Below are 55,492 nucleotides of genomic sequence, written 5' to 3'. Positions count from 1 at the left end.
TTCATCGCGGTCTGCGGCACGGTCGCCTACAGCGTCGCGGCACCGGCGCTGGTCCCATCGCTGGTGACGTCCCAGCAATTGCCGGCCGCCAATGCCCGCATCGAGCTTGCACGCACCGTCGCCTTCGCCAGCGGACCCGCGCTCGGCGGCGTGCTGGTCGGCTGGGTTGGTGCGGCACCTGCGTTCGGATTCGCCGCCGCGCTGTCGGCGATCGCGGTCGTGCTGCTCGCCGGCCTCTACGAGCCGGCGCGCCAGCCCGTCCCGCGACGTCATCCGATGCAGGACATCAAGGAAGGCGCGGCCTTCGTGATGCATCACGCGCTGCTGCGACCGGTGTTCATCACCCAGTTCATCTTCAACACTGCATCGTTCCTGCTGCTCGCCGTGTTCGTGCCCTATGCGGTGCGCCATCTCGGGCTCAGCGCCACCGGTGTCGGCACGACGCTTGCGATGTACGGCGTCGGCATGGTGGTCGGCGCGCTGTTCGCAACCCGCGTGATGAAGCGGCTGGCATTCGGCACCGTGATCGGGCTCGGCCCGGTGACCGGCTTCGTCGCCGCCACCGTGATGGCGCTGACGACCTGGTTCCCGACACCACTGCTCGCGGGCCTCGGCTTCTTCCTGCTCGGCGTCGGTCCGATCCTGTGGGTGATCTCGACCACGACGCTACGGCAGTCGGTGACGCCGCCCTCGCTGCTCGGCCGCGTCTCGGCGATCAACATCATGAGCTACGGCGCCCGCCCGCTCGGCTCCGCGCTCGGCGCCATCGTCGGTGGCCTCTACGGCGCCGAAGCCTGCCTCTACCTCGCAGCCGCGATCTTCGCCGCCCAGGCGCTGGTGATCCTGATGTCGCCTGCGGTGTCGCTGACGCGGCAGCCCGACATGGTTGGCGAGCCCGCACGCTGCTGAGCGATCGTCATCGCGAGGAGCCGGCGCTGGCCGGCTCCTCGCAAGACAATGCTTACGCGGACGTCAAACGGGCGCAGACCAGCTCGACGCAGCGCTCAAGCGGAAGTTCTGATGTGTCCAGCACTTCGTGTCCCGCCTCGTTCGCCTCCCAGCGCAGGTATTTCGCCCACATCAGCATCTCGGGGTTGGCAAGCTCGGGCTGGCGACGCTCGGTGATCAGACGGCGCGCCCTGATCGCATCGTCGCAATCCACGAGGATCACGCAGGCATCCGCAATGCCGGCCGCGAGCAAGGCCTCGCGCACGAACGCCAACCGCATTTGCCCTTCAAAGAGCACCCGGTGACGTTTGCCACGCAGCGCCGCGACCCGCTCCATCCAGGCCAGCGTCATCGCGCGTTGCCACGCGCCATCCGGCCCCCACGTCTGTCTGACTTCGGGCGAAGGCACGCCGATGCTATCGAAGTGCAGCACCTCGGCGAAATCTAGTCGCCCGATCCTGATCGACTCGGCGATGGCGGTTTTTCCGGAGCCGGATGCTCCGCTAAGGATGACCAGGCGCATCGCGATCACCTCCGCCCTTCCTGCAACGCGAGCCGAATGGCTATTTCGACCGGCGAATAGCTGCCATCATCCCGCACCAGCCTGAACGGTTCGGCCGGCGCGAGCGGTGGTTGGGCCAGAAAGCGCGGCACCTTGCCACGATGCATCTGCGCAGCGTGGACCAGGAATGGGTGGCACAAATAGACCGTGCCGGCTTCACCCGTTGCCAGCGCCATCGGCCGGTCCAGCGCCGCGCCCGATTGGCCGAGCTCGGCGTGAGACAGGCCCGCTTCGCCGGCCGGTTCGAGCAACCGTGCGATGTCAAGATGCGATCCGACCTTGATGCGTGTGGGAGCGTCGCACTCTGCCACGTCGGAGAACAGAAACAGCATCAACAGCGCGCGGCCGCGCGAGGTGACATTCACCCGCCAGGACGAGAAATGATGCCGTTCTTCGGGATCGCTGCTCTCGCCGGGAAAGCTCACATCGATATGCCAACCGGCATCGCCCGGATCGTCCGGGCTCGGAAACCGCACAGGAAAGGTTCCGAGGTTGGGTCGTGGGCGCCAGCGCCCCTTGCCGACCAGTTGATCAAATGCCGCATGGAGTACGGGTGTGTTGGCGGCCAGCTTGAACGGCTCATCACCGTAATGACTCAGCCGAACGACCGGCCGCGTCCAGGTCGACGGATCAGCGGGATCGCAGGGCAGATCGCGCCACAGGATGGCACGGCATTGGTCGGCAAGCGCCCGGGGAAAGGCCCGGTCGATCCGCACAAATCCGTCCTGGATGAATTGCTGTATCTGCGCGTCGCTGAGGGCGCGCACGGGTTCGTCGTCACGGGGTGGCATGAATTCCTCATATCGTTCAGCCAACGACATTCGTCTGCTCGAAGCAGCAACAGTCGGGCTCATTCGGTCCAAAGAAATGCCTCAGGCCGTGCGGCCATCAGCACATTCGTCCTCCAACCGCTTGGAAAAGCGGTGCCGTCACAGGCTCAGGAAGAAGACCGATGCGATATTGAGGGTACGGGTCATCATGGTGGGACGAGTTTACACCACACAACCTTGGATTGGCAACGGAGCAAAGGCAGAAGGGTAATGCCCTGCCCTCTAGCTCGCCAGATAGCGCTCATACTTGCCGCCGACGACCTCGTCAGCGGCAACCGCCGGATCCAGCGTGTAGAGATCCTGCGCGTGGCTGATGCCGCGCAGCACGAAGCGGCCGGTGGAGACCAAATAGTTGCGGCCGGCGGCGTCGAGCCCGGTGCGGAAATCGGTCGAGGTCAGCAATTCCCGATCGACCGAGGCGCACATCGAGGCGATCCGGCTTACCTCGTTGACGGCGGGCCCAACCACGGTGAAATCCAGCCGGTCCTCGCTGCCGATATTGCCGTAGAACACCTGGCCGACGTGGAGCCCGACATAAGCTGTCGTAGTCGGCCGGCCCTCGTTCTCGCGGCGATCGTTCAGCACGCGGATGTTGTGGCGGAAGCGATGCTCGGCCCGCAGCGCCGCGCGCTTGGCGCTGGCCAAGTTCTCGCTCGTGAACATCGCCAGCACGCCGTCGCCGATCAGCTTCAACACCTCGCCGCCGGCGTCGTGGATCGCGTCGATCGAGGCCTGCGCATAATCGTTGAGGAACGGAATGATCTCGTCGGGGCCGATACGCTCGCTGATCGCGGTCGAGCCGCGCACGTCGGAGTACCACAGCACGGCCTTGATCTTCTCGGTGATGCCGCGCTGCATGCGCCCGCGCAGCACCTGCTCCGCGGTCTCGCGGCCGAGATAGACCCGCCCGAGCGTGCGGGCGATCTCGACCTGGGCGGCCGACTTGATCGCAAGCCCGAGCACCGGCACCAGATCGCGCAGCGCCGCCATGTGATGCTCGCCGAACCCGTCCGAATGGCGTGTGGTGTAGTAGGAATAGAAGCAGTCCATCTCGCCGATCGTGCCGGCTTCACCGAAACGATGCACGAACGCCGCGAAATGCTTATGGCCCTTCTCGGCCAACTCGCCGATCATCGAGAAATCATGGCTCTCAGCGAGATCGATCACCATCTCGTCATGGCCGTTTTCGAGCATGTGATGGAACGCCGACCGCCGCCAGTTCTGATTGGCCTCGCCGCTGCTGGTCGAGCCGTATTCGAAGATATCGGCCTCGTTGCTCTCGCCGTCATTCCAGCGGAAGCCGCGCCCTTCGAAAATCGGATGCAGGGTGTCGATGAAGACGATCGCCCGCGACAGCGGCATGCCGGCCGCCCGGCAGCGCTCGCAGAATCCGCGCAGCAGGTCGTTTTCCGGCAGGCCGGTGAGGCCCTGGCGGACCAGCCAATTCATCAGGCGCAAACGGGGCGTCAGTTCCATCAGTGGATTATGCCGGGCAATCGGTGCGGGAGGAAGGGCTGCTCGTCGCGTGACAGATGCGAACGCCGATCGGGCATTGCAAGGCCGCCCCGCCTCACCATTTCGCGTGGAACTGCATCTCAAGAGCCCGCGATTCCGCTTTCCTTTGCCCGGCCCTTCGCGCACAAGAGCGCATGGACAACGCCCCCGGCCAGCCGAACCCGATCCGACGCTTCATGCAATGGGCGATCACCCCGCCGCAATCCTATGGGGTCTATCTGGCCGGCATCATCCTGGTGTACGCCCTGTCGTTCTACGCCGGCACGATGAAGCCGAAGCACGTGCCCACCGCACCGGTGAGCGCGCCGTCTGCCCCACACAGCTGATCAGGCCCGCTTGGTCTCCGACGTCGCGATCCAGATCCCGGCGAACACCGCGATCAGGCCGACCACCAGATTGGCCGTGATCGGCTCCCCGACCAACTGCTTCGCCAGCAGCCCGGCGGCGATCGGATTGACCGTCATGGTGTTGGCGACACGGGTCGGCGAGGCCCGCTCCAGCGCCAGCACCCACAGGATGAAGGCCAGCGCGCCGCCGGCTATTCCGAGATAGAGCCCGGCAATCCACTGCGATGGGCCGAAATCGCGCAACGTCGCCACGCTGCCGGTGAACGCTCCCACCGCCAACAGAGCTGCCGCTCCCGCGCCCATGCCCACTGTGAGGAAGCCAAGCGCGCTGGAGCGGCGGATGAACGGACGTGACAGCACATTGTAGAACGCCATGCAGAGCACGGCGGCAGTCATGATCAATTCGCCGCGCCATGCTCCCGCTGGCGCCGCCGACAGCCCGGATGCCAGCGCGGCGGCCACGCCGAGCACCGCAATCGAGACCCCGGCGGATTTGCGCATCGTCAGCGGTTCGATGCCGAGCAGCGCGCCGACCACCATGGTCGAGAGCGGCAGTGTCGCCAGCGCGAGGCTGGCGCGCGCCGCCGTCGTGTAGGACATCGCGAGATTATAGAGCACGAAGAACACGCCGAAGAAGGCGACGCCGAGCCCGGCGACCGCCGGCACATCCTCACGCTGCGGCCACTTCGCGCCGAGCAGAAGCGCGGCGGGAAGCACGCAGAGGAAGCCGATCGCCCAGCGCAGGATCGCAAGCGTGATCGGATCGGCATTGCCGGCCAGGTAACGCGTGATCGCGGCGGCCGTGCCGCCGAGGCAGCTCGAGACCAGGGCAATCGCAACGCCGATCCACTCGCCCATCCCGCACCCCATGCGTTTCGTGCTCGCTTGTGGCATCTTGCCCGGCGAGATCATTCCGGCAACTACCTGACAGGTACTCATGTCGCAGCAGCGCGATTTTGCAGCCAGCCTGCGTTGGTGGCGGCAGCGCAAGGGCCACTCGCAACTCGAGCTCGCCGGGCGTGCGGATATCTCACAGCGCCATCTGAGCTTCCTCGAGCTCGGCCGCGCGGCACCGAGCCGCGACATGGTGATCCGGCTTGCGACAGCGCTCGACGTGCCGTTGCGGCAGCAGAACGCGCTCTTGGTCGCGGCCGGCTTCGCGCCGGTATGGCGGCATACCGACCTTGCCGCGCCGGAGCTCGCCCAGATCCGTTACGCGCTGGATTTCATATTGGCGCAGCAGGAGCCTTATCCGGCGGTCGTGGTCGACCGGCACTGGAATCTGCTGCTCGCCAATGCAGGCGCCGGACAGCTGGTAGAATTCCTGGTCGGGCCGCTGCCTCCCGGCACGGCGGTCAACCTCGCCGACGCGCTGGTCGCGCCCGACGTGTTGCGGCCCTATCTCACCAACTGGAGCGAAGTCGCCGGCTACTTCGTCCGCAGCGTCGAGGCCGATGCCGCCAGCGACGGCACCACCGCAACGGCCGACTTGCTCAAGCGCCTGCTGGCCTATGACGGTGTCGAGGCGGCGTTGGCCGCGCCGCCTGCGGGGCCGACATCCGGGCCGGTGCTGCCGATGCTGTTCCGCAAGGGCGACGTCCGCCTCAAGCTGTTCACCACGATCGCGACGCTGGGCACGCCGCAGGACGTCACGTTGCAGGAGCTGCGCATCGAGAGCTTCTTTCCGATGGACGATCAGACCGCGCAGATGTTTCGAGACTGGTCGAAGGCGCGCGGTCCCGAAGCGGCTCAGTCATAGAACTCCGGCGACAGCTTCAGCCCGTCGCGCTGCGCCTTGTCGTGGTTGATCCAGAGCTGCGCCTTCTCTTTCGTCAGCGTGTCGGCGATCTTCTGCATCGAGGCCAGGGTCTGCTCCTTGCTGGCGTTCATGCTCGGCACCCGCCGATTGTCCCAATTATCCCTGAAGTGAACGGCATCGCCGGTCAGCACGACCGCGCCGGTGTGCGGCAGCTTCACCAACAGCGACTGGTGGCCGGGCGTGTGGCCCGGCGTCGACAGGATGGTCACGCTGCCGTCACCGAACACGTCGCGGTCACCGTCGAGCTTGGTGACGGGATGCTCGGGCTTGAAGCGCGGTGCGTTGTTGGCGCCCGGCCAATCATACTCCGCCTTCTGCACGTACAGCATCGCGGCCGGAAACATCTCGACATTGCCGATATGATCGGGATGGGTGTGCGAGACCGCCATGGCCTTGATGTCCGATGGCTTCACCCCGAGCTGGTCAAGCTGCGCGGCGAGCGTCTTCGGCCGCCGCCAGGTGATCGCCTTGGGATCGGCGGGCGCAAGGCCGTTCGGCATCGCCGCGACCGCGTCGGGAATGCCGGTGTCCCACAGGAACCAGCCCTGCGCGTGCTTGATCAGGTAGCAATTGTCGACGAAGTTCATCGACTTGCCTTCGTTCACGCCGGGCGACCAGCGTGAAATGTCGCCCGCAACGCCTTCACCGCAGTTGAGGATGTAGAGCCGCTCGACGCCGGATTTCGCCGGTTGGGCGTCGGCGCGGGACATCGCGGCCACCGCCCAGATCAACATCGCAAGACCGATTGCCTTCTTCACGTCGCCCTCCGCTGATCGCGCTGGTTGCTTCTACCCGCGGCCGCAATGTGCCGCCTCGTCGGCGGCCGTGGAAGACGCGGAGACGGTTCGATCGATCAATTGAATGCGAGTGGATGGTGACGGCGGCTAGACCATTTCCGCCGGCGCCAGCCGGCAGGTCTCGCTGCTGATCTCGACCTGCAGCGTCGCGTGGTGAATGCTGAACCGCTCCGAGAGCTCCGCGCAGACGCGATGCAGGAAGATGTCGTCGTGTCCGCCGGGCCGCACCAGATGTGCGGTCAGCGCGGTCTCGCTGGTGCTCATCGCCCAGATGTGCAGGTCGTGCACCTCGGTGACGCCCTCGAGCGCGGCGAGATACTCCCTCACCTGCTTGAGGTCGATGCCCCTCGGCACCGCGTCGAGCGCGAGGTTGACGCTGTCGCGGGCAAGCTCCCAGCCGCTCAGCAGCACGACCGCGGCAATCACCAGGCTGATCGCCGGATCGAGCCACTGCCAGCCGGTTGCCATGATCAAGAGCGCCGCGACCACGACGCCGAACGAGACGCCGGCGTCCGCCGCCATGTGCAGATAGGCGCCGCGGACGTTGAGGTCGCTGTCACGGCCGCGCATGAACAGCAGCGCAGTGCCGCCATTGATCAGGATGCCGAGCGCTGCGACCCAGACCACGGTCCAGCTCGCGACCTCCGCCGGCTCGCGGAAACGGTTGATCGCCTCGACCGCGATGCCGCCGACCGCGATCAGCAGCAGCCCGGCATTGAACAGCGCCGCCAGGATCGAGGCGCGGCGGTAGCCATAGGTGTGGGTGTCGGTCGGGCGCCGGCCGGCGAGCCACGCCCCGGCCCAAGCCAACAGCAGCGCAATGACATCGGAGAGATTGTGGACGGCGTCGGAGACCAGCGCCAGGGAGTTGGCGGAATAGCCGAAGATCAGCTCCGCGATGACGAAGACGGTGTTGAGCGACGCACCGATCGCAAAGGCCGTGCCGAAACTTGCGGGCGCGTGGCTGTGCCCGGCATGGGAATGCCCAGCGTGGGAATGGCCGGCGTGGGAGTGTCCGGCGTGCGAATGGCCGTGGGAATGACCGCTGTGGTCGTGACTGTGATTGTGCGCCATGGCAACCGTCGCCCGAGATCGTTGGCGACGGTTATAGCGCGGTGAAATGTGGATACTATCACACCGCGTTTGTCGAAGGCGCCGCGATACGAACGGCGGGTTACGGCTTTCGCCGAACCCGCCCTGCGGATCAACTACTCCACGCCGCGATTGAACTTGTTCGACTTCGGCAGGCCATGGGCGAGCCGGCCGGCGTCGGCGCGGCTGCCGCGCCAGTCGGCCAGTTCCTTCATGGTCATGCTGTGCTCGCGGCCGGCGGAATCCTTCCAGGTCAGGCCGGCCTTGGCGTCGAACACCGCGACGTCGGACAGCTCCGAGCTGGTGTATTTCTGCAGCCGAACGCCGCGGCCGCGCGCCATCTCCGGCACCTGGTCGAGACCGAACAGCACCATCTTGTGGTTGGTGCCGATCACCGCGACCATATCGCCCATCACGGTCGTGATCGCGCGGGCCTCGTTCGGCATCTCGACATTGAGCACCTGCTTGCCCTTGCGGGTGTTGCCGACGCAGTCCTCTTCCTTGACGACGAAGCCCTGGCCCTCGCTGCTCGCGATCAGGAACTTGCGCTCGCCCTTGTTGACGAACAGCGAGATGATCGCGGCGTCCTGCTCGAGGTCGATGAACATGCGGATCGGCTCGCCATGGCCGCGGCCGCCCGGCAGCTTTGCCACATCGAGCGAGTAGAACTTGCCGTTGGTGGCGAACAGCAGCAGCTTCGAGGTGGTCTCGGCGAAGAACGAGTGCTCGAGCTTGTCGTCGGTCTTGAAGGCGAGCCCCGACAGATCCTCGACATGGCCCTTCAGCGTCCGTACCCAGCCCTTCTCGGAGATCACGACGGTGCACGGCTCGCGCTCGACGAGGGCTTCCTCGATCGCGGCGAGATCGTGCTCGGGCGCATCGGCGAAGGTGGTACGGCGCTTGCCGAGCGGCGTCTTGGGCCCGAAGATGTCGCGCACCTTGCGGACCTGATCACCGACCTTGGCCCATTGCTCAGTCTCGGAGCCGAGCAGGCCTTCGATCCCCTTCAGCTCCTTGCGGAGATCCTTGTCCTCGGTTCGGATCTCCATCTCTTCCAGGCGGCGCAAATTGCGCAGCCGCATGTTGAGGATGGCCTCAGCCTGGATCTCGGTGAGCTTGAAGGTCTTGATCAGCACCGGCTTCGGCTCGTCCTCGGTGCGGATGATCTTGATCACCTTGTCGAGGTTCAGATAGGCGACGAGGTGGCCGCCCAGCACTTCGAGGCGGTGCTCGATCTGGCCCTTGCGGAAGTTGGAGCGGCGGACCAGCACGTCGCGCAGATGGTCGAGCCATTCGCGCAGGCACTCGGCCAGGCCGACCACCTTCGGGATGCGGCCCTTGATCAGCACGTTGAGGTTCAGCGAGATCTTGCTTTCCAGCTCGGTCAGCCGGAACAGCGACTCCATCATCAGCGCCGGATCGACGGTGCGCGACTTCGGTTCGATGACCAGCCGCACGTCCTCGGCGGATTCGTCACGGACGTCGGCCACCAGCGGCAGCTTCTTCTCGTTGATCAGCTCGGCGATCTTCTCGACGATCCGCGACTTCTGCACCAGCCACGGAATCTCGGTGACGACCACCACCCAGGTGCCGCGCGCGCCCTCCTCCTGGGTCCAGCGCGAGCGGGTGCGGAACGAGCCGCGGCCGGTGGTGTAGGCCTCGATGATCGATTCCTTGGAATCGACCACGATGCCGCCGGTCGGGAAGTCCGGGCCCTTGACCCATTTCAGCAGCGCCTTCGACTTGGCGTCGGGCTTCTCGATCAGATGCAGCGCGGCGTCGCAGAGCTCGGCGGCGTTGTGCGGCGGGATCGAGGTCGCCATGCCGACCGCGATGCCCTGCGCGCCGTTGGCGAGCAGATTCGGGAAGCCGCCCGGCAGCACCACCGGCTCTTTGGTCTGGCCGTCGTAGTTGAGGCGGAATTCGACGCCGTCCTCGTCGATGCCGTCGAGCAACAGCCGCGCGACCTCGGTCATGCGCGCTTCGGTGTAGCGGTAGGCGGCCGGATTATCGCCGTCGATATTGCCGAAATTGCCCTGGCCGTCGACCAGCGGATAGCGCGAGGAGAAATCCTGCGCCAGGCGCACCATGGCGTCATAGATCGCCTGGTCGCCATGCGGATGGAACGAGCCCATCACGTCGCCGACGATCTTGGCCGACTTCTTGAATGCGGCGCGCGGGTCGAGCCCGAGCAGGTCCATGCCGTAGAGGATGCGCCGGTGCACCGGCTTCAACCCGTCGCGGGCGTCCGGCAGCGCGCGATGCATGATGGTCGAGAGCGCATAGGCGAGATAGCGCTCCTCGAGCGCATCACGCAGCGGCACCTCGTGAATTTCGGCCGGCTTTTCCGGCGGCATCTGACGTTTTCCCATGGGGAGGCGTTAAACCTTGGCGGTGAATCGGGCAAGCCGCGAATCAGCGGGAATTTAGGGCCCGAATCGGCCTTACGGAACCGCCGTTCGGCTCCGCCGCCTGGTGACAGCGTTGATAAATCCGTCACGGGCGTCGGAATGGCCCTGCCCACGCGGCTCGAGCACATGGCGGAGCAGGAACAGGCCGGTGATCTGGAAGCCGTCGAGCAGGTCCTGCTCGGACCAGCTGTTGGCGCCGCCCTCGCCTTCCCGCAGGAATGCCGGCAGCGGCAATAGCCGGTCGCGCCACGGCTCGCCGGCTGAGCGGGACACCGCACCGCCGGATTTCGGCGACACATAGATCAGGTCGGTGGTCTCCCCGGTGGCCGCGCAATTGTCCAGGTCGAGCCCGAAGCCGAGCTCGGTCAGCATCGCGAGCTCGAACCGGATCAGATGCACGGCGGCCACGCCAGTGTCGTCGAAATCGTCGAGCGTCCCCTGCAGCATTTCGTAGATATCTTCGTGCGGATCGCGCTCCGGCAGCAGCCGGGCCAGTGCCGCCAGATGCGTGATGCCATAGACCGCGTGCGACGAGGCCAGCAGCGTCGCCGCCCGCAGCCGCGTGCCCTCCAGCGCGTACATGCCGAGATGCTCGTCGAGCCGCGCCCGCCATACCGCGGTGACGCTGTTGCCGGGTTGCAGCAGCGGCCGCATCCGCGAGCTGGCGCCGCCGCGCACCAAGCCGAGATGGCGGCCGTGCTCGCGGGTCAACAGCTCGACGATGGCGGAGGATTCGCCATGCCGCCGCACGCCCAGCACGATGCCTTCGTCGGTCCATTCCATGGTGTTGAGCGTATCATGTAGGGTGGGCAAAGCGTAGCGTGCCCACCACCACGCACCGGAAACTTGATGGTGGGCACGGCGCAAGAGCGCCTTTGCCCACCCTACGCGCTAACCTGCCCTACGCGTTGAACCAGCCCTGCGCGTCGCCGGTGAAGGAATAATACAACCCCGCCGAGGTCAGAATGCAGGACACGATCTCGATGGCGCTGTCGATCTCCAGGCCCTTGTCGCCGATCACCTGCACCAGCGAGATCGCCGACAGCACCAGCATCGCGGCCAGCGCCCAGCGCGGCCAGTTCTTGCGGTGTCGCGCGGCGAGCCGGACGAAATACATCAGGAGCAGGATCATGCAGCCGGCCGTCAGCGTCTCGCCCATGATCATCTGATCGGTTCTGACATCGGTCGGCGTGCGGTCCTGGAATGCCACCGACAACGCGTCGAGCGTCAGCGACAGATAGAGCAGCACTTCAAACCACAGCACGTTCCTGGGCACGTTCATCGCTTTGGGCACGTCCATTAACAAATGCCGGCTCTATTCCTTGGGGAAGTCCAGTCCCATTTCCTTGTAGCGATCGGGATCGTCGCCCCAGTTCTCACGCACCTTGACGAACAGGAACAGATGCACCGGCACGCCCATGATCTCGGCGATCTCGGCGCGGGCCTGCGCGCCGATCGACTTGATGGTGGCGCCGCCCTTGCCGAGCACGATCTTGCGCTGGCTCTCGCGCTCGACAAAGATCGTCTGCTCGATACGGATCGACTTGTCCTTGCGGTCGGTCCAGCTGTCGGTCTCGACCGTCGACTGGTACGGCAATTCCTGATGCAGATGGCTGTAGATCTTCTCGCGGGTGATCTCGGCCGCCAGATGCCGCATCGGCGCATCCGACATCTGGTCCTCGGGATAGTGAAACGGCCCCGCCGGCACCATCTTGGCCAACGTCTGGCGCAGATCGGCAACGCCGTCGCCCGACAGCGCCGAGATCATGAAGGTGTGCTCGAAGCGCATCCGCTCATTGGCGGCCTGCGCCAGCGCCAGGAGCTTCTCGCGCTGCACGAGATCGACCTTGTTGAGCACCAGGATCTTCGGATGCGCGACGCTCTCGAGCTTGGCCAGGATCGCGTCGGCCTCCTCGTCGATGCCCGACTTGGCATCGAGCAGCACGCAGACGAGATCGGCGTCGTGGGCGCCGCTCCAGGCGGTCGACACCATGGCGCGGTCGAGCCGGCGCCGCGGCGCGAAGATGCCGGGCGTGTCGACCAGGATGATCTGCGCGTTGCCCTCGATCACGATACCGCGGATCAGCGCGCGGGTGGTCTGCACCTTGCGTGAGACGATGGTGACCTTGGAGCCAACCAGCGCGTTGACCAGCGTCGACTTGCCGACATTGGGCGCACCGATCAGCGCGACGAAGCCACAGCGCGTCGCGTCCCCCTGTGCCTTGGCTTCGTCAGTCATTGGTGCCGACGCCTTCGCGTTCGATCATCGCGGATGCTGCTGCTTTCTCGGCCGCGCGCTTGTTGCCGCCGAGGCCCTCGGCGGAAGCCAGGCCCGGCAGGTCGACCGCGACGCGGAATTGTGGATCATGGTGCGGGCCGGTGCGTTCGACCTCGCGATAGACCGGCGTCGGCAATCCCTTGCCCTGCGCCCATTCCTGCAACACGGTCTTGGGATCGCGCAGCGGCCGGCGCAGCTTGTGCATCCGTTCGGTCCAGTTGCGCTCGACGAACTGGCGCGCGGCCTCGTAGCCGCCGTCGAGGAAGATCGCCCCGATCACCGCTTCGCAGATATCGCCGAGCACGGACTTGCGCAGCCGCGCGCTCTCGACCGCCTTCACCATGCCGAGCTTGATGTCCTCAAACAGTCCGAGCGACTTGGCGACGTCGGCGCAGCTCTCCTTGCGCACGAGGTCGGCGAGCCGCTTCGACAACTCGCCCTCGTCGGCCTTCGGGAACGCCCGGAACAGCATGTCGGAGACGATCAGCCCGAGCACGTGGTCGCCGAGGAATTCCAGCCGCTGGTAGCTGTCGGCGCGGTTGCGGGTGGCGGGCTTCAGCGCCGAGACATGGGTGAATGCGGTGGTCAGCAGCGCGGGATCCGTGAAAGTGTAGCCGATGCGCGCCTCGGTGCCCGCGATCGCGGCCTTGGCCTCGGCGGCCTTGACCGCCTTGCTGCGCCGCTTCTTCGGCGCGGCTGTGCTGTCGGCGGCAGGCGTCTGGCTCGGCTCACCGGGCGGCGCTTGGTCGTTGATGGCTGCGGTATCGTCGTTCATCGCACGATGGAGAATAGGCGATTCCACCGCACCGCGAACGGCCAGCGCCAGATCATCCAGGCCTGCTCACCCTCGGCGATCGAGAAGAAGATCATCTGGGCGCGCCCAATGATGTTCTCGAACGGCACGTAGCCGACCTGCGACAGGAAGCGGCTGTCGGTGGAATTGTCGCGGTTGTCGCCCATCATGAAGTAATGCCCGGGCGGAACGGTGTAGACGATGGTGTTGTCCATATAGCTGTTGTCTTGGCAGTCGAGCGACTCATAACTGACGCCGTTCGGCAGCGTCTCCTTCCAGCGCTTGACGTGGGTGGTGGCATCCCCCGAGCCGCAGGGATCCTCACCGACGAAATCGCTCAGCCGCTCCCGCTTGATCGGCTCGTCGTTGATGTAGAGCAGCCCGTTCTTGACCTCGATGCGATCGCCCGGCAGGCCGATGACGCGCTTGATGTAGTCGGTGGAGTCATCGCGCGGCAGGCGGAACACCACGATATCGCCGCGGTTCGGCTCCGAGCCGAAGATGCGGCCCGAGAAGATGTTCGGCGAGAACGGGATCGAATAGTGGCTATAGCCGTAGGAATATTTCGAGACGAACAGATAGTCGCCGACCAGCAGCGTCGCCTTCATCGACCCCGAGGGGATGTTGAACGGCTGGAACAGGAAGGTGCGGATGACGAGCGCGATCAGAAGGGCGTGGATGACGACGCGGATGGTTTCGCCCAAGCCGCTTTCAGATTTGGTCCCGGTGGTCACGCTCATTGCTTTCCCAATTCCCGTGGGCCCTGATGTCCACGCGGTGGCAGAACGTTCTCTTCGCGCGAAGCGCTCGGCCCTCGCGTGAGGAAAATGGCCTTGATTCTGATCTTGAGGGCAAATTCCGGTCTAAACCCGGAATCCGCGTCTCGCTCGATATACCCTGCGGCGTTTTAGACGGTTGTTCGCAGGGGCGCAATCAATCGCCACCTCAAAACTTCGCAATTCATTGAAATATCAATGATTTTTTAGTTTGCTGAAGTTTTCCGGCAAATTCCGGCGCCGCCGGCTCATCTGGCCGGGGCAACCGCCGAAATTATGACGAAGGCCTGCGCCAGCGGCCAATCGTCCGTGATCGAAAGGTCAATCTGCGCCTGCATGCCCTCGGGCGTCAGTTCCTGCAGCCGGGCCAGTGCCCCGCCGGTCAGCCGCATCGACGGCCGCCCGCCCGGCAGGTTCACCACCCCCATGTCCTTCCACCACACCCCGCGCCGGATACCGGTGCCGAGCGCCTTGGAGCAGGCCTCCTTGGCGGCGAAGCGCTTGGCGTAGGTCGCGACCACCATCTTCTCGTTGTTGGCGCGGCGCATCGCCTTGGCGCGCTCGGCGTCGGTGAAGATGCGATCAAGGAAGCGCTCACCATGGCGCTCGATCACCTTCGCGACCCGGGTGATGTCGATCAGGTCAGAGCCGATGCCGATGATCATGCGCCGACCTTGGCGCGGCCGCGGTCCATCGCCGCGCGCATCTCACGCACCGTCTCCGCGATGCCGACGAACAGCGCCTCGCCCATCATGAAATAGCCGATGTTCAGCTCGCGGATTTCGGGCAGCGCGGAGATCGTCTCCGCGGTCTCGTAGTCGAGCCCGTGCCCGGCATGGACCTCGAGCCCGGCCGCCTGCGCGAGCCTTGCGCCGGTCACGATCCGCGTCCACTCGGCCTCCGCCTTGTCCTTGTGGCCGTCGACCACCGCGTCGCACCAGCCGCCGGTGTGGATCTCGATGACAGGCGCCTTCAGCTTCGCGGCCATCTCGATCTGCCTGGGATCGGCGGCAATGAACAGCGAGACCCGGATGCCGGCATCATTGAGCCGTGCGATGAACGGCGCCAGCGCGTTGTGCTGGCCGACCACGTCGAGGCCGCCTTCGGTGGTGAGTTCCTGTCGCCGTTCGGGCACCAGGCAAACCGCGTGCGGCTTGGTGGCCAGCGAAATCCGCATCATGTCGTCGGTCGCGGCCATCTCGAAATTCAGCGGCTTGGAGATCTCGGCCTTGAGCCGCGCCATGTCCTCGTCGCGGATGTGGCGGCGATCCTCGCGCAGATGCGCGGTGATGCCGTCGGCACCGGCCGCGATCGCGGCAAGCGCCAGCCGCACCGGATCGGGCCGCGCCCCGCCCCGCGCGTTGCGCAGGGTCGCGACGTGGTCGACATTGATACCAAGACGGAGCGGAGGAGCCTTCGACATCTTCTGACCTGCAAAGCTTGTCATGCGCGGGCTCGACCCGCGCATCCATCTTCTAGCGAAGATGGGTTGTTGGGAAGGTGGGTTGCCGGGTCAAGCCCGGCAACGACGACAAATCACCCATTGACGCGCTCGACCTTTGCAACGACGGCCTTGGCGCGCAACTGCGCGATGATAGCGAGCAGATGCTTGAGGTCATAGACCTCAAGATCGATGGTCAGCTCCGTGAAGTCAGGCGATTGGCGCGACATGTGGATGTTGTCGATATTGCCGTCGTGCTCGGCGATCACGGTCGCGATCTGGGCGAGGCTGCCGGGCTCGTTGACATTGTGGATCAGGATGCGCGCCGGGAAGCGCTGCGGCATGGTCTCGTCGATGTCCCAGCGGACGTCGAGCCAGCGCTCCGGCTCCTCCTCGAAATCCTTCAGCGCCGGCGACTGGATCGGGTAGATCGTGATCCCCTCGCCCGGCGTGACGATGCCGACGATCCGGTCGCCCGGCACGGCGCCGCCGTTCGGCGCGAACTTCACCGGCAGGTCGGAATTGATGCCGCGCACCGGGATCACCGAGGTGGCGCGCGCCGGATGCGGCGGGTTCTGCGTCTTCAGCTTGGCGGCGAGCCCCTTCTTGGCGCCGTAGCGCACCAGCCGCTCTTCCTTGTAGTCGGGATACATCGCGCGCGCGACGTCGGACGCCTTGATCTCGCCGCGACCGACCGAGGCCATCACCTCCTCGATCGAGGTGCGCGCGAGCCGCGGCAATGCGCCCTTCAGCTTGTCGTCGGCATATTCGATCTTGGCGCGGGCAAACAGGCGGTCGACGATGCGGCGGCCGAGGCCCGCATACTGGTCGCGCACCGCATCGCGGGTAGCGCGGCGGATCGCGGCGCGCGCCTTGCCGGTGCGGGCGAGCGCTTCCCAGGCCGACGGCGGCGCCGACTGCGCCTTCGAGGTCAAGACCTCGACCTCGTCGCCGTTCTGCAGCTCGGAGGACAGCGGCGCGAACTTGCCGTTGATCTTGCAGCCGACCGCGCTGTTGCCGACGCCGGTGTGCACCGCATAGGCGAAGTCGATCACGTTGGCGTTGCGAGGCAGCGCGATCAGCTTGCCCTTCGGGGTGAAGCAGAACACCTGGTCGTGGAACAGCTCGAGCTTGGTGTGCTCGAGGAACTCTTCCGGATTGGAGCTCTCCGAGAGGATGCCGATGGTGTGGCGCAGCCAGGCGAAGGCGTTGGACTCATGCTTCAGCCGCTCGTGCGGCGAGCCCGCCCCTTCCTTGTAGAAGGCATGCGCGGCGATACCGAACTCGGCGATCTGGTTCATCTCCTCGGTGCGGATCTGCAATTCGACGCGCTGCTTGCCGGGCCCGATCACGGTGGTGTGGATCGACCGATAGTCGTTCTGCTTCGGGGTCGAGATGTAGTCCTTGAAGCGGCCCGGTACCACCGGCCAGGTGGTGTGCACGATGCCGAGCGCGCGGTAGCAGGCGCCGACATCGTCGAGGATGACGCGGAAGCCATAGATGTCGGACAGCTGCTCGAAGCCGACCGATTTGCGCTCCATCTTGGTCCAGATCGAAAACGGCTGCTTGCGGCGGCCGAACACCCGCGCGGTGATGCCGTTCTTCTGTAGGTTCTTGGAGAGCTGGGTCTCGATCTCGCCGATCAGGTTGCGGTTGCGCTCGGCCAGGGAATCGAGCCGCTGCTGAACCACCGCATAGGCCTCGGGATCGAGCACGAAGAACGACAGGTCCTCGAGTTCCTCGCGCATCTCCTGCATACCCATGCGTCCGGCCAGCGGCGCATAGATATCCAGCGTCTCATCGGCGATGCGGCGGCGCGAGGCCGGCGGCATGAACTCCATGGTCCGCATGTTGTGCAGGCGGTCGGCGAGCTTGATCAGCAGCACGCGGACGTCGTCGGCAATCGCCAGCAGCAGCTTGCGCAGATTCTCGGCCTGCTTGGCCTCACGCGACACCAGTTCCAGCCGCTTCAGCTTGGTGAGGCCTTCGACCAGCGCGCCGATCTCGTGGCCGAACACATGGTCGATCTCGGCCCGCGTCGCCTCGGTGTCCTCGATCGTGTCGTGCAGCAGCGCGGCCACGATGGTGGCGTCGTCGAGCTTGAGGTTGGTGAGGATCGCGGCGACTTCGAGCGGATGCGAGAAATAGGGATCGCCGGAGGCACGCGTCTGGGTGCCGTGTGCCTTCATCGCGTAGACATAGGCGCGGTTCAGCAGGTCTTCGTTGGTGTCGGGGTTATAGGAACGGACGCGCTCGACGAGGTCATATTGCCGCATCATGCGCGTCCGCGGCTTGGCCGGCCTCTCCGCCGCGGACGACGCCGGCGCCACCGCGACCGTTTCGGTTGCAGCCTGCATCTGGATGGAACTGCGGCGTCGATACGCCATGTACTCGCTGCCTCTCGCGCGGGACCGGATGTCCCTTCTTCCTCAATCTAGTGCGCTTTTGAATGAAGCTGCACCCCGTGCGGGCCCTGGAACCATTCAAATTCCCGCGCCCGCATAGGACGCACCGTAACAGCGAAATTGTCAACAAAAGCAAAGGCCCGGAGCAATGTCCGGGCCTTTTTCAAATCCATTCCAAACGAAGAGCTGAACGACGCGCTTACTCGTCTTCCTCGGGCTGCTCTTCCGGGGGCGCGAGGCCCTCGAGGCCCTTCAGCAGCTCTTCCTCGGTCATCCGCTCGACCGCGACCTCGGTGTCGTCGGCATCGACGCTGGCACCGGCGGAACCGATCAGCGGCACGGTGTCCGGCTCGGGCTCGTCGACCTCGACGAACTTCTGCAAGGAGTGCACGAGTTCCTCTTTCAGGTCTTCCGGCGAGATCGTCGAATCGGCAATCTCCCGCAGCGAAACGACCGGGTTCTTGTCGTTGTCGCGGTCAACCGTGAGTTGCGATCCCGACGAGATCATACGAGCGCGGTGCGCAGCCAACAGGACGAGGTCGAAACGATTGTCGACCTTATCAATGCAATCTTCGACGGTGACGCGAGCCATCTCGAGGCGCTCCGTGGTAAAAGGGACCGAACATGTAGGTTATGAGGGTTAGTTATAGGGCTAGCCTCAGTTTCGCAAGGTAAAATTTGTGATTTGCCTTCCCAACAGGCTCTGATAACCCGGTCTGCCGGGGCCAGAAGGGCCGGAGCGTCTGACGACATGGCTTGGTTGCTGTCCCGGACAAGTAAATCTCTCGATTGCAATGTCAAAGGTCTAGGCTTTTTGCCCTCGCCTCACCATAATTGCGGTGGTGACTGTCGTGGGGAAAGATTCACTGAACTTTAGGCAGCAACGCCGGAAATTGCGCGCGGTTGATCACCGCCGCGCTAAGAACACTAACAACCACGCGAGAACACTTTGATGTCGTCACCTGTTTCCAACAAGATCGCGCTCTTCATCGACGGAGCGAATCTTTACGCAACCGCAAAGACGCTCGGCTTCGACATCGACTACAAGCGCCTCCTGAAGGAATTCCAGAGTCGCGGCACGCTGCTTCGCGCGTTCTACTACACGGCGATCATCGAGGATCAGGAGTACTCCTCGATCCGTCCGCTGATCGATTGGCTCGACTACAACGGCTACACCGTCGTCACCAAGGCGACCAAGGAATTCATCGACGCCAGCGGCCGCCGCAAGGTGAAGGGCAACATGGACATCGAGCTTGCCGTCGATGCCATGGAACTCGCCGAGCACATCGACCAGATGATCCTGTTCTCGGGCGACGGCGACTTCCGCTCGCTGGTCGAGGCCGTGCAGCGCCGCGGTGTTCGCGTCACCGTCATCTCCACGATCGCCAGCCAGCCGCCGATGATCGCCGACGAGTTGCGCCGCCAGGCCGACGTCTTCACCGATCTCGTCGAGCTGCAATCCAAGCTTGGCCGCGATCCGTCCGAACGTCCGGCCCCGCGCGAACCCCGCGAACCGCGTCACCATTCCCCGCAATTCCTGCAGCGCGCGACCACCATGGCCCCACGGGGAGCCGATGACGATTTCGACGAGTAATCTCGTCACTGCTGCGACGCGTCCCGACAGCAACTGTCAGCTCTGTCCCAGGCTGGCCGACTTCCGCGAAGAAGCCCGCGCCCGCAATCCGGCCTGGTTCAACTCGCCGGTGGAATCGTTCGGCGATCCGAATGCGCGGCTGCTGATCGTCGGGCTCGCGCCCGGCATGCAGGGCGCCAACCGCACCGGCCGTCCTTTCACCGGCGATTACGCCGGTGACCTGCTCTACGCGACCTTGCTTGAATACGGCTTCGCCAGCGGCGTCTATCAGGCGCGCCCGGACGATGGCATGAAGCTGGTCGACGCGCGGATCAGCAACGCGGTGCGCTGCGTGCCGCCGCAGAACAAGCCGCTGCCGGCCGAGATCAACACCTGCCGGCAATTCCTCCGCGCCACCATCGCGACGATGCCGAAGCTGCGCGCGATCGTGCTGCTCGGCCGAATCGCGCACGAATCAACATTGCGGGCGTTGGACATTCGCCTGGCCGCGGCGCCCTTTGTGCACGGTGCAGTGCATAGCGCGGCCAAATTCAAGCTCTACGACAGCTACCACTGCTCGCGCTACAACACGAACACCGGCGTGCTGACGACCGACATGTTCCGCAAGGTGTTCGCGACCGTGCGCAAGGAGCTCGGCTAGCGCGCTCTCGCGGTATCCACTTTGCGAACCGCTATCCGAAGCCCGCAAATGCCGCGGCAAACGCGCATCACTTCGGAATAATAGAAGAATATCCCTGAGTTGCCCGACGAGTCAAGTTCCCGGTCGAACGCCGGCCGCCGCCGGCTACTTTGCATGGGGTTGTTTTTCGATATTTTGGCAGCGCGCCCTGCGACGGTCCCAAAACTTCGTATCGCTCTAATCCTTCCGCGGATTGGCCTTCAGCCATTCCAGCACGTCGCCCGCGTTCCGGTCGGGCGGAAACACCGGATAGAACACGCAGCTGATGCGCGCATCGTCAATGACCAGGGCGAGCCGCTTGATCAGGGTCAGGCCCGCCACCGCCATCGTCGGCAATCTCAGCGTGTGCGTCAGTTCCAGCGCTTCGTCCGACAGCACCGGGAACGGCAGGTGCAAGCGCGAGGCCATCTCGGTCTGGTAGGCATTGCTTTGCGTCGACAGTCCGAACACCTGCGCGGCGCCGGCCGCCTTGAGCTCGGCGAACAGGTCGCGGAACGCGCAGGTCTGTGGCGTACAGCCGCGTGCGCCCGGGATCATGTCCCAATCATCGACCAGCCCGATCTTGCCGGGCTCGCCGGTTCGCGGATAGGCGAACACCACGGTGCGGCCCTCGAGCGCCGATAACGTCACCGAAGTGTCGTTGGTGGCCCGCAAGGTCACCGGCGGGATCGTCATGCCGACAAGATGCGCCGCGCCGCCATCGTCGGTCGGCGGGGGAATCTTGCTCCAATCGACGTCGGTCAAGCTGCCCTGGCTCATCGGCCCATCTCCATCCGTCGTCTTCGCGATAACGGCGCGCTACCCCCGCGCCCGCATCAGGCGGCCCTTCTCGCGGCTCCAGTCGCGCTTCTTCTCGCTCTCGCGCTTGTCGTGCAGCTTCTTGCCCTTGGCGACCGCGAGCAGCAGTTTGGCACGGCCGCGCTCGTTGAAGTACAGCTTGAGCGGAATGAGCGTCATGCCCTCGCGGTCGACCGCGCCGAGCAGCTTGTTGATCTGCTTGCGGTGCAGCAGCAGCTTCCGTGGGCGCTTCGGCTCGTGGTTGAAGCGGTTGGCCTGCAGATATTCCGGGATATTGGCGTTGATCAGCCAGATCTCGCCGTCCTTGGAATCCGCATAGGATTCCGCGATCGTGCTCTTGCCGCTGCGGATTGATTTCACCTCGGTGCCGGTCAGCGAAATGCCGGCCTCGATGGTGTCCTCGATGGCGTAGTTGAAGCGGGCCTTTCGGTTTTCGGCGACAACCTTGATCGGGCGTTCGTTCTTCTCGGCCACTTTAGCTCTTCTTGAGGAGGTCGCGGATTTCCGTCAGCAGCACGGCTTCAGCGGACGGCTTCGGCGGCTCGGCGGGCGCAGCCGCCTCCTTGCGCTTGAGCTGGTTCATGGTGCGAATGACCATGAACAGCACGAATGCGACGATGACGAAATTCACGATCAGTGTGATGAAACTGCCGTAAGCCAGCACGGCACCCTGCTTCTTCGCGTCGGCCAGATTGGTGGCGACCACGTTCTTGGAGAGCGGGACGAAATAGTTGGAGAAGTCGAGGCCGCCCAGCATGCCGACAATCGGCATGATGATGTCGTTGACCAATGACGTGACGATGCCACCGAAGGCCGCACCGATGATGACGCCGACGGCGAGGTCGACGACATTGCCCTTCATGGCGAAATCGCGGAATTCCTTCAGCATCCCCATCCCCTTCTGTTCGACATTGCGCACGGCATTGTTCACGGTGGTACGGTCGTCTCGGTTCAGTTGATCAGGCCGGCATGCACCATGGCGCTGCGGACCGCCTGGCGGGTGGATTCGGTGACCGGCACCATCGGCAGACGCAGCTTCTCGTCGAGCTTGCCGAGCAGCGACATCGCATACTTCACCGGCGCCGGATTGCTCTCGATGAAGAGGTTGGTGTGCAGCGGCATCAGCTTGTCGTGGATCTTGAGCGCGGTGGTGACGTCGCCCTTCTGCCAGGCGGTCTGGAATTCCGAGCACAGCCGCGGCGCGACGTTCGAGGTCACCGAGATGCAGCCATGGCCGCCATGCGCCATGTAACCGATGATGGTGGCGTCCTCGCCGGACAGCTGGTTGAAGTCCTCGCCCATCGCGGCGCGCTGCTGCGAGACCCGCACCATGCTGGCGGTCGCGTCCTTGACGCCGGCGATGTTCTTCAGCTCGAACAGCCGCTTCATGGTGTCGACCGACATGTCGATCACCGAGCGCGGCGGGATGTTGTAGATGATGATCGGAATGCCGATCGCATCGTTGATCGCCTTGAAGTGCTGATACATGCCTTCCTGGGTCGGCTTGTTGTAGTACGGCGTCACCACCAGCACGGCGTTGGCGCCGGCCTTCTCGGCATGCTCGGCGAGTTCGATCGCCTCCTTGGTCGAATTGGAGCCGGCGCCGGCGATCACGGGCACCCGGCCCTTGGCCTCCTCGATGCACCACTCGACCACCCGCTTGTGCTCGTCATGGCTCAGCGTCGGACTCTCACCTGTGGTCCCGACCGGCACCAGGCCGTGGGTGCCCTCGGCGATCTGCCAGTTCACCAGGCCGCGGAACGCCGCCTCATCCACGCCGCCGTTTTTGAAGGGCGTCACCAAGGCAGTGAATGATCCCCGGAATTTTGTCTTGGCTGCCATGGACTTCCTCCAAACGCTTCAGGCTAAAGGCTAGGTCGACGGACCTTTGTTGTTGTCGTGCTTCACGTCCGTGCAACCGGCACCCGGTTGATGCGAAACGCCATGAAAGGCAATTAATATCGGGTCTGGCCGACAGGCGAAAGGGCCGCACCGTACCTATTCCCAGCCGGTTCCAGCCGCGATTTCGCCGTTGTGCTGGCGCAAACAGCCGCACCGGCAGGCTTCTTAGTATTTTGTCTACGTTTTCAATCAAATAAGAACCCATGGCCCAGACGATCAGATGATTCGGGGCCGCAGAGGACTTCTGTGATCCGTTCCGCCCGCGCAGGCACATTGCGATCGACGGCGCTGGCGACGAGCCTGGCGCTCGTCGTCGGCCTTGCCGCCATCACGGCCAGTGCATGGGCCGCCGAAGACACACCAGCTGCCAAGGCGGCTGCCCAGGACACCGCTGCCAAATCCGGTGCTGCGAAGCCGGCCGCGTCGAAGACTGCGGCTCCCAAGACGGCTGCGACCAAGACGGCAGCTCCCAAGAGCACCGCTGCCAAGACCTCAACGGCGAAGACGTCGGATTCCAAGCCGGCCGCGACCAAGAACAGCGAAGCCAAGAGTGGCGCGACCAAGAGCGGCGAAACCAAACACAGCGCCGCCAAGACCGACGCCGCGAAGGCTGACGCTGCAAAGACGACCGCGTCCAAGTCCGGTACGGCCAAGACGGACGGAGCCAAGGCCACTCCCAAGACCGAGGCGCACAAGACAACGGCTCCGAAATCCACCGAATCCAGGAGCACCGCGTCCACGACATCGAAGCACGCCTCGCCGGCCGCAACGGGAACTGTCTCGACCAGGTCGGTGCTCGCACCCGCACTGGTTCCAGCGACCCGGCAGCATGCCGCGCCGATCGCGCGCAAGCCGGTGCTGCCTGCGGCCATCGCAGCGACATCGTCGACGTCTCAGTCGGACAAGGAAGCGCTCGCGAGCGTCGTCGAGCTGTTGCGCAAGCGCAAGCCGTCGGACGCCACCGAGGCCGAGGCCTCGATCTCCGATCCGGTCGCGCGCAAGCTCGCCGAATGGCTGATCCTGCGCAGCGAGGACAATGGCGCCTCGGTCGAACGTTACCGCGCCTTCCTCGACGCCAATCCGAGCTGGCCGTCGCAGACCTTCCTGCGCCGCCGCATCGAGGCCTCGCTGTGGGACGACCGTCGCGACGACTCCACGGTCTGGGGCTGGTTCCAGAATGAATCGCCGGTCTCGGCCAAAGGCCGACTCGCGCTCGCCAAGGTGATGCTCGGGCGCGGCGACCGCGGCAATGCCGAACGCCTGGTGCGCGAGGCCTGGCGCAACGATCCGATGAGCGAGGACACCGAATCCGCCGCGCTAGATATGTTCGGCTCGTTCCTGACCGCCGGCGATCACAAGGCGCGCATGGACACCATGCTCTACGGCACCGACAACGAGGCCGCCGGCATCCGTGCGGCTAGGCGCCTCGGCTCCGGCTACCTGGCGCTGGCAAAAGCGCGGATCGCGGCCAACCGCAAGGGTTCGAACCTGCGCGCGCTGCTCGAAGAGGTGCCGCGCGACCTGACCGGCGACACCGGCTATCTGTTCGCCAAGATCCAGCTGCTGCGCCGCGAGGAGAAGTTCTCCGAGGCCGCGCAGCTGATGCTGAGCGCGCCGAAGGACGCCGCGCGCCTCTACAATGTCGACGAATGGTGGGTCGAGCGTCGGCTGTTGGCGCGCAAGATGATCGACGTCAACGAGTTTCGCACCGCCTATCTGATCGCGCGCGACGCGGCGCTGCCGGCGCGTGACATCTACAAGACCGAGCAGGAATTCACCTCGGGCTGGATCGCGCTGCGCTTCCTCAACGATCCCGCCCTTGCCGCCCAGCATTTCGCGCGGATCGGCGTCGGGAGCGCCAACCCAACCGCGCTGGCGCGTGCCGGCTATTGGCAGGGCCGTGCCGCGGAGGCCGCCGGCCGCGGCCAGGAGGCGCGCGCGGCCTACGCACGCGCGGCCGAGCAATCCACCAGCTATTACGGCCAGCTTGCGCGCGCAAAGCTTGGCCTGCCGCAGATCGAATTGAACAGCGCGCCACGCGGCCGCGGCGCCGACCGGCTGGAGATCGTGCGTGCGGTCGCCCTGCTCTATGAGATCGACGCGCGCGAACTTGCGATCCCGATCTTCGGCGACATGGGCGACAATGGCGATCCGGAAGCGCTGGCCGGCCTCGGCGAGCTGACCGCGCGCCATGGCGATGCCCGCGGCATGCTGCTGATGGGCAAGGCCGCGCTCAACCGCGGCCTGCCGTTCGACCACTACGCCTATCCGGTCAACGGGATTCCCTCGTTCCGCCAGGTCGGGCCGGAGGTCGAGCAGAGCGTGGTCTACGCGATCGCGCGGCAGGAGAGCGCGTTCAATCCGGCCGTGGTCTCGCCGGCCCAGGCCTACGGCCTGATGCAGGTGACGCCGGACGCCGGACGCTACGTCGCCAAGCGCGCCGGCATCGGTTTCGACCTCAACCGGATGAAGACCGACCCGGTCTACAACGCGACGCTCGGCGCGGCCGAGCTCGGAGGCCTGCTCGAGGACTATCGCGGCTCCTACATCCTGACCTTCGCCGCCTACAATGCCGGCCGCGGCAGCGTGCGGAAGTGGATCGAGCGCTATGGCGACCCGCGCGACCCCAAGGTCGACGCAGTCGACTGGGTCGAGCTGATTCCGTTCTCGGAGACGCGAAACTACGTCCAGCGGATCATGGAGAACCTGCAGGTCTATCGCGCCCGGTTCGGCGGCGGCACCCGATTGCAGATCGAGGCCGACCTCCACCGCGGCACCGGCGTGGAATGAGCCGCTTCGGCCGGTTTTCAACAGACTTGCGTCCGGCCGCTTCCGGCTTCAACCAGCTTGCGTCTAAGCCATTGTTACAACTTACATTTTTATCCGGCCTTCGGGCCCGTGCCACCAAATAGATGCGCGATATAAAGGCTCAGTGCCCGCCCGCGGGCCGCCGGCGACCGAGTTGCCGCTAAATCACCTTGTCGCAATCTGAATCTGCCGCTTGCGGCTCAGCGCCCACTCGGGCATATCGGCCCCATTGGAGAGGTGGCCGAGTGGCTGAAGGCAACGCTTTGCTAAAGCGTCATACGGTCTCAAGCTGTATCGAGGGTTCGAATCCCTCCCTCTCCGCCATCACACCAATGTACCGATGGCTGCGATCACGGCATCGTTGCCGCAGCTACCCCCGCCTTTGCGTCTGCTGAAGCCGATCCCGGATAAGGCTGCGCAAACGCTTCGATAGCCGCCTGGCGATTTCAGGGAATCACGATCTCGGCGCCAACCTTCACACGGTCGAGCGCGATGAGACTGCGGAAGCTCGCCACCGCCTCGTTCTGCGCGAACAATCGCCGCGTTGTCGCTTCATAGGCGGCCATGTCCGGTGAGACGATCACCAGCATGAAGCTGATGCCGCCGGTGACGTAGTAGCACTGCTGAACCTCAGGCGCGTCGCGGAACAGAGATTTGGCCATGTCGACGGTATGCAGTCGCTCATCGGTCAGGCGCACCTCAACGATAGCGGTAATCGCCATCTGAACCGTCTTGGTGTCGACGATCGCGACGTTCCGCTCGATCACGCCGGCTGCCTCCATCGCCGCGATGCGCCGTTGCACGGCGGCAGCCGATAGATTCACCGCCTCAGCGATCGAGCGCTGCGGCGTCTTGTTGTCACGCTGGATGATGCGGAGGATCGCACGGTCGAAGCTGTCCAGTGTGCGCCCTGCCGCTGAAGATGCTCGGCTCATGGGCGAGTATTTGTTGCATTTTACCCCCGAAGCAAGAGCGCATTGCTCGTCGATGCGATGCTATTCCCCGCTCGTTCGCAACGAGGACTTGCATGAGCATCGCCATCGCCGGCTCGCCCGGCACCGATCGGACCTGGGTGGGCCTGGCCTGCGGCTTGGGCGCCGGAGCCCTCTGGGGGCTCGTCTTCCTCGCGCCGGAGCTCGTGCGGACGTTCACCCCGCTCCAGCTCGCGATCGGCCGTTACGCAAGCTATGGCATCATCTCGGCCGTTCTCATCATTCCGCGCTGGCGCACACTGATCGACAGACTGACGCGGCACGACTGGCTGTCGCTCACCTGGCTCGCGTTCGCCGGCAACACGCTCTACTTTGTCTTGCTGTCGACTGCGGTGCAGGCTGGCGGGATCGCCATGACCTCACTCGTGATCGGCTTCCTGCCCGTCGCGGTGACGATCATCGGCAGTCGCGACCGCGATGCCATTCCCCTGCAACGCCTCCTCCCCTCGTTGCTGCTCTGCGCGGCGGGCGCAATTTGCATCGGGTGGCAGGCCGTAGCGATGCCCATTTCAGGATCCGCTGCCACGCAGATGGTGGGCTTGATCTGCGCGATCGGCGCGCTCGTATCGTGGACAGCCTATGCGGTCGGCAACAGCCGCTGCCTTGTTCGTCTCGACCATCTGTCTGCGCATGACTGGAATCTGCTCACCGGCATCGTGACCGGCGCGCAGGCTATCGCGCTGGTTCCGGTCTCGGTGCTGGCCGAGCCTATCCATCACGATGCCGGAGCATGGCTTCAACTCGGTGGCGTGTCGCTGGGCGTGGCGATCCTCGCCTCCGTCATCGGCAATGCGCTGTGGAATCGAATGAGTCGGCTGCTGCCGCTGACCATGGTCGGCCAGATGATCCTGTTCGAAACCCTGTTCGCGCTCCTCTACGGCTTCGTGTGGGAGCAACGCCTGCCAACTGTGCTGGAGATTGCCGCCTTCGGCCTGGTCGTCGCCAGCGTCCTGTCCTGCATCGCCGCGCACCGCCGGCACCCGGTCACCGCGCTCGCCGCATGACGGCAATTCTGGGAGGAGCGCCATACTGCCGATCCTTACCTGCTGCCGCGGTTCAAGCCCCCGCCTGCCCTGAACCGGCAGTCACCTCCACGTGAACGAAACATCATTTCCACTGCCACGAAGCGAGCCCGCAACAAACCGCGACCAGCATCCCCCTATTGTTTTCATTCACCTGAATATTTTCCGGAGTAGAGCCATGCAGCAAGACAGTGGCGTTCAATTCCAGGATCTCGACCAGGTTTTGCACAATGCCCAGCTTCGTCGCTCCGCCGACCTGGGCCCCTGGCTACGGCAGTGCTTCTCGTCCAAAGCAACCAGGTTCGTCTTCGCAACGTCGCTGGCTTGCATGGTTGTCATGCTGGCGATCGTTGCTGCCCCGCGGCCTGTCTCGAGCGCTGCGCTTGGCAGCCAATGGCAATGCAGCAAGGCGGCGTTCGTTTTAACGACCTGTCGCCAAGCGGGCCCTGCGCACTCATAGCGAGCAGCCGTTCCTCGAAGACACGGTAAAGGGAGCAAAGGTGAGCTGATCCAACTGCTCGAAAGGGATCGAACGGCCGCGACCTCGCTTGGCCGGTGAAACCATTTGTCGGGCGACGTCGTAGCTGGAGCGCCGGCCGCTTTCTTCCATTTTGGTGCTACGGGCCGGCTGGGGCCGTTCGGTCTTTCCCAGTCACGAACGGCCCCACTTTTGCGCCCATCCATGCTGCGTGTCAGCTTCCCCTCGGCCGGATTATTTGGCATCAAATCATCATGCACGATCCGCCGGCTGGTCGGGATCGGGCTGAACGCGAAGACATAGAAAGAATTTGGACATAAGAAGAATTGAAATGAACGGCCCAAGCCGCGGCCTCAGGATAGCGATCTGCTTCGCGCTGGCTGTCGTTCTGCCGGCTGCGCAGACACCGCCGACGGCGCACGCGCGGGACACGTGGCGTGTGGTCGACAGGGAATGTCGCGATGTCTTGCCGCCGCAGGCCAAGATACGGGCATGCCTGAACCTGTTGAGCGATCGACGGCTCTCGACAGCCTATCTTGCGCCGATCAACAGCGAAATATCGAACACGTTCCAAAGCTTGCGAGACTACGCCAACGCCATAAAATACAAGAAGATCGAAATTGAACGCGCGAACGTTGCGGTGACGCAACCATCTCCGTCGCGCGAAGTACTGCCTGCGAGTCTTGGCGCGATGTCTCTCCGTTACACGGAGCTCGGGACACTGCAGTCACTCAATCGCCTCGCCAACTTCAACAGCCAGTCGGATGAAGCACGCCGAGGTGCCACTGAGGAGCAAAACAACTACAATCTGGCGCTGTCATACAACCCGATGAACTACAGGGCCTATCGATACCGGGCCGACATTCACAGCCTGTTCTGCGACAGCGCGTCCGCCGTCCAGGACATGGAGGCCGCAATCAGGTTTGCCGAACAAACCGGAGATCAGGATGCCGCGCGCGACTACAAGCGCGCCACGCTCAGCGCCTGCATTCCGGCGTGGCGCCGAGACTAGTCGGCGAGACCCATCTGTCGGCGCCCGGCGGCATAGGTCGCGCCAGACCCGCTCCGACCGTATTCCTACGGACCCGCGACTGGCAGGATACTTGCGATGTATCCGTGAACAGTTCGGCGCCAGCTGCTTCCGGTGTGCCGAACCCAGACATTCGGAGCCCGCAAATGAACATGCATCATCGTTTTGAGACAGCTCGCGGACGTGCCGGACGCGCGTCGACGATCAGCAACATGCTGTCCGATCTGGTCAGCGCCTGCCAGCAGATCGAAGCCGACATCGCGACCGAAGAAGCGCGCGCGGGAGTTTATGATCGGTCGGACGCAAGGTATCCGAGTTTGGCAAGGTCGCTCAACGAGCGCTGCGCCAATCTCAAGGGCACCATCGCCACACTCGAGAAGCGCGTCATCGGGTGATCCCGGCACGAGGTGCTCACCGCCGCGGCACAGTGACTCGGAAGCAAGGGGCCCGCCAGAGACAGGCCCCTTGCCATTCTACTGAATCCCGATGCACTGCCGCTTACCGTCGTTGGGACAGTAGAAGCAGGCCTTCTTCGAGCAACCGGACAGGTCTCCGGCCTTGTTCAGGGTGTAGTTGCAGCCTTCGGTTCTGTCGCACGCCTTCACGACGGCCCCGATCGGGGCGGCAGAGGCCGACTGACCGAACGTGAACAGAGCAATCGCGATGGCGACGGCGAAGCTCAGTGAAATGGAACGCATGATTTACCCTCCTCCACATTGGGCCGACACACCATTGCATCGCCCTGGCCGGAACTCTGGTCGAACTGTTCCGGAATTGATGAGAGGCGGGTCACTCAGGTACACGGCGGCAGCGTCGGTGTGTACCTGACGACGTCAGCCGCTGCCGCGGGTCGACGGATCGAGATTCCGGTTCTCGCCCGGCGGGATCGGCCCGAAGCCTGGATATCTGTACCAGCCCGACGGCACAGCCTGTTCGCTTGGAGCAATCATGAGGTGCTGTCGCACGCGCCGATGATGCGCCGTTGCGGCGTCGGCAGCCGCACTCCAAGGGATCACAAGGGGCAACGTCAGGGCCAAGGACATACGCAAGGACACCCGTAAGGCGACACGCATCGCGATCACTCCGTTTCAATGAACAGGTGATCGCCGTCCGTAACCCTCCATTCCGCCCTGGCCTCTCGCCTCTGATCAAAACGGCGAGATCGCCGATCCCTGTGATCTATCGCGCATCGCGCGCGGTCTTCAGCGGCCGCGGGAAGGCCTGCGCGCAGGCGACGCCGAGTAGCGCGAGGCCGCCGCCGATGACGTGGAAGGGCCTGACCGGTTCACCCAGCATCGCAATCGCAGCTACAGCCGTCAGCACCGGCAGCAAGTTCATGAAGATCGCGCAGCGGTTCGGGCCAAGCTGTGCGACGCCGCGGATCCAGAGGAACGGCAGCACCACCGAGGCCAGCGCGCCGGCATAGAGGATCAGCGGCAGCGTCGCGCCGTTGAACTGACGCAGCGCGGCCGGGGTCGCGAGAAATGCGGGAAACATCACGGCCAGCGCGCACAGCGCCTGCATGTAGGTCGACTGCCATCCGGTGATCGGCAGATTCCAACGCTTCAGCAGCACGCCATACAGCGCGTAGACGATTGCGGCGAGCAGCATCAGCGCGTCGCCCGCGTGCACGCCGTTCTGCACCAGCGCCGGCAAGTCGCCGCCGCTGACGAGATAGACCAGCCCCGCAAACGACAACGGCGCGCCGCAGATCATGCCAAGCGTCGGCTGCTCGCCGAGTAGCGCGGCACTGAGCGCGACCGTCAACAGCGGCGTCAGCGCAGTAAACACGGCCATGTTGGTCGCGGTGGTGGTCTCGGCCGCCAGATACGACAAGCTCTGGAACAGGCACATCGCAAGGAAGCCGAGGATCGCGAGCGGACCAAGATGCGGCCAGATCGCGCGGCGATTGCGCCACGCAGCAGGCGCGACGAACGGCGACATCAAGAGCACCGCGACCAGCAGGCGGTAGAAGGTGATCGCCTGCGGACCGATCGTATGCGCCGAGAGGCGGGAGACGATGACGTTGCCGGCCCACAGCACGATGGCAACGAATGGATAGAGCAGTGCAGCTTTCTGTTTGAACATGACCCGGCAGCGAGTTGGTGAAGGACCCACCAACAACTACCTGTCGCGCCGAAGTCCGTCTCACGCTAGAATGACCGCACCTAGCGAGATTGGGACATGCGATTGGGACTTGCGAGATGAAGACGTGTTGGACGAGCTGATCACACGGCACCTCGACTATCACGCCACGGCGCGGCCGATGGCGGCGATGGAGATCGACTATCCGAGCGGCGCGTCGACCGGCCTGCATGCGCATCCGCGCGGCCAGCTGCTCTACGCGATCGAGGGCGTGATGATCGTGCGCTGCGCCGAGGGCACCTGGGTGGTGCCGCCCAATCGCGCAGTGTGGCTGGTCGCCGATCTCGAACACGAGGTCCGGATGTGCGGCGCGGTCAAGATCCGCACCGTGTTCGTCGATGCCAGCACGGCGCCCAATCTGCCGCAGACCAGCTGCGTCTTCACGGTCTCGCCGCTGCTGCGCGAATTGTTCGTCGCCGCGATGCGGGTGCCGCTGGACTACGCCCCCGGCACGAGCGACGAGCGCCTGATGCGGGTGCTGCTCGACCAGCTGCGCGAAATCGATGTGCTGCCGCTGCATCTGCCGATGCCGCGCGACATCAGGCTGGCGCGGATCTGCAAGGCGCTGGTGGCCCGCCCGGATGATGCCTCGACTGCCGAGCAATGGGCGCGCCGCCTGAAGCTGACATCGAAGACGATCCATCGCCTGTTCGCCAGGGAAACCGGCATGACGTTCGGCGAATGGCGCCAGCAGGCGCGCCTGCTGTTCGCGCTCGAACGCCTTGCGCAGGGCGCACGTGTGGTCGATGTCGCGCTCGATGCCGGCTATGCCAGCCAGAGCGCCTTTACCGCGATGTTCCGTAGGCATTTCGGCGTGCCGCCGAACGCGTTCTATCGATAGGGCTTGGCGGGCGACCCGATGCCGCTGACCCGACGGGCCCCGCGGCGAATTTGAGATGGAACACGCCATGCGGTTGCGATATGGCAACGATGGGCGCTTGCTCGGGGCGGTTGCGACGGGCTAGCGTCCGCACCCAAATGGGATGGGTCCGCATAGTGGAGACGAGATGGGCTTGGCGTTGAACGTTGCCGTGTTGTTGCGCGAGTGGCTCCTGGCCCACGACGTCAAGGACCCCATTGCCACGCTGGGCGTCATGGACGTTGGATTCACCGAAAAGACCTTCTTCAAGGCCATCGGGAAGATGTCACTTTGGCCCCGTGGCAATCATCCGATGGATGCGCGCAGCTATTTTGAACTGTGCGGCCTGGGTGAGCTTTCGAGCATCGACGTCAGCAAATATGAGGGCGCAGATTTCGAATTTGATCTGAACAACGAAAGCCTTCCGCCGGAACTGGTCGGCAGGTTCGGCGCCGTTCTCAACGGCGGGACGCTCGAGCATGTCTTTCACGTCCCCAATGGGCTAGCGAACATCACGCGGATGCTAAAACCAGGCGGGCTTGCCATCCACATCCTGCCAATGAGCAATTGTATCGATCACGGCTTTTATCAGTTCAGTCCCACGCTGATGCTCGACTACTACGCGGCCGCGCAGTTCGACGTTCTGAACTCCGCCTCCCTCCACTTCGATCCAAAGGCATCGCCGGTCTGGCAGATCAGGCCCGCGCTCCCCGGATCGTTCGGAGAAGGAATCCTTGGGACAATGGACAGCAAGATCGCCTTCCATATGTTCGCCGCGCGAAAACGGGCAGACTCTCTTGACCATGCCGTGCCGATGCAGAGCTTGTATGGGCGAAAGTTCATCGGCCAAGCCTACGACACAAGCTCGATCGAATGGTTTGTTCCCTTCGAAATGGAGGACGGTCGACGGATCAAGACTCGCAAGCCGAGCGAACTGACCGTCTCATCGCCTTCGCCAAGCGCCGGGCAAATGTGGGCCTTCATGCTGCCCGACCACGTTCCGGCCGGAGACAGCAGCGCCAATCCGATTGCATCAAATCTTGCCCTATTTGAGAACGACAAGCTCATTGGGCCTTCCCACTCGTCACACGACACAATCCAGAAGATTGGTCGCGGCGCCTATTCGCACTGGGCGAATGTGCTTTATTTTTCATCGAGCGACGGAACTGACCCGAACACAAACGGCCGTCGGTATGTCTGCAAGTTCTAAACCCGCAAGCTAACGGTCCGCAGCCGCAGCCTGCGCCACCGGCCCCAATATCCATTCCCTGAACGCCGCGATCTTCGGAAGCCCCTGCCGGTTGTCGGGGCAGACGAGGTAGTAGGCGAACTCTTCCAGATGCGCGGTGTCCAGGAGCTGGATCAGTTCGCCGCTCTCGATCTCGTTTGCGACCATCGCCGCCGGCAACAGGCCCGCGCCCTGCCCGGTCAGCACCGCCTTCAGCAGCAGACCACTGTCATCGAACGAGGGACCGCGCGGCGTGCGAACCTCAGCGATGCCGTTGGCCTGAAACCACAGGCTCCAGCCCTTGCGATCAGCATCATGCACCTGCGGCCAGCCGGCGAGGTCTGTGGGCGATGCCGGTCGCCCGAGCCGCGCAACCAGCGACGGCGCCGCCACCACCACCATCTCGACCGTGACGACGCGATCGCTGCGCAGCCCGGGATAGCGGCCGAGGCCGTGGCGCACCGCGACGTCGATGCCGCTGCGCGAGAAATCGACCAGCGTGTTGCTGGTGACGATCTGCAGATCGATCTCGGGATGCGCGTCCTGGAACGACGCCATGCGCGGCACCAGCCAGGCCGACGCAAAGAACGGTGTAACGCTCACCGTCAGCGTGCCGACGTCAACAGAGGCAGCGACGCGGCGCGAGGCCTCCGCGATCTGGCGAAATGCATTGCGGATCGACGGCAGATAGTCGCGCCCGGCGTCAGTGAGGTAGATACCGCGCGGCACCCGCTCGAACAGCTTTGTGCCGAGATGCGCTTCCAGCGTCTTGAGCATCTGGCTGACCGCGCCCGGCGTCACGCACAGCTCCTCGGCCGCGAGCTTCACCGAGAGATGGCGGGCGGCGGACTCGAACGCCTTGAGCGCGTTCAGGGGTGGAAGGCGGCTTTCCATGATTTAGATTTTCTAATCTTAATTGCGCAGCAAATCTGGTTTGCCAACTCGAGCGTCCGCGCGCTGTACTAGCCTAACTCGACGCCGGAAGCCGCGTCAACGCAGAGAAATCAGAGCCAGTAAAGTTAGATTATCTAATCATCAAGCGAGGCTCTGACGACAGCTTTCGGTTCCCTGATGGAGCCAATACAAGACATGACTGAGGTCCCCAACAAACTCGCCTTGCGCGAGATCAACGCGGGCGGCCCTACCGGCCAACTCGTCGACCGCATCAATGCGTCGCAAACCGGCAGCCTGCCCGCCCTGCTGGGTTTTCAATGGCTCGACGCCGGACGCGGCCACATCAGCGGCCGCTTCGAGATCGCTGCGAAGCACTTCTCGCCGCACGGGCTGTTGCACGGCGCGAGCCTCGTCGCGCTGGCGGATACCGCGTGCGGGTTCGGTTGCCTTGCCTCCTTGCCAGACGGCGCAATCGGCTTCGCCACCGGAGAGTTGAAGACGAACTTCATCGGCGCCGCGCGCGAAGGCGGCGTGAGCTGCGAGGCGCGCCTCGTTCACGCCGGCCGCACCACCCAGGTGTGGGACGCGGAGATCAAAAGCGAGGCGACCGGCAAGACCGTCGCACTGTTTCGCTGCACGCAAATGCTGCTCTACCCACCGGCCAGGGCCGGCGAGCAAGCAACGCAAGGAGAACGATCGTGAGCAACGCCACCATGCACGCCGGTTATCAACGCGCAAAACCGTTCTACGGCTGGACCGTCGTCGCGGCCGCCTTCGTCGTGACACTTATCGGCTTCGGCAGCGCCTACACGTTCTCGTCCTTTGTCGAGTCGTTGCAGCGGGAGTTCGGCGCCTCGCGCGGTTCGGTGTCGCTGGTGTTCTCTTTCGCGGGCTTCCTGTATTTCGGCCTCGGCATCGTCTCCGGCCCGCTTGCCGATCGCTGGGGCGCGCGCCGGCTGGCTTGCCTTGGAATGGCGCTGGTCGGTCTCGGCATGGTGCTGGCGGGACAGGCGCAGACCATCCTCCAGGTCTATGCCGCCTATAGCATCGGGATCGGCGCCGGCGTCGGCTGCGCCTATGTCCCCACACTGGGCGCCGTGCAACGCTGGTTCGTCCGGCGGCGCGGTTTTGCGTCGGGCCTCGCCGTCAGCGGAATCGGGGTCGGCACGCTGGTGATGCCGCCGCTCGCGACCTGGCTGATCACGAGCTTCGGGTGGCGCGACACCTATGTCGTACTGGGCATCGTCGCCGCCGTCGCCGGGATCGGCGCCTCGCTGCTGATCGCGGACGATCCGCGCCGCTACGGCACCGGACCGGATGGCGATCCGCTTGAGGCAGTCTCGAACGCGCCGCTCCGCCAGGGCGTCTCGATCCGTCGTGCGGTAAGGTCCGCCCGCTTCGCCGGGCTCTATGCGGCCTGCCTGATCAGCGCGTTCGGCGTGTTCGTGCCCTTCGTGCATCTGGTGCCGTTTGCCGTCGATCATCAGGTGACACCGGCGCTTGCCGTGCTGCTGCTCGGGATGATCGGCGTCGGCAGCACCGCCGGCCGCTTCTTCCTCGGCGGCATCGCCGACCGGGTCGGCCGCGACGCGTTCCTGGTGGCGATGTATCTCGGCATGGCGGTGTCGCTGGCGATCTGGGCGATCGCCGGCAGCTTCTGGTCGCTCACAGTGTTCGCACTGCTGTTCGGCGTGTTCTATGGCGGCTGGGTCGCGATCCTGCCCGCCGTGGTCACTGATCATTTCGGCGGCCGCAGTGTCGGCGGCATCATCGGCATCCTCTACACCAGCGTCGCCTTTGGCACGCTGCTGGGTCCGAGCGCCGCCGGCTTCGCCTACGACATCAGCCACAGCTATTTCATTCCGGTGGCGATCAGCGCCGCCGCCAACCTCGTCGCCGCCGTCATCGCGATGGCGACGATGCGAACCGCCTCCCTCTGACGGCCGGTGATCCGCCGTGCTATGCTGGCGGATCACCATCCCCCGTCGGTTCGAACCCTCTGTGCCCACTCGCTTCGCCATGACCAATGCCTGGACGTACCGGCGAGCCGACCGCGCCGGCATTGTCGAGCTGGCATCGTGGCGCGGTGCCGGCTCGCTGGGTCTCAGGCCGCACTTCCATGATGAAGCCCAGATCGTGCTGGTGCTGTCGGGATCGCGCGCCTTTCGCATCAACGGGGCGACCGTCACCGTGCCCGCCGGCCATGCCGCGCTCATCCCGGCGGGATTGCTGCACGCACCGATACCGACGGCGGACGCGGAGACGGTTTGCCTCAATGCCTATCTACCGGCGAGCCGCGCCTGCTCCTCGCTGCGGGTCATGCGGGCTGGAAACCGCTGGCGCAGCGTCGATGAGATCTCGGCCGAGCACATCCGCGAGATCGCCGACGATATCCTGTCGCAGGCGCCGTCCAGCCCGGCGGGGTACACCGACCGGGCGAAGCTCGGCGTCGCCCTGACTGAGAGTGCGGAGCCGATCGGCGATATTGCCGCAGGTCTGGGGCGAAGCCGCGAGGGGTTCAGCCGCCTGGTGCGGCGCGAGCTCGGCGTCGCGCCGCATGCCTTCCGCCTGCTGGCGCGGCTCAACCTTGCCCGGCAGTTGCTGCGCGCGGGTGAGCCGATCGCCGCAGCTGCGGCCGATGCGGGCTTCTCCGACCAGAGCCACCTCACCCGCCTGTTCCGCGGCACCTTTGGAACCACGCCGGGCGTCTACTGGCGCGATTGAAGCGGCGTCACAAACGTTCCAGACCGGACGGCGCTCGGCCAGCTAGCCTGCTCACCCTCGAACTGGGTGAAGCATGGATGTTCAGACAAGTCTCTTGCTGGTCGCGGCCGGCGTCGCGGGCGGCATCATCAACGCGCTGGCGGGCGGCGCGACGCTGATCACGTTTCCGGCGATGCTCGCGGCGGGCCTGCCGGCCGTCATCGCCAACGCCTCGAATGCGGTGGCGATCTCGCCGGGGCATCTGATCGCGGCGCTCGCCGATCGCGGCAAGCTGCCGCCGCCGACACGGCGCACGATTAGCTTCGTCGCCGTCTGCACCCTCGGCGGCGCGGTCGGCGCCGGCGTCCTGCTGCTGCTTCCCGAGCGGCTGTTCGTGCTGCCGGTGCCGGGGTTGATCGCATTCGCCACGCTGCTGTTCGCCTGCGCGCCGCAGATCCAGCGATGGACCATCGGGCGCCATGAGGCGGCGGCCCTGCCCTCGACCGGCGCGAGCGGTGCTGTCCTTGGATTGGCGTGCGTCTATGGAGGGTTCTTCGGCGCCGGGCTCGGCGTCATCCTGACCGCGGTGCTCTCGATCACGGAGCCGAACGACATCAGGGCGATCAAGGCGCTGAAGAACCTGCTCGCGACCTGCGTGTCGCTCGCCGCCACCTTGATCTTCATCGTACAGGGAGCGGTGCGGTGGCCGGAGGCGTCAGCGATGCTGCTCGGCGCCATCATCGGCGGTTACGCCGGAGGCTACCTGATCCGGATCCTTCCGGGTCACATCGTCCGGCAGTTCGTCATCGCCGCCGGAGCCGTCATGACCGCGATCTACGCAGCGCGATATTGGTTCTAGATGGAGCGAGGGAGCCAAGGCTCCCAGCTCGATAGCAGAGCGTTTCGAGCGAAGTGGACTACCGGTTCGCGAGAAGAAAACGCGTCAAAACGAAAGCTTAGTGCGTCGTCATCCAGGCGCGGGCTTCGCGCTGGGCGGCCGCGATCTCGACGTCGGACATCTGCTCGGCGACTTCGCGGCGGTGCGCGATCGCGTCGGTACGTCCCTTGAGCGCCGCCAGGTTGAACCATTTGTGCGCCGCGACGAGGTTGACCACGCCGGAGCGGCCGCTCGCCCAGTACATGCCACGCTCGAACAGCACGTCCTGGATTGCCGTTGCAGCAACCGGGATCGCGCTTTCCTGATCGATGACCCCCTGAAACATTGTCGTCATTCCCCTTTTTGTTGTTGGCCGCCCTCCCCCGAGCGCGGCCCCCGTCCACTGTTGAACTACCCTGTCTCGTCCGGGCTGATCTCTTGATCATGCCCCGCGCTGATCCCGGAGGATCATGCGCTCGCCGTTTGCCGGCTTGTTGGGATGATCATGGCCCATCAAATTTGAAGAGCGGTTTAAGTATCGCGATGAACGGGATGTAAACCGGCGCCGCCGGGGCCGCTTGAAGGAATCGCAGAAGTGGCTGTGCCGCAGGCACTTCTGCATATTCGTGAACGCCGGTTTACCCTGCTGTTTCGGACAACGATAACCATCGCGGACAATGGCGATGGGCGCCCACCGACCTGGCGGGCAGTCAGTCTCGAGATTGACGGAGGGCTGGCACGACCAGTCGCGATCCGCAGAATGGCATGCAGCCAGGCGGACAGACAAAAGCAACGCGAGGCCGTGAAGCCTAACGTCGGTCAGGAACTGGAATGCGGAAAATGGTTGCCGGGGCGCGGACTGCGCAGGCCGCCGGAACGAGGGGGTCGGCGAACACGTCAGGACCAGATTTCAGTCGGCATTCTCGCCGGTGAAATTGCGGAACCGAGCGGGCTCCGCACCGAACGAAGAAATCTCTGTTTCTTCTGCCGGACCGGTTTTGGGAAGGTTGCCCTCTCCGAAATTCGATCCAGCCGTTTGACCTGATGTCTCGCCGACACCCTCTTTCGTCAGCCAGAGCCTTGGGTGGGATGTGCCTCTCAGCAGTCCGTCCGCTGGCTCTCGCGACGTGCCGGCGTCAAGCCGCCGGCAATCCTCTCAAGGCGAGAGGCTTACTTCTTCTTGGCGACCTTGCGGGTCTTCTTCGCAGTCTTCTTCACTGCGCTCTTCGCCTTCTTAACCTTCTTCGCCTTCTTTGCCTTCTTAGCCATGTTGCCCTCCAGTATGTGAGATGGCTCTCTAGTTCGCTGCGTGCACTCGGGAATCGATATGCACTACTTCCCGAATACACCAACAGACCGAAAAAAACAGTGTCCCGCTTAAGGAAGTGTTGACGCAGCGATGGCAGTGCGCACCGCGCGCGACGCCGTTCAAATCGACACGTCATTCACGCGACGATGCAAGAAGTGCAACGGCGGCCGACATCGGCATTTGTCAACGTTGCAGGAATTGCCTTGTATTGTAGGCTTTCATTGAATTCGCATCGAAGCGATCGACGCGAGAACATCGTTGCGCTGAGTCGCGAGCGACGACGAAAAGCGACGCGGCGCGGACGCCGAGTCGTAATTTTTGGCAACGAAAAAATTTTCGTGGGAAAGACGGCTTTTGCCTCGTTTGAGGTCGTCCAAGCCGGTTTCGCGAACGAATCGCAGCTTCGCCGATTCGGCGTCGAAGGCGTCAGTGCGACCGTCGAGGGAGGCTGTGAGCTGGGATCACGCCGCGTTCACGCGCGCGCGACGAGGGCGAGAGGCGATCGCGCGAGAGCATAATCCGGTCGGATCATGCGCCAAGGACAACATCATTGTCCTGTTGGTTCAGATGCCGAGCTTCGACTTCAAGAGCTCGTTGACCGCCTTCGGGTTCGCCTTGCCGCCCGACGACTTCATCACCTGACCGACGAACCACTGAAGGGCCGCGGGCTTCGCCTTTGCCTGCTCGACCTTGTCGGGGTTGGCCGCGATGATGTCGTCGACCACCTTCTCGATCGCGCCGAGGTCGGTGACCTGCTTCATGCCGCGCGTCTCGACGAGTGCGCGCGGATCGCCGCCCTCCTGCCAGACGATCTCGAACAAGTCCTTGGCGATCTTGCCGGAAATCGCTCCCTCGCCGATCAAGCCGATGATCGCGGAGAGTTGCTCGGCCGACACCGGCGAAGCTGCGATGTCGACGCCTTCCTTGTTGAGGCGGCCGAACAGCTCGTTGATCACCCAGTTGGCGGCGAGCTTGCCGTCGCGCGCCTTGTCGGCAAGGCCTGCAAGCACCGTCTCGTAGAACTCCGCACTCTCGCGCTCGGCGACCAGCACGCTCGCATCATAGGGCGACAGGCCGAAGCCCGTAATAAAACGGGACTTCTTCTGATCCGGCAGCTCCGGCAACTGCGCCTTGAGATCGTCGACGAAGGTCTGGCTGAATTCGAGCGGCAACAGATCGGGGTCCGGGAAGTAGCGATAGTCGTGCGCCTCTTCCTTGGAACGCATCGAGCGCGTCTCGCCCTTGTTCGGGTCGAACAGCCGGGTTTCCTGGTCGATCGAGCCGCCGTCCTCGATGATCTCGATCTGGCGCCGCGCCTCATACTCGATCGCCTGGCCGATGAAGTTGATCGAGTTCATGTTCTTGATTTCGCAGCGGGTGCCGAGCGCGGTCTCGCCGTGGCGGCGCACCGAGACGTTGACGTCGGCGCGCAGGCTGCCCTTCTCCATGTCGCCGTCGCAGGTGCCGAGGTAGCGCAGGATCGAGCGCAGCTTGGTGACGTAGGCCTTGGCCTGCTCGGCGTCACGGATGTCGGGCTTGGAGACGATCTCCATCAGCGCGACGCCGGAACGGTTGAGATCGACATAGGACATCGTCGGCGACTGATCGTGCAGTAGCTTGCCGGCGTCCTGCTCCAGATGCAGCCGCTCGATCCCGATCGTGGCGCTGCGGCCGCCGTCGAGCTCGAGCGACACCTCGCCCTCACCCACGATCGGCGACTTGTACTGGCTGATCTGGTAGCCCTGCGGCAGGTCGGGATAGAAATAGTTCTTGCGGTCGAACACCGAGCGCAAATTGATCTTCGCATTCAGTCCGAGACCGGTGCGCACCGCCTGGCGGACGCACTCCTCGTTGATCACGGGCAGCATGCCAGGCATCGCGGCATCGACCAGCGAGACATGGGAGTTCGGCTCGCCGCCGAACGCGGTCGACGCGCCGGAGAACAGTTTTGAGTTCGAGGTGACCTGGGCATGGATCTCCATGCCGATCACGACCTCCCAATCGCCGGTGGCGCTCTTGATCAGTTTGTGCGGGGCGGCTGATGCGGTCATGGATCTCGGTTTCCGGATAAAGTGATATCTGGGATGGATTGGGCTTCGCGCAACCGACAGCGCCAGTCAAGCCGCCTTGCGGTCGCCTTGTGGCCCGCAGCGGCGCGTCAGGCGCAGGTCAGAGCCCGCGCCGGAACTGCTGATAGGCCTTGCTGGAGCGCAGCGCATCGGCGCCGCCCGTGATCAGCTGGTCGACCTGCTCCGGCGGCAGCGACAACCGCGTCGGGATGGCGTTCAGGATGCCGGCCCGCTCCGGTCCGAGCCGGTCGAAGCCGAGCCGCTCGACATAGATCGCGACATCGCCGCACTTCCAGCCGGCGCCGACGCCGAGCCTCGAGCGATCCGCAGCCGACAGGCCGCAGCGCCAGCGCTTCAGCTTGCCCGACCAGTCGTTGGCGAGCGCGGTGAAGGCCGCGTAGCTCGAGCGCACGCTGGCATCGATCGCGGTGTCGGCGGCCGCCGACACCAGCTCGACGCCGCTTGGTCCTTCGAGCGTCTGCACGAAGTCGCCGGAGATGCCGCGGCCGGCGTCGACCACCAGGAACAGGATGCGCTTCAGCTTGGCCGCCTGCCGCTCGTCGAGCGGCTCGTAGGGACGTTGCGCGGCGAGCAGACCGATGCTGAGCCCCGACAGGCCGTAATTGTCGACCAGCCCGCCATCGAGCAGCTTGACGTAGCGCATCGAGCCGTCGCGATAGCGCGCCTGGGCCTCGGCGTAGGAGCGCAGCAGCGGCTGCGCGTTCGGATCGTTGCGCACCCGATCGTACCAGGGCGGCAGCGGCGCGGCGCAGCCGCCGGGATAGGTTTGCAGCACGATCGGGGCAAACGCCAGCGGCACCGCGGCAGACGCTGCCACCGCTTCGGCGACGCGATAGGAGCGGATGTCGCTGCACAGCGCGTCGAACGACGTCTTGCCGAACACGAACGGCGTGCGGTTATAGATGTCGGAGGCGTTGATCCACACCCGCGGCCGGCGGTCGTCCGGCAACGCCTCGAACCGCGCGCCGTCGAACAGGTTCTGATCGAGCCAGTCGGTGAACTGGCTGTCGTTGACGCCGCCGCCCAGCGCGCGCCCGATATTGCCGAGCGAGATCCTGGTCTTCAGTCCCTCCTCGGCGTTGCGCAGCAGGAAGCGTTCGCGGAAATCGGCGAGCGCCGCGCGCCGCTTCAATCCGAAATAGGCGGCGGTGATCGATCCGCCGGAGACGCCGGAGACGAAATCCACACGATCGAGCAGCGTCTTGGTGCCCGCCACACTCGAATGCGTATGGTCGAGCTCTTCAAGCACGCCGAACGAAAACGCCGCCGCGCGCGTGCCGCCGCCGGAGAACGACAGCGCCAGCAGCAAATCATCTTCGTAGGTCGGATAGTCGCGGGCGCTGTTGTTGTCGGCGAGCGCAGCACCGAGCGGCACGTTGCCAGGGAGATTGTAAACGGACGCGCAGCCGGCAAGGCCCGCTCCCACCACGGCCACCAGCAGTGCTGACAGCCATCCCCCTATGCCCGACCCACGCACGACTACTCTCTTTGCCGATGGCCCCCGCCCGGTTCCGTAGCCTATCACGGCCAATCTGGGCGGCGCCATGGCGGCCGAAACAGGGTTAATGATCGCGGTGCCAAGACACCGGCACTTGGCACCGATAGTTCAGGCCAGCAGCGCGGATACGATCCGCTCCCACTCAGCCTCGACCGTGTCCTTTGCGACCGGTTGACCGGCCTGGCCATACCAGTAACCGGCATTGCCGAGATCGCCCTCAACGCGATGCAGATAGGCATGCACCCAGGCCGAATTGGCGTCGCTCTCGTTCATCACGATGCGGTGCGCCTGGTCCCAATCGCCCTTCCTGGCCCACCACAATGCAGCGAGCTGCGAGGACAGCGCCGGATCCGGCGCGGCGTCATTCAGACTGGCACGGAAATCCGTCATCGTTCACCACCATTTTGGCGCCGTGAAACGTCCAGCCGCCTGCTCGATCACTTCGCCGAGCGAGAACAGCGTCTCCTCGTCGAACGGGCGGCCGATCAACTGCAGGCCGAGCGGCAGGCCCTGCGTGTCCTTGCCCGCGGGCACCGCGATGCCCGGCAGGCCCGCCATGTTCACGGTCACCGTGAAGATGTCGTTGAGATACATCTCGACCGGATCGGCGCCGCCCTTCTCGCCGATGCCGAACGCCGCCGACGGCGTCGCCGGCGTCAGGATCGCGTTCACGCCCTTGGCGAAGCAGTCCTCGAAATCCTTCTTGATCAGCGTGCGCACCTTCTGCGCACGCAGATAATAGGCATCGTAGTAGCCGGCCGAGAGCACATAGGTGCCGATCAGTACGCGGCGCCGCACCTCGTCGCCGAAGCCGTCGGCGCGGGTGTTCTCGTACATCTCGATGATGTTCTTGCCCGGATCGCGCAGGCCGTAGCGCACGCCGTCATAGCGCGCGAGGTTCGATGACGCCTCCGCGGGCGCCACGATGTAGTACGCCGGCAGCGCGTATTTGGTGTGCGGCAGCGACACCTCGACAAGGTCGGCGCCGGCGGCCTTCAGCCACGCCGCGCCCTCGCTCCAGAGTTTTTCGATCTCGGCCGGCATGCCGTCGAGGCGATACTCCTTGGGGATGCCGATCTTCATGCCCTTCACGGACTTGCCGACCGCGGCTTCGTAGTCCGGCACCGCGATGTCGACCGACGTGGTGTCCTTGGGATCGTGCCCCGCCATCGAGCGCATCAGGATCGCGGCGTCGCGCGTAGTGCGCGCGATCGGGCCGGCCTGGTCGAGCGAGGATGCGAAGGCGACGATGCCCCAGCGCGAGCAACGGCCATAGGTCGGCTTGATGCCGACGGTCGCGGTGAACGCGGCGGGCTGGCGGATTGAGCCGCCGGTGTCGGTCGCGGTCGCGCCCATGCAGAGCAGCGCCGCGACTGCCGAGGCCGAGCCGCCGGACGAGCCGCCCGGCACCAGCGTGGTGTTGGACCCTTCGCGCCGCCACGGATTGGTGACCGGGCCGAAGCACGAGGTCTCGTTCGACGAGCCCATCGCGAACTCGTCATTGTTGAGCTTGCCGAGCAGCACCGCGCCGTCGCGCCACAGCTGCGAGGTCACCGTCGACTCGTAGGGCGGGATGAAATTGCCGAGGATCTTCGAGCACGCGGTGGTCCGGATATCGCGGGTCGCGAACAGGTCCTTGATGCCGAGCGGGATGCCGGCGAGCGGTCCGCCCTCGCCCTTGGCGATCTTCGCGTCCGCTGCCTTCGCCATCTCGCGGGCGCGGTCGGGCGTCTCGAGCACATAGGCATTGAGCACGCGCGCGGCTTCGATGGCGGCGAGATGCGCGTCGGTCAGTTCGCTCGCGGTGAAAGACTTGCTCGCCAGGCCCTCACGGGCCTCGGCGATCGTCAGCGATGTCAAATCGGTCATTTATTGATCGGGCTGCAGAAGAACGGGGACAGGGTCTTGTCGTTGGCGGGATCATCGAGCCGGGCCTTGGCATTCTCCTTGGCTCGCTCGGCGTCGAGCGCCTCGAGATGGTCGAGCACGGCGTCCATCGCCGCGTTGGGATCGGCGACCTTCCCCTTGCGCTCGACCGCATCGAGGAAGTCCATATAGGCCTTGTAGGCCTTTTCATCGTCGCAAAGCAGACACATCGGGATCGTCCCAGAACAGAGAGCTACTCGACCACCTTCGGCACCAGGAAGAAGTCGTTCACGGTGTCGGGCGCATTGCGGACGATGATGTCGGCGATCTCGCCGTCATTGACCACGTCGACGCGCTTCTTCATCTCCATCGGCGTCACCGAGGTCATCGGCTCGACGCCGTCGATATTCACTTCCGAGAGCTGCTCGACAAAGGCCAGCATCGCGTTCAGCTCGCCCTGGAGATGGGGAACTTCGGCGTCGCTGACCGCGATCCGCGCCAGATGCGCGATGCGGCGGACGGTCGTGGCGTCGACGGACATTATATAGGGCCTCAAGGCTGAAAGATCAGCCAGCCGTATAGCAGAGGCCGGTTTTGCGCCGCAACCGCGCCGCGCGCAGCCCAGAACCCAAGACCCCCGCCGAACGGCTGACTGGGCGACGGCCGCCGACGATTCTGCGGCAAAACCGGGCGACGAAACCAGTTTGCTGCCCCGGCGCAGTCGTCCGGAAACATTGGCGGCGCCTACTGCCCCCAAAGAGAAGACTATGGGAGTCCGTCATGTCCATGCCCGAAACCACCCCTCAGCCGGGCGGCTGGGACCCTGCTTTGTGGTCGATCGGCACCGTGATCGGTGTCGCGATCCTCTACGTGGCCTGTCTGGTCTGAGCGAGGGATAGCCATGTCCCAGGCAAAAATTCTGCAGGACAAGGCCGAGATGTTCGAGCGCCGTGCCGAAGGCGCCACGGATCCGATCTCCCGGCAACATTACAGGGAAATGGCCGCGCACTACCGCAGGCTCGCGACCGAGCATCTGGAGATCAACCAGAGCGAGCCCGTGCGTGAGGCTTGAAATAACGTCAAGCCTGAGAAAGTGCCCCCATCCGCGCCAGCGCGGCGCCCGCCAGCGCCCGGGTCAGCTCGGCCGCAGGCATCTCCTTGCCCATCCGCACCGCCTGCCCGGCCCATAGATTGGTGAAATCGACCTTGCCCTGCTTTTCGGCAGCCGCCTTCAGCGGGCCGAGTGCGGTTGCCGCATGCGGAAACGCCGGTGCATCCGGTGAGATCGGGCCGACCTCGCGCATCACGCGGTTGGCAACGCCGCGCGCCGGGCGCCCGGTCATTACATTGGTGATGACGGTCGATTCATCGCTCGCCTGCGCCAGCGCGACACGGCCCTGCGCTGTCACCTTGGATTCCGGACACCGCAGGAACGCCGTGCCGATCTGCACGGCGGACGCGCCGAGCGCAAATGCGGCCGCGATCCCGCGCCCATCGGCGATGCCGCCGGCTGCGACGACCGGTACCTTCACCGCATCCACCACCTGCGGCAGCAGCGAGAACGTGCCGGGCTGCTCTGCGATATCATCGGTCAGAAACATGGCACGATGGCCACCGGCATCGGCCCCCTGCGCGATGACGACATCGGCACCGTTCTCTTCGAGCCAGATCGCCTCCTTCACCGTGGTCGCCGACGACATCACGATGGCGCCCACGGCTTTCACCCGCTGCAGCAGCTTTGGCTCCGGCAGGCCGAAGTGGAAGCTCACGACCTCGGGCTTCAACTCCTCGACCACCGCGCAAAATGCCGCATCGAACGGCGCGCGGTTCGCGGCGTTGATCGGCGCATTGGGATCGACGCCGTGCTCACGATAATACGGCGCGAGCCGCTGCCGCCACTGCGCCTCGCGTGCGGGATCGGCATCGACCGCCTTGTGGCAGAAGAAGTTGAGATTGACCGGCGCCGACACGCGCTGGCGGATGATGTTGACCTGCTCGCGCGCCTTCTCGGCCGACAGCATCGCGCACGGCAGCGAGCCGAGCCCGCCGCCTTGCGCCACCGCAATCACCAGTTCCGCATCCATCACGCCGGCCATCGGCGCCAGCACGATCGGAAATTCGGTCTTGAAGCGATCGATCAATCGACGGTCCGGCCACATGGTGTGTCTCGCGCTTGTTCAGGACAAAGATGAAAGAGAGTTGCGCCGGCCCTGCAGTGATTGCTCGGCCTCGGCGACGATGCGGCCGACGATCTCGGCTGCGGGAACGATATCATGGATCAGGCCGACGGACTCGCCGGCGAACACCGCGGCGATATCGAAATTGCCCGCCTCCCTCGCAGCGGCATACTCCACCGCGATCTCGTCCGCGCGCTGCATCAGCTCGATCTCGTTTCCGCTCCAGCGCCGCAGATGATCGTTGGCAAGCGAACGCGCGGTGAACGGCGCCGGCCACATCAGTTTGCGCGACCAATCCATCACCACGCCGCGCACCGTCTCGCCGCTCTTCGCCGCGCGGATCAACCGTTTCGCCTGCTCGGGCGCGTCGGCCTCGATGCTGGCGTAGAAGCGCGTTCCCATCAGCACGCCGGAGGCGCCGAGCATCATCATCGCAGCCAGGCCACGGCCGTCAGCGATGCCGCCGGCTGCGACCACAGGCACGCGCCCTGCCGCGAAATCGATGATCGCAGGCACGATGTCGAGCGTGGTGCGCGAGGCGCCGTGACCGCCCGCCTCAGTGCCCTGCGCGATCAGGATGTCGGCACCGCAGTCGAGTGCTTGCCGCGCCATCTCCTCGCTCTGTACCTGGCAGATCAGCAGCGCGCCCGCGGCCTTGATTTTTGGCGCGAACGGTGCGGGATCGCCGAATGACAGCATCACTGCGCGTGGCTTTGCATCCAGCGCGATGTCGATCAGTTCGGGTTGCTTCGCAAGGCTCCAGGTGATGAAGCCGATGCCGAACGGTTTTGCGAAAGCTTTCAGCTTTGCGGTTTCAGCCTTGAGCCAGGCCCCGTCTCCGTAGCCGCCGCCCAAGATGCCGCAGCCGCCCGCCTCGCTCACCGCCATGACCAGCCGGCTCCCCATGATCATGGCCATCGGCGCCCCCAGGATCGGGTGGTCGATGCCCAGACGTGCCGTCAATTCGGTGCTGATCGGCATGCGTTTGCTCCCTGTTCTGGACTTCAAGCCTAAGCGGGCCTAACATTCTGTGAAAATGAATACTTGAGAACGCTACCATCTCTAATTCAGAACGGTGGTTTCAGATGGAATTGACCGACCTGCTCACCTTTTCCACCGTCGCCCGGCTCGGCGGCATTACCCGCGCCGCCGACGAGCTCAACACCGTGCAGTCCAACGTCACCCAGCGCATCAAGGCGCTGGAGGCCGAGATCGGCACCGCGCTGTTCGAACGTCACAGCCGCGGCATGTCGCTGACCGGCGCCGGCCGCCGGCTGCTGCCCTATGCGCAGCGGATGGCGGCGCTGACGCGCGAAGCGGTGCTCGCCGCGCGCGACGACGGCGAGCCGAAAGGTCCACTGTCGATCGGTTCGATGGAGACCACCGCTGCGGTCCGGCTGCCGACGCTGCTCGCCGAGTTTCACCGCCGCTATCCGGCCGTGCGGCTGACCTTGCGCACCGCACCGACCGCCGACCTCGTCGCCGCCGTGCTCGACGGCTCGCTCGACGGCGCCTTTGTCGCCGGCCCGATCGAGCACGCCGAACTCGTGGCGACATCGGCCTTCACCGAGGAGCTGGTGCTCGTCACCGCACAGCGCTGGACATCGCTATCCGCCTTGCGCGCCGGCACGCCGGAGTCGGGACCGACCGCGCTGGTGTTCCGCACCGGCTGCACCTACCGGCAACGGCTCGAACAGGTGTTCACCGAATTCGGCTGGCCGTCGGCCGCGCGCTTCGAGCTCGGCACGCTCGACGGCATGGTCGGCTGTGTCGCCGCCGACATGGGCGTGACGCTGCTGCCGCGCGCGGTGGTCGAGCGCGACCACGTCCAGCGCGACATCAAGATCCACAAGCTCGATCCGCAATATGCCCGCGTCGAGACGCTGTTCATCCAGCGCCGCACCGCGCACCAATACAGCGCCTTGCAGGGACTGGCAGCCTGCCTTTCCGGCGACGATCGGGTCATTGCCGCCTGACCGGCGTTTTCGCATGAAGCCACGCTGCCATCGGGCTTTGCCTCCGCGCGCGGGTGCGTGCTAAGCGCAAGTCCATGCCCGCCCCCATTCTCCCCCTGATCGAAGCCGCGCCGCACTGGCCCGAACGCGGCGCGCTGGTCGGCCTCGACCTCGGCACCAAGACCATCGGCGTTGCCGTGTCGGATCCGGACCGGCGGCTCGCGACCGGCGTCGAGACCATCCAACGCAAGCAGTTCAAGGTCGATGCGGCGCGGTTGCTCGCGATCGCAGCCGAGCGCAATGCGGTCGGCTTCGTGCTCGGCCTGCCGATCAACATGGACGGCAGCGAAGGCCCGCGCGCGCAATCGACCCGGGCCTTCGCCCGCAACCTCGCCAACCTCACCACGCTTGCGATCGGGCTGTGGGACGAGCGGCTGTCGACCGCAGCCGTCGAGCGCGAGCTGATCGGGATGGATGTCAGTCGCGCCCGCCGCGCCGAGGTGATCGACGAGCACGCCGCGATCTTCATCCTGCAGGGTGCGCTCGACCGGCTCGCGAAGCTGCGCGGCGAGCGCTGACCATGGCCGTGGTGATCGCGGCGCTGCTGCCGGTGTTCCTCTTGATCGTGCTCGGCGTCGTCCTCAAGCGCACGCTGATGCGGCTGGAGACCCAATGGCATGGGCTGGAGCAGCTGACCTACTACGTGCTGTTCCCGGTGCTGCTGGTGCAGACGCTGGTGAAGGCCGATCTGTCCACGGTCCCGGTCGCAGGCGCCGGCGGCGCGCTGCTGCTCGCGGCGCTTCTGATGTGCCTGCTGTGTCTTGCGCTGCGCGGCCCGCTCGCCCGCGCCGGGGTCGACGGCCCGGCCTTCAGCTCTATCTTCCAGGGCGCCACCCGCTGGCAGACCTATGTCGCATTGTCGGTGTCGGGCAATCTGTACGGCAAGGTCGGACTAGCGCTCGCGTCGGTCGCAATGGTTGCGATCATCCCGCTGGTCAACGTCTTCAGCGTCGCCGTGCTGGCGAAATATGCCTCGTCCGGGAAGCGATCGGCGGGTGCGATCGTGATGACGGTGGTGAAGAACCCGCTGATCTGGGCCTGCGTGATCGGGCTCGCCATCAATGTCGCGCACATCCCGCTGCCGAAGATCTGGCACGATGTCGCCGATGCGCTGGGCGGCTCGTCGCTCGCGATCGGCCTGCTCGTCACCGGTGCGGGCCTGCATCTGGAAGGCATCTTCCGCCCCAGCCTCGCCGCCAGCGTCGCGCTGGCCCTGAAGCTTGTCCTGATGCCGGTGCTGACGGTCGCGCTCGCGGTATGGTTCGGCGTCACCGGCGCCAATCTCGCGATCGTCGCGGCCTGCGCCGCGGTTCCGACCTCGCCGTCCGCCTATGTGCTGGCGCGCCAGATGGGTGGCGACGCGCCGCTGCTCGCCAAGATCATCACGCTGCAGACGATCTTGGCCGCGATCACGATGCCGATCGTGATAGCGGCGGTCGGGCTTTAGGCGAGCCACTGCGATTGGTTCGAAGGATGGGAGCGCTACGTGCCGCTGCGTGGTTCGCCCTGCAGCGTCTCTCGCCGCGGCAACCCGAGCAGATAGACACCGACCCCGACGAGGAGCGCGAGCGACCAGACCTCCCAAACGGCGAATTTCAAATGGACGGCGACCGGAAGCGAAGCGGCCGCCATACACACACTCCCCAACAATCGCGGCAACATAGTCCCGATCCAACAGGTTTGGAGACCACGATGTTGGTCTCATCACCTGATGGTAGAGGCGCTCACTTACGCACAGCTGACATGGCCACACTGTCAGTTTATTGGTGCGCTTTCTCCGCAGACATACTTACTGATCCCTGAAGGCGCCGAACATGCGCAGACCGGCTCGCTGCTCTAATCGTCGCTATTTCCCGCTCGAGCCGGTGAACGCCGTATCGAGCACATCACCGATCGGCTGCCAGCTGCGGCCGTCAAACTGAAGCAACCGCAATTGCTCGACCGGCCGGAAGCCACCGGTGTTGATCTTGATGCCCGGGAGTAAGGCGGACGCCTGGTAATCCCTCAGCGCCGCAGCCTGCTTCATGACGTTTTCGCGCGACAGATCGTTGCCGCATTGCCTGAGCACCTGGACCAGCGTCTCGGCGGCGGCATAGCCATAGACGGCGGCAGCGTCATCCTTGCCGCCGGCTTTGGTGTACTTGTCCACGAAGCTGTGCCAGCCGCCCTGCTCTTCCTTCCAGGCGGGATCGCTCGCATCCTTCAGGAAGGCGGCGGTGACGACCCCGGTCGCATTCTCCGTGCCCGCCGGCCTGAGCACCGTCTCGATCGATGACGCCATCTGGTTGACGATGAACACAGGCCGCCAGCCATGCTCGGCCGCAGCCCGGATCACCTTCGAGGCATTTTCCGGCACGCCGGCAAACACAAAGACCTCGGCCCCGGATTGCTTCAGGATCGAGATGTGGCTGTCCAGATGCTGATCGTCGACGTCATAGGCGATATCGACCCTGAGGTTGTGGGCGACGTCACCCAGCCCTTGCACCAGCCCCTTGAACAAGTCCCGCCCGAACTGGTCATTCTCCCAAAGCGCCACGATCTTCTTTCCGGGATAGAACGCCTGGATGTAGTTGGCGTAGACGCGCCCCTCCTCGCGGTATGAGGGCTGCCAGCCCATGGTCCACGGATAGAGCGACGGCTCGCCGAGGTCCTGATCGCCGGAAGCAACGAAAAGCTGCGGGACCTGCCGCTCGTTGAGATACTTCCGCACCGCGAGATTCTCGGGCGTGCCGAACGAGCCGAACATCAAGAGCACATTGTCGGTCTCGACGAGGATCCGTGTCAGGTCCATGGCGTTGGCGGCATCCGACAGGTCGTCGTAGGACATGAAGCGGATCTTGCGGCCGTTGATGCCGCCGCGTTCGTTGATCATCTCGAAATAGGCGGCTTCCGCCTTGCCGATCTGGCCGAAAATCTCCAGCGCGCCGCTATACGGCATCAGATTGCCGATGCGGATTTCGGTGTCGGTCACACCGCCATCGCGCACCTGCTGCGTGATGGCGCCGAGAGACGCCAGCGCCACGACGCTGGCCAGAAGAATTCGGAACAACGTAGCCATGGGAAGAGCTCGCACGACGGCAGCCGCCGCTGCCTGGTTTCGATCCGGCCCGCGCTCGTTTCATTGATCTAGATCATAGCACTTGAGGGATGTTCTGGCATCCCCTCCACCGGCTTTCGGCGGTCATCACGATGCCGATCGTGATTACGGCGGTCGGACCTTAGACATAAGGCCCGATCATGAAGGAGCTGATAATGTTCAAGGCCGAGTGAACGATCACTGTCAGCCAAGTCGAATTGCTCCGCCAACGAAAGTAGCCCAGAGCGAGGCCGAAAACGAAAATACAGAAGCGATCAGACCAATCATATTGAGTGTGGTTGAGAGCCCAAACGACAGATGTCAAGACGATGGCACCAACAGGCCCGAGGAAGGACTGCGACCATCCCCGAAACAAGAAGCCGCGGACAATAAACTCTTCCATGATTGGCGCGGCGAGGCAGCAACCGATCAGGAAAGTTAGCAAGCCAACCCGCCCTTGCACATTCAAACTGGGAGCGATCCAACTCGAATCTGCGCCTACGAAAGCTCGAAAATAGCCCTCCACGATCAGGAGGCCTGCCGTGATCGCGAATGCGAGAAAAAGCTCTCCTGAACTGGGCCAATTGAGCGCAAGGTATTCGGAAAAGTCCCGATCGAGCTTGCGGACAGCAATCCAAAGCACCGCAACGGCAGCTGGACTTCCGAACATCAGAGCTGTGCCCTGCCAGCGCCCCTCCAACTCACCATGAACAGCCGGAATTGTCCCATACTGCGCGAATATTAGGACAGAGAGACCAAGCCCGGCAGCGAGAAGAAACGCGCCGTAAGCGACAAGGCCAATAAGCGTCGTCTCCAGGAAATCCCAAGCCCGCGGCGATTTCGCCGAAGCCGGGACCGGCGCGCTGGTATTTTCGAAGTTCGACATGTTGGATTTTTCTGCAACAATTTTGCAGCGAAGGTGGGCCTGAGCTCAACCTAACATATCGGACGGTCAGCCCGCCAGCCACCAGATCTGGATTGCCGCCACCAGGTTGTTCAGCCCGTGCAGCGGGATGGTCAGCAAGGTCGAGCTGGTGGACGCATCCTCGGTCAGGCAAGGCGACTATTTGACGGCCCCACCGGTTATGCCGGTGATGAAGCGGTCGAGAAGGAGGTTGTAGGCGATCGCCACCGGGACGCTGGCAATCAACGCGCCAGCCATGATCTCCCCCCAGAAGAAAATATCGCCTCGAACGAGGTCTGTCGCCACGCCCAGCGTGATCGGCTTCTGGGCGGACGAGGAAACGAAGGTCAGTGCGTACACGAACTCCTGCAGCGTCAAGGTGAACGTGAAGATCACGGTCGTCAGAATCGCCGGCAGCGACAATGGAATCACCATCCTGACAAAAGCGCCGAACAGGCTGCAGCCATCGACGATCGCCGCCTCCTCGATCTCGGGCGGCAAGGCCTTGAAGAACCCCATCAAGAGCCACGTGCAAAATGGAATCGTGAAGGTAGGGTAAACCAGTACGAGCGACCACATCGAATTCTGCAGCCCGAGATTGGCGATGATCCGCGAGAGCGGCAGGAACAGCAGTGTCGGTGGCACCAGGTAGGTCAGGAAGATGCCGATCCCCAGCGCCTCTCCGTTGCGCCCGGTCATCCGGGCCAAGCTATAGCCGGCGGGCAATGCGGCGATCAGCGTGATCGCGACGACGCAGAGCCCGATCACCAGGGAGTTCAGCAGCCAACGCGCGAACAGCGTTTGCTCGAACAGGTAGCGGAAATGCTCGAGCGTGGGCGCCTCATTGAACCAGAACGGAATGTTGGTCACGTCGTACAGGTCGGGATTGGTCTTGAACGAGGTGATCAGCATCCAATAGAACGGAAAAGTGGTCACGACGACAAAGAAGGCAATCGCGAGATAGAACCCTGCCTCGCCGGCCACCCTGGTGACGATGCGCTGCATCTCAGACCTCCCTCCGTCGGATGAATCGCAACACGATAATGACGACGACGAGCAGGACCGGCAGCATGAACAGCGAAATGGCCGCACCGTGCGATACGTCGCCGGAGACGATGCCGACCTGGAAGCCCTGAAAGGCCAGAACCGAGGTTGCATTGATCGGGCCGCCATTGGTCAGCAGGTAAACGATGGAGAGGTCGGTGAAGGTAAACACGATGCCGAAGATCAGCCCGACAGCAACAATCGGCAGGATCAACGGCAAGACGATCTGGTAGTTGCGCCGCCAGAAGCCCGCACCGTCGACGGTCGCCGCGTCGATGATGTCCTGCGGAATTGACGTGATACCCGCGAGGAAGATCACGATCGCAAATGGAAAGAAACGCCACGCATTGACTATGATCACGCAAAGCATTGCGAGATGCGGATTGCCCAGCCAGTTCGGCGCATCCGAACGGTCGATGATGCCAAGCGCGATCATCGACCAGTTGATGACGCTATAGAGGGAATCGAACATCCACTCCCAGGCGACGGCGGCCAGCGCGATCGGCACGGCCCAGGGCAATATGATCAACGCCCTGACGATCTTCCGCCCGGCGAACGGCCGCATCAGCAAGAACGCACCGAATTTTCCGAGGATCAATCCAAGCAACTGCGATCCAAACGTGAAGAGAAAGGTGTTGCCCAACGTTTTGAGAAAAACCGGGTTCTGGATGACCTGTGCGAAATTGACCAAGCCCACGAAGCGCCACGATGGATCGTAGATCGTGTAGGCACTGATCGAATAATATACGGCCAGCAGGAACGGCCCGCCGACCAGCAGCAGAACGTAAAGGATCGCTGGCGCGACGAAGATGGCGCCGAGCGTTTCGCGACGGTCCAGAATGTAGCGAAAGCGCGAGGCCGCTTTTGTACCTGGTTCAGCAATCGTAACCATCGTACGACCCGGTTTAGTGTCCCCTAGTCCGCTTGCCGTCATGGTCAAAATAGCGCAGGTCCTGGCGGTGCACTGCGAACAGATGCCGCTCGCCCGGCCGGACACTTTCCTCAGCAATGCGAGCCGGCAACTTCGCCGTGATGAACTGAGTTGAATCGAAGCCTTCAATCGTGCCGTAGGCGATCCGCTCGGAGCCGAGATACTCGTAACGATCGACGCGGAACCAGAATTCGGTGACAGCACCGTCCCTCATCATTTCCCTGGGAAGGAAATTCTCTGGACGGAAGCCAAGACAAGCTCCGTTGTGCGTGAGCAGGTTCATGGGCGGCGCGCCGACAAAGGTCGCGACAAATCGATCGGCGGGCTCGTCGTAGATCTCTGTCGGCGTCCCTATTTGCCGGATCCTCCCATGGTCAACCACCGCAATTCGATCGCCCAGGGCCATCGCCTCGACCTGATCATGGGTGACATAGATGGTGGTGACGCCGACCCGCCGCTGGAACTGCTTGATCTCCTGGCGGGCCGAAGCCCGCAGTTTGGCGTCGAGGTTCGACAGCGGTTCGTCGAGCAGCAGCGCGGTCGGTTCACGGACCAGCGC

Annotated in this window: 58 protein-coding genes and 1 tRNA gene (2 of these 59 only partly in view); 20 read left to right on the top strand and 39 right to left on the bottom strand. The window is 64.4% G+C overall.

Translation table 11 applies throughout. From position 1 onward, the window contains the following. On the top strand, positions 1 to 909 hold the 3' portion of the coding sequence (locus tag JQ616_RS07345; protein ID WP_212013375.1) for an MFS transporter. The gene continues 336 nt to the left of window position 1, outside the view; only the last 909 of its 1,245 coding nucleotides appear in the window; its start codon lies off the left edge, out of view; its stop codon occupies positions 907 to 909. Positions 910 to 961: 52 nt separating this feature from the next. On the opposite strand, the gene JQ616_RS07340 is transcribed toward JQ616_RS07345, so the two are convergent. From JQ616_RS07340 to JQ616_RS07330, 3 genes are all read right to left on the bottom strand, one after another. Next, on the bottom strand, positions 962 to 1,471 hold the full coding sequence (locus JQ616_RS07340) for a hypothetical protein (protein ID WP_212013373.1): 510 nt from the start codon (positions 1,469 to 1,471) through the stop codon (positions 962 to 964). A 5-nt stretch (positions 1,472 to 1,476) separates the two neighbouring features. Continuing rightward, positions 1,477 to 2,331: a phytanoyl-CoA dioxygenase gene (locus JQ616_RS07335; RefSeq protein WP_249136560.1), complete on the bottom strand. Its 855-nt coding sequence runs from the start codon at positions 2,329 to 2,331 to the stop codon at positions 1,477 to 1,479. 231 nt (positions 2,332 to 2,562) lie between these two features. After that, complete coding sequence (locus JQ616_RS07330) at positions 2,563 to 3,816, bottom strand: adenylate/guanylate cyclase domain-containing protein (protein WP_212013372.1); 1,254 nt, start codon at positions 3,814 to 3,816, stop codon at positions 2,563 to 2,565. Positions 3,817 to 3,989: 173 nt separating this feature from the next. Here JQ616_RS07330 and JQ616_RS07325 point away from each other — a divergent pair, with 173 nt between their 5' ends. Continuing rightward, entirely contained in the window at positions 3,990 to 4,181 is a 192-nt protein-coding gene (locus tag JQ616_RS07325; protein WP_212013371.1) for a hypothetical protein, read from the top strand. On the opposite strand, the gene JQ616_RS07320 is transcribed toward JQ616_RS07325, so the two are convergent. After that, positions 4,182 to 5,060 carry a DMT family transporter gene (locus JQ616_RS07320; RefSeq protein WP_212013370.1) on the bottom strand — a complete coding sequence of 293 codons (879 nt, stop codon included), beginning with the start codon at positions 5,058 to 5,060 and terminating at the stop codon, positions 4,182 to 4,184. A gap of 79 nt (positions 5,061 to 5,139) precedes the next feature. On the opposite strand from JQ616_RS07320, the gene JQ616_RS07315 reads away from it, so the two are divergent. Beyond that, positions 5,140 to 5,961, top strand: coding sequence for a helix-turn-helix domain-containing protein (locus JQ616_RS07315; protein WP_212013368.1), 822 nt, complete (start codon positions 5,140 to 5,142; stop codon positions 5,959 to 5,961). Here the strand turns inward: JQ616_RS07315 and JQ616_RS07310 are convergent. The 12 genes from JQ616_RS07310 to rpoZ form a co-directional block, all read right to left on the bottom strand. Further along, positions 5,952 to 6,755 carry an N-acyl homoserine lactonase family protein gene (locus tag JQ616_RS07310; RefSeq protein WP_212014725.1) on the bottom strand — a complete coding sequence of 268 codons (804 nt, stop codon included), beginning with the start codon at positions 6,753 to 6,755 and terminating at the stop codon, positions 5,952 to 5,954. The two genes, JQ616_RS07315 and JQ616_RS07310, sit on opposite strands and share 10 nt — an antisense overlap. Positions 6,756 to 6,905: 150 nt before the next feature. Then, a complete protein-coding gene (locus tag JQ616_RS07305; protein ID WP_212013366.1) occupies positions 6,906 to 7,892 on the bottom strand; it encodes a cation diffusion facilitator family transporter in 987 nt (328 codons plus the stop codon). A gap of 134 nt (positions 7,893 to 8,026) precedes the next feature. Then, positions 8,027 to 10,282, bottom strand: coding sequence for a DNA topoisomerase IV subunit A (parC, locus tag JQ616_RS07300; protein WP_212013364.1), 2,256 nt, complete (start codon positions 10,280 to 10,282; stop codon positions 8,027 to 8,029). 72 nt (positions 10,283 to 10,354) lie between these two features. Beyond that, on the bottom strand, positions 10,355 to 11,104 hold the full coding sequence (gene recO, locus JQ616_RS07295) for a DNA repair protein RecO (RefSeq protein ID WP_212013362.1): 750 nt from the start codon (positions 11,102 to 11,104) through the stop codon (positions 10,355 to 10,357). Between the two features lie 118 nt (positions 11,105 to 11,222). Then, entirely contained in the window at positions 11,223 to 11,603 is a 381-nt protein-coding gene (locus JQ616_RS07290; protein ID WP_212014724.1) for a hypothetical protein, read from the bottom strand. Between the two features lie 33 nt (positions 11,604 to 11,636). Further along, on the bottom strand, positions 11,637 to 12,560 hold the full coding sequence (gene era / locus JQ616_RS07285) for a GTPase Era (RefSeq protein ID WP_212013360.1): 924 nt from the start codon (positions 12,558 to 12,560) through the stop codon (positions 11,637 to 11,639). After that, positions 12,553 to 13,374, bottom strand: coding sequence for a ribonuclease III (gene rnc, locus JQ616_RS07280; protein ID WP_212013358.1), 822 nt, complete (start codon positions 13,372 to 13,374; stop codon positions 12,553 to 12,555). The genes era and rnc overlap by 8 nt, the downstream gene beginning before the upstream one ends. Then, complete coding sequence (gene lepB, locus JQ616_RS07275) at positions 13,371 to 14,132, bottom strand: signal peptidase I (protein WP_212013356.1); 762 nt, start codon at positions 14,130 to 14,132, stop codon at positions 13,371 to 13,373. The genes rnc and lepB overlap by 4 nt, the downstream gene beginning before the upstream one ends. A gap of 284 nt (positions 14,133 to 14,416) precedes the next feature. Next, positions 14,417 to 14,833, bottom strand: a complete 417-nt coding sequence (acpS, locus tag JQ616_RS07270; RefSeq protein WP_021078359.1) for a holo-ACP synthase — start codon at positions 14,831 to 14,833, stop codon at positions 14,417 to 14,419. After that, entirely contained in the window at positions 14,830 to 15,591 is a 762-nt protein-coding gene (locus tag JQ616_RS07265; RefSeq protein ID WP_212014723.1) for a pyridoxine 5'-phosphate synthase, read from the bottom strand. Before JQ616_RS07265 ends, acpS begins: the two co-directional genes overlap by 4 nt. A 113-nt stretch (positions 15,592 to 15,704) precedes the next feature. Then, positions 15,705 to 17,996: a RelA/SpoT family protein gene (locus tag JQ616_RS07260; RefSeq protein WP_212013354.1), complete on the bottom strand. Its 2,292-nt coding sequence runs from the start codon at positions 17,994 to 17,996 to the stop codon at positions 15,705 to 15,707. Between the two features lie 217 nt (positions 17,997 to 18,213). After that, entirely contained in the window at positions 18,214 to 18,606 is a 393-nt protein-coding gene (gene rpoZ, locus JQ616_RS07255; RefSeq protein ID WP_016844003.1) for a DNA-directed RNA polymerase subunit omega, read from the bottom strand. A 360-nt stretch (positions 18,607 to 18,966) separates the two neighbouring features. Here rpoZ and JQ616_RS07250 point away from each other — a divergent pair, with 360 nt between their 5' ends. Both JQ616_RS07250 and JQ616_RS07245 read left to right on the top strand, forming a co-directional pair. Then, positions 18,967 to 19,608, top strand: a complete 642-nt coding sequence (locus tag JQ616_RS07250; RefSeq protein ID WP_050422617.1) for an NYN domain-containing protein — start codon at positions 18,967 to 18,969, stop codon at positions 19,606 to 19,608. Beyond that, entirely contained in the window at positions 19,589 to 20,248 is a 660-nt protein-coding gene (locus JQ616_RS07245; protein ID WP_212013352.1) for a uracil-DNA glycosylase, read from the top strand. The genes JQ616_RS07250 and JQ616_RS07245 overlap by 20 nt, the downstream gene beginning before the upstream one ends. A gap of 216 nt (positions 20,249 to 20,464) precedes the next feature. Here the strand turns inward: JQ616_RS07245 and JQ616_RS07240 are convergent, their stop codons facing one another. From JQ616_RS07240 to dapA, 4 genes are all read right to left on the bottom strand, one after another. After that, on the bottom strand, positions 20,465 to 21,046 hold the full coding sequence (locus JQ616_RS07240; protein ID WP_212013350.1) for a peroxiredoxin: 582 nt from the start codon (positions 21,044 to 21,046) through the stop codon (positions 20,465 to 20,467). Between the two features lie 39 nt (positions 21,047 to 21,085). Beyond that, entirely contained in the window at positions 21,086 to 21,559 is a 474-nt protein-coding gene (gene smpB / locus JQ616_RS07235) for an SsrA-binding protein SmpB (RefSeq protein WP_212013348.1), read from the bottom strand. Between the two features lies 1 nt (position 21,560). After that, positions 21,561 to 21,974 carry a large conductance mechanosensitive channel protein MscL gene (mscL, locus tag JQ616_RS07230; protein ID WP_212014722.1) on the bottom strand — a complete coding sequence of 138 codons (414 nt, stop codon included), beginning with the start codon at positions 21,972 to 21,974 and terminating at the stop codon, positions 21,561 to 21,563. 62 nt (positions 21,975 to 22,036) lie between these two features. Next, positions 22,037 to 22,927, bottom strand: a complete 891-nt coding sequence (gene dapA / locus JQ616_RS07225) for a 4-hydroxy-tetrahydrodipicolinate synthase (RefSeq protein ID WP_212013346.1) — start codon at positions 22,925 to 22,927, stop codon at positions 22,037 to 22,039. 306 nt (positions 22,928 to 23,233) lie between these two features. On the opposite strand from dapA, the gene JQ616_RS07220 reads away from it, so the two are divergent. Further along, positions 23,234 to 25,777 (top strand): transglycosylase SLT domain-containing protein, encoded by a 2,544-nt coding sequence (locus tag JQ616_RS07220; protein ID WP_349629969.1) that lies wholly within the window; start codon positions 23,234 to 23,236, stop codon positions 25,775 to 25,777. 249 nt (positions 25,778 to 26,026) lie between these two features. After that, positions 26,027 to 26,119, top strand: a tRNA-Ser gene (locus JQ616_RS07215). 122 nt (positions 26,120 to 26,241) lie between these two features. On the opposite strand, the gene JQ616_RS07210 is transcribed toward JQ616_RS07215, so the two are convergent. Continuing rightward, the gene (locus JQ616_RS07210) at positions 26,242 to 26,730 is read right to left on the bottom strand and encodes an Lrp/AsnC family transcriptional regulator (protein WP_212013345.1); all 489 of its coding nucleotides are present in this window, start codon (positions 26,728 to 26,730) and stop codon (positions 26,242 to 26,244) included. Positions 26,731 to 26,822: 92 nt separating this feature from the next. On the opposite strand from JQ616_RS07210, the gene JQ616_RS07205 reads away from it, so the two are divergent. From JQ616_RS07205 to JQ616_RS07195, 3 genes are all read left to right on the top strand, one after another. Continuing rightward, on the top strand, positions 26,823 to 27,791 hold the full coding sequence (locus JQ616_RS07205; protein WP_212013344.1) for a DMT family transporter: 969 nt from the start codon (positions 26,823 to 26,825) through the stop codon (positions 27,789 to 27,791). Between the two features lie 827 nt (positions 27,792 to 28,618). Beyond that, entirely contained in the window at positions 28,619 to 29,299 is a 681-nt protein-coding gene (locus JQ616_RS07200; protein WP_212013343.1) for a hypothetical protein, read from the top strand. A gap of 104 nt (positions 29,300 to 29,403) precedes the next feature. Next, positions 29,404 to 29,712, top strand: a complete 309-nt coding sequence (locus tag JQ616_RS07195; protein ID WP_349629968.1) for a hypothetical protein — start codon at positions 29,404 to 29,406, stop codon at positions 29,710 to 29,712. Between the two features lie 78 nt (positions 29,713 to 29,790). Here JQ616_RS07195 and JQ616_RS07190 read toward each other — a convergent pair whose 3' ends face one another. Then, a complete protein-coding gene (locus JQ616_RS07190; protein WP_212013342.1) occupies positions 29,791 to 30,015 on the bottom strand; it encodes a hypothetical protein in 225 nt (74 codons plus the stop codon). A gap of 481 nt (positions 30,016 to 30,496) precedes the next feature. Then, positions 30,497 to 31,405: a DMT family transporter gene (locus tag JQ616_RS07180; RefSeq protein ID WP_212013341.1), complete on the bottom strand. Its 909-nt coding sequence runs from the start codon at positions 31,403 to 31,405 to the stop codon at positions 30,497 to 30,499. 124 nt (positions 31,406 to 31,529) lie between these two features. Here JQ616_RS07180 and JQ616_RS07175 point away from each other — a divergent pair, with 124 nt between their 5' ends. Together JQ616_RS07175 and JQ616_RS07170 are read left to right on the top strand one after the other, a co-directional pair. Next, complete coding sequence (locus JQ616_RS07175) at positions 31,530 to 32,303, top strand: AraC family transcriptional regulator (protein ID WP_349629967.1); 774 nt, start codon at positions 31,530 to 31,532, stop codon at positions 32,301 to 32,303. Positions 32,304 to 32,475: 172 nt separating this feature from the next. Then, a complete protein-coding gene (locus tag JQ616_RS07170) occupies positions 32,476 to 33,531 on the top strand; it encodes a hypothetical protein (protein ID WP_212013340.1) in 1,056 nt (351 codons plus the stop codon). 9 nt (positions 33,532 to 33,540) lie between these two features. On the opposite strand, the gene gcvA is transcribed toward JQ616_RS07170, so the two are convergent. After that, positions 33,541 to 34,443 carry a transcriptional regulator GcvA gene (gcvA, locus tag JQ616_RS07165; protein WP_212013339.1) on the bottom strand — a complete coding sequence of 301 codons (903 nt, stop codon included), beginning with the start codon at positions 34,441 to 34,443 and terminating at the stop codon, positions 33,541 to 33,543. Positions 34,444 to 34,638: 195 nt separating this feature from the next. Here gcvA and JQ616_RS07160 point away from each other — a divergent pair, with 195 nt between their 5' ends. The 4 genes from JQ616_RS07160 to JQ616_RS07145 all read left to right on the top strand — a co-directional run bounded on the left by JQ616_RS07160 (position 34,639) and on the right by JQ616_RS07145 (position 38,005). Then, positions 34,639 to 35,145 (top strand): PaaI family thioesterase, encoded by a 507-nt coding sequence (locus JQ616_RS07160; RefSeq protein ID WP_212013338.1) that lies wholly within the window; start codon positions 34,639 to 34,641, stop codon positions 35,143 to 35,145. An 11-nt stretch (positions 35,146 to 35,156) separates the two neighbouring features. Next, positions 35,157 to 36,383 carry an MFS transporter gene (locus JQ616_RS07155; RefSeq protein WP_212014715.1) on the top strand — a complete coding sequence of 409 codons (1,227 nt, stop codon included), beginning with the start codon at positions 35,157 to 35,159 and terminating at the stop codon, positions 36,381 to 36,383. 61 nt (positions 36,384 to 36,444) lie between these two features. Further along, positions 36,445 to 37,167 (top strand): AraC family transcriptional regulator, encoded by a 723-nt coding sequence (locus tag JQ616_RS07150; RefSeq protein ID WP_212013337.1) that lies wholly within the window; start codon positions 36,445 to 36,447, stop codon positions 37,165 to 37,167. A 73-nt stretch (positions 37,168 to 37,240) separates the two neighbouring features. Then, on the top strand, positions 37,241 to 38,005 hold the full coding sequence (locus JQ616_RS07145) for a sulfite exporter TauE/SafE family protein (RefSeq protein WP_212013336.1): 765 nt from the start codon (positions 37,241 to 37,243) through the stop codon (positions 38,003 to 38,005). Positions 38,006 to 38,102: 97 nt separating this feature from the next. Here the strand turns inward: JQ616_RS07145 and JQ616_RS07140 are convergent, their stop codons facing one another. The 7 genes from JQ616_RS07140 to gatC all read right to left on the bottom strand — a co-directional run bounded on the left by JQ616_RS07140 (position 38,103) and on the right by gatC (position 45,327). After that, positions 38,103 to 38,369 carry a hypothetical protein gene (locus tag JQ616_RS07140; RefSeq protein ID WP_097673415.1) on the bottom strand — a complete coding sequence of 89 codons (267 nt, stop codon included), beginning with the start codon at positions 38,367 to 38,369 and terminating at the stop codon, positions 38,103 to 38,105. A gap of 1,526 nt (positions 38,370 to 39,895) precedes the next feature. After that, positions 39,896 to 41,383 (bottom strand): Asp-tRNA(Asn)/Glu-tRNA(Gln) amidotransferase subunit GatB, encoded by a 1,488-nt coding sequence (gene gatB / locus JQ616_RS07135; RefSeq protein ID WP_212013335.1) that lies wholly within the window; start codon positions 41,381 to 41,383, stop codon positions 39,896 to 39,898. A 118-nt stretch (positions 41,384 to 41,501) separates the two neighbouring features. Next, positions 41,502 to 42,863, bottom strand: a complete 1,362-nt coding sequence (locus tag JQ616_RS07130; protein WP_212014713.1) for a patatin-like phospholipase family protein — start codon at positions 42,861 to 42,863, stop codon at positions 41,502 to 41,504. A gap of 165 nt (positions 42,864 to 43,028) precedes the next feature. Further along, on the bottom strand, positions 43,029 to 43,310 hold the full coding sequence (locus tag JQ616_RS07125; protein ID WP_212013334.1) for a hypothetical protein: 282 nt from the start codon (positions 43,308 to 43,310) through the stop codon (positions 43,029 to 43,031). Between the two features lie 3 nt (positions 43,311 to 43,313). Next, positions 43,314 to 44,789 (bottom strand): Asp-tRNA(Asn)/Glu-tRNA(Gln) amidotransferase subunit GatA, encoded by a 1,476-nt coding sequence (gene gatA, locus JQ616_RS07120; protein ID WP_212013332.1) that lies wholly within the window; start codon positions 44,787 to 44,789, stop codon positions 43,314 to 43,316. Next, a complete protein-coding gene (locus JQ616_RS07115; RefSeq protein ID WP_212013330.1) occupies positions 44,786 to 45,016 on the bottom strand; it encodes a hypothetical protein in 231 nt (76 codons plus the stop codon). The genes gatA and JQ616_RS07115 overlap by 4 nt, the downstream gene beginning before the upstream one ends. Before the next feature lie 23 nt (positions 45,017 to 45,039). Beyond that, positions 45,040 to 45,327 (bottom strand): Asp-tRNA(Asn)/Glu-tRNA(Gln) amidotransferase subunit GatC, encoded by a 288-nt coding sequence (gatC, locus tag JQ616_RS07110; RefSeq protein ID WP_212013328.1) that lies wholly within the window; start codon positions 45,325 to 45,327, stop codon positions 45,040 to 45,042. Between the two features lie 360 nt (positions 45,328 to 45,687). On the opposite strand from gatC, the gene JQ616_RS07105 reads away from it, so the two are divergent. Next, complete coding sequence (locus JQ616_RS07105; protein ID WP_212013326.1) at positions 45,688 to 45,858, top strand: hypothetical protein; 171 nt, start codon at positions 45,688 to 45,690, stop codon at positions 45,856 to 45,858. A 7-nt stretch (positions 45,859 to 45,865) separates the two neighbouring features. On the opposite strand, the gene JQ616_RS07100 is transcribed toward JQ616_RS07105, so the two are convergent. Together JQ616_RS07100 and JQ616_RS07095 are read right to left on the bottom strand one after the other, a co-directional pair. After that, the gene (locus tag JQ616_RS07100; RefSeq protein ID WP_212013324.1) at positions 45,866 to 46,945 is read right to left on the bottom strand and encodes an NAD(P)H-dependent flavin oxidoreductase; all 1,080 of its coding nucleotides are present in this window, start codon (positions 46,943 to 46,945) and stop codon (positions 45,866 to 45,868) included. Between the two features lie 18 nt (positions 46,946 to 46,963). Next, positions 46,964 to 47,971 (bottom strand): NAD(P)H-dependent flavin oxidoreductase, encoded by a 1,008-nt coding sequence (locus JQ616_RS07095; RefSeq protein WP_283812614.1) that lies wholly within the window; start codon positions 47,969 to 47,971, stop codon positions 46,964 to 46,966. 77 nt (positions 47,972 to 48,048) lie between these two features. Between JQ616_RS07095 and JQ616_RS07090 the strand changes: the two genes are divergently transcribed. The 3 genes from JQ616_RS07090 to JQ616_RS07080 all read left to right on the top strand — a co-directional run bounded on the left by JQ616_RS07090 (position 48,049) and on the right by JQ616_RS07080 (position 50,425). After that, a complete protein-coding gene (locus JQ616_RS07090; RefSeq protein ID WP_212013320.1) occupies positions 48,049 to 48,939 on the top strand; it encodes a LysR family transcriptional regulator in 891 nt (296 codons plus the stop codon). A 74-nt stretch (positions 48,940 to 49,013) separates the two neighbouring features. Next, positions 49,014 to 49,496: a Holliday junction resolvase RuvX gene (gene ruvX, locus JQ616_RS07085; protein ID WP_212013318.1), complete on the top strand. Its 483-nt coding sequence runs from the start codon at positions 49,014 to 49,016 to the stop codon at positions 49,494 to 49,496. Positions 49,497 to 49,498: 2 nt separating this feature from the next. Continuing rightward, a complete protein-coding gene (locus JQ616_RS07080; protein ID WP_212013316.1) occupies positions 49,499 to 50,425 on the top strand; it encodes an AEC family transporter in 927 nt (308 codons plus the stop codon). A 35-nt stretch (positions 50,426 to 50,460) separates the two neighbouring features. Here the strand turns inward: JQ616_RS07080 and JQ616_RS07075 are convergent, their stop codons facing one another. The 6 genes from JQ616_RS07075 to JQ616_RS07050 form a co-directional block, all read right to left on the bottom strand. Beyond that, positions 50,461 to 50,610, bottom strand: coding sequence for a hypothetical protein (locus tag JQ616_RS07075; protein WP_212013314.1), 150 nt, complete (start codon positions 50,608 to 50,610; stop codon positions 50,461 to 50,463). A gap of 214 nt (positions 50,611 to 50,824) precedes the next feature. Further along, positions 50,825 to 52,036 (bottom strand): ABC transporter substrate-binding protein, encoded by a 1,212-nt coding sequence (locus JQ616_RS07070; RefSeq protein ID WP_212013313.1) that lies wholly within the window; start codon positions 52,034 to 52,036, stop codon positions 50,825 to 50,827. Positions 52,037 to 52,196: 160 nt separating this feature from the next. Then, positions 52,197 to 52,940, bottom strand: coding sequence for a CPBP family intramembrane glutamic endopeptidase (locus JQ616_RS07065; protein WP_249136559.1), 744 nt, complete (start codon positions 52,938 to 52,940; stop codon positions 52,197 to 52,199). A gap of 177 nt (positions 52,941 to 53,117) precedes the next feature. After that, positions 53,118 to 53,963, bottom strand: a complete 846-nt coding sequence (locus JQ616_RS07060; RefSeq protein WP_212013312.1) for a carbohydrate ABC transporter permease — start codon at positions 53,961 to 53,963, stop codon at positions 53,118 to 53,120. Position 53,964: 1 nt separating this feature from the next. Further along, the gene (locus JQ616_RS07055; RefSeq protein ID WP_212013311.1) at positions 53,965 to 54,894 is read right to left on the bottom strand and encodes a carbohydrate ABC transporter permease; all 930 of its coding nucleotides are present in this window, start codon (positions 54,892 to 54,894) and stop codon (positions 53,965 to 53,967) included. 13 nt (positions 54,895 to 54,907) lie between these two features. Continuing rightward, on the bottom strand, positions 54,908 to 55,492 hold the 3' portion of the coding sequence (locus tag JQ616_RS07050; RefSeq protein ID WP_212013310.1) for an ABC transporter ATP-binding protein. It continues 438 nt past the right edge of the window; only the last 585 of its 1,023 coding nucleotides appear in the window; the start codon falls outside the window, past its right edge; the stop codon is at positions 54,908 to 54,910.

The organism is Bradyrhizobium tropiciagri, from assembly GCF_018130545.1.
GTDB lineage: Bacteria > Pseudomonadota > Alphaproteobacteria > Rhizobiales > Xanthobacteraceae > Bradyrhizobium > Bradyrhizobium tropiciagri_A.
The sequence above is the reverse complement of the archived record's forward strand: the minus strand, read 5'-3'. Positions and strand labels throughout refer to the sequence as shown.

Bases quoted from the DNA above. Each gene is read 5' to 3' on its own strand.
- JQ616_RS07155 (WP_212014715.1), top strand. From the start codon at position 35,157: ATGCACGCCGGTTATCAACGCGCAAAACCGTTCTACGGCTGGACCGTC.
- JQ616_RS07305 (WP_212013366.1), bottom strand. From the start codon at position 7,892: ATGGCGCACAATCACAGTCACGACCACAGCGGTCATTCCCACGGCCAT.
- JQ616_RS07105 (WP_212013326.1), top strand. From the start codon at position 45,688: ATGTCCCAGGCAAAAATTCTGCAGGACAAGGCCGAGATGTTCGAGCGC.
- JQ616_RS07320 (WP_212013370.1), bottom strand. From the start codon at position 5,060: ATGGGCGAGTGGATCGGCGTTGCGATTGCCCTGGTCTCGAGCTGCCTC.
- recO (WP_212013362.1), bottom strand. From the start codon at position 11,104: ATGGAATGGACCGACGAAGGCATCGTGCTGGGCGTGCGGCGGCATGGC.
- JQ616_RS07290 (WP_212014724.1), bottom strand. From the start codon at position 11,603: ATGAACGTGCCCAGGAACGTGCTGTGGTTTGAAGTGCTGCTCTATCTG.
- JQ616_RS07180 (WP_212013341.1), bottom strand. From the start codon at position 31,405: ATGTTCAAACAGAAAGCTGCACTGCTCTATCCATTCGTTGCCATCGTG.
- JQ616_RS07200 (WP_212013343.1), top strand. From the start codon at position 28,619: ATGAACGGCCCAAGCCGCGGCCTCAGGATAGCGATCTGCTTCGCGCTG.
- JQ616_RS07340 (WP_212013373.1), bottom strand. From the start codon at position 1,471: ATGCGCCTGGTCATCCTTAGCGGAGCATCCGGCTCCGGAAAAACCGCC.
- JQ616_RS07065 (WP_249136559.1), bottom strand. From the start codon at position 52,940: ATGTCGAACTTCGAAAATACCAGCGCGCCGGTCCCGGCTTCGGCGAAA.
- gatB (WP_212013335.1), bottom strand. From the start codon at position 41,383: ATGACCGCATCAGCCGCCCCGCACAAACTGATCAAGAGCGCCACCGGC.
- JQ616_RS07145 (WP_212013336.1), top strand. From the start codon at position 37,241: ATGGATGTTCAGACAAGTCTCTTGCTGGTCGCGGCCGGCGTCGCGGGC.
- JQ616_RS07315 (WP_212013368.1), top strand. From the start codon at position 5,140: ATGTCGCAGCAGCGCGATTTTGCAGCCAGCCTGCGTTGGTGGCGGCAG.
- dapA (WP_212013346.1), bottom strand. From the start codon at position 22,927: ATGGCAGCCAAGACAAAATTCCGGGGATCATTCACTGCCTTGGTGACG.
- JQ616_RS07330 (WP_212013372.1), bottom strand. From the start codon at position 3,816: ATGGAACTGACGCCCCGTTTGCGCCTGATGAATTGGCTGGTCCGCCAG.
- JQ616_RS07125 (WP_212013334.1), bottom strand. From the start codon at position 43,310: ATGACGGATTTCCGTGCCAGTCTGAATGACGCCGCGCCGGATCCGGCG.
- era (WP_212013360.1), bottom strand. From the start codon at position 12,560: ATGACTGACGAAGCCAAGGCACAGGGGGACGCGACGCGCTGTGGCTTC.
- JQ616_RS07240 (WP_212013350.1), bottom strand. From the start codon at position 21,046: ATGAGCCAGGGCAGCTTGACCGACGTCGATTGGAGCAAGATTCCCCCG.
- JQ616_RS07245 (WP_212013352.1), top strand. From the start codon at position 19,589: ATGACGATTTCGACGAGTAATCTCGTCACTGCTGCGACGCGTCCCGAC.
- JQ616_RS07075 (WP_212013314.1), bottom strand. From the start codon at position 50,610: ATGGCGGCCGCTTCGCTTCCGGTCGCCGTCCATTTGAAATTCGCCGTT.
- gatA (WP_212013332.1), bottom strand. From the start codon at position 44,789: ATGACCGATTTGACATCGCTGACGATCGCCGAGGCCCGTGAGGGCCTG.
- JQ616_RS07250 (WP_050422617.1), top strand. From the start codon at position 18,967: ATGTCGTCACCTGTTTCCAACAAGATCGCGCTCTTCATCGACGGAGCG.
- JQ616_RS07160 (WP_212013338.1), top strand. From the start codon at position 34,639: ATGACTGAGGTCCCCAACAAACTCGCCTTGCGCGAGATCAACGCGGGC.
- JQ616_RS07190 (WP_212013342.1), bottom strand. From the start codon at position 30,015: ATGCGTTCCATTTCACTGAGCTTCGCCGTCGCCATCGCGATTGCTCTG.
- JQ616_RS07060 (WP_212013312.1), bottom strand. From the start codon at position 53,963: ATGCAGCGCATCGTCACCAGGGTGGCCGGCGAGGCAGGGTTCTATCTC.
- JQ616_RS07090 (WP_212013320.1), top strand. From the start codon at position 48,049: ATGGAATTGACCGACCTGCTCACCTTTTCCACCGTCGCCCGGCTCGGC.
- gcvA (WP_212013339.1), bottom strand. From the start codon at position 34,443: ATGGAAAGCCGCCTTCCACCCCTGAACGCGCTCAAGGCGTTCGAGTCC.
- JQ616_RS07210 (WP_212013345.1), bottom strand. From the start codon at position 26,730: ATGAGCCGAGCATCTTCAGCGGCAGGGCGCACACTGGACAGCTTCGAC.
- JQ616_RS07335 (WP_249136560.1), bottom strand. From the start codon at position 2,331: ATGTCGTTGGCTGAACGATATGAGGAATTCATGCCACCCCGTGACGAC.
- JQ616_RS07325 (WP_212013371.1), top strand. From the start codon at position 3,990: ATGGACAACGCCCCCGGCCAGCCGAACCCGATCCGACGCTTCATGCAA.
- JQ616_RS07080 (WP_212013316.1), top strand. From the start codon at position 49,499: ATGGCCGTGGTGATCGCGGCGCTGCTGCCGGTGTTCCTCTTGATCGTG.
- lepB (WP_212013356.1), bottom strand. From the start codon at position 14,132: ATGAGCGTGACCACCGGGACCAAATCTGAAAGCGGCTTGGGCGAAACC.
- parC (WP_212013364.1), bottom strand. From the start codon at position 10,282: ATGGGAAAACGTCAGATGCCGCCGGAAAAGCCGGCCGAAATTCACGAG.
- JQ616_RS07140 (WP_097673415.1), bottom strand. From the start codon at position 38,369: ATGTTTCAGGGGGTCATCGATCAGGAAAGCGCGATCCCGGTTGCTGCA.
- JQ616_RS07260 (WP_212013354.1), bottom strand. From the start codon at position 17,996: ATGGCGTATCGACGCCGCAGTTCCATCCAGATGCAGGCTGCAACCGAA.
- gatC (WP_212013328.1), bottom strand. From the start codon at position 45,327: ATGTCCGTCGACGCCACGACCGTCCGCCGCATCGCGCATCTGGCGCGG.
- acpS (WP_021078359.1), bottom strand. From the start codon at position 14,833: ATGATCATCGGCATCGGCTCTGACCTGATCGACATCACCCGGGTCGCG.
- JQ616_RS07070 (WP_212013313.1), bottom strand. From the start codon at position 52,036: ATGGCTACGTTGTTCCGAATTCTTCTGGCCAGCGTCGTGGCGCTGGCG.
- JQ616_RS07100 (WP_212013324.1), bottom strand. From the start codon at position 46,945: ATGTGGCCGGACCGTCGATTGATCGATCGCTTCAAGACCGAATTTCCG.
- JQ616_RS07205 (WP_212013344.1), top strand. From the start codon at position 26,823: ATGAGCATCGCCATCGCCGGCTCGCCCGGCACCGATCGGACCTGGGTG.
- JQ616_RS07310 (WP_212014725.1), bottom strand. From the start codon at position 6,755: ATGTTGATCTGGGCGGTGGCCGCGATGTCCCGCGCCGACGCCCAACCG.
- rpoZ (WP_016844003.1), bottom strand. From the start codon at position 18,606: ATGGCTCGCGTCACCGTCGAAGATTGCATTGATAAGGTCGACAATCGT.
- JQ616_RS07115 (WP_212013330.1), bottom strand. From the start codon at position 45,016: ATGTGTCTGCTTTGCGACGATGAAAAGGCCTACAAGGCCTATATGGAC.
- JQ616_RS07265 (WP_212014723.1), bottom strand. From the start codon at position 15,591: ATGTCGAAGGCTCCTCCGCTCCGTCTTGGTATCAATGTCGACCACGTC.
- JQ616_RS07055 (WP_212013311.1), bottom strand. From the start codon at position 54,894: ATGGTTACGATTGCTGAACCAGGTACAAAAGCGGCCTCGCGCTTTCGC.
- rnc (WP_212013358.1), bottom strand. From the start codon at position 13,374: ATGAACGACGATACCGCAGCCATCAACGACCAAGCGCCGCCCGGTGAG.
- mscL (WP_212014722.1), bottom strand. From the start codon at position 21,974: ATGCTGAAGGAATTCCGCGATTTCGCCATGAAGGGCAATGTCGTCGAC.
- ruvX (WP_212013318.1), top strand. From the start codon at position 49,014: ATGCCCGCCCCCATTCTCCCCCTGATCGAAGCCGCGCCGCACTGGCCC.